Annotated in this window: 52 protein-coding genes (1 of these 52 only partly in view); 14 read left to right on the top strand and 38 right to left on the bottom strand. The window is 54.0% G+C overall.

Going from position 1 to position 57,671, the window contains the following annotated elements; all coding sequences use genetic code 11:
- Nucleotides 1–364 carry the 3' portion of an aconitate hydratase AcnA gene (gene acnA / locus SBI19_RS12585; protein ID WP_317968585.1) on the top strand. 2,348 nt of this gene lie to the left of the window's left edge, so 364 of the gene's 2,712 nt are visible here — the last part of the coding sequence; the start codon falls outside the window, past its left edge; its stop codon occupies nucleotides 362–364.
- Nucleotides 365–469: 105 nt separating this feature from the next.
- On the opposite strand, the gene SBI19_RS12590 is transcribed toward acnA, so the two are convergent.
- From SBI19_RS12590 to SBI19_RS12600, 3 genes are all read right to left on the bottom strand, one after another.
- A complete protein-coding gene (locus SBI19_RS12590) occupies nucleotides 470–2,227 on the bottom strand; it encodes an ABC transporter ATP-binding protein (RefSeq protein ID WP_317968587.1) in 1,758 nt (585 codons plus the stop codon).
- 17 nt (nucleotides 2,228–2,244) lie between these two features.
- A complete protein-coding gene (locus SBI19_RS12595; RefSeq protein WP_317968589.1) occupies nucleotides 2,245–3,993 on the bottom strand; it encodes an ABC transporter ATP-binding protein in 1,749 nt (582 codons plus the stop codon).
- Nucleotides 3,994–4,207: 214 nt separating this feature from the next.
- Nucleotides 4,208–5,101 carry a LysR family transcriptional regulator gene (locus SBI19_RS12600; RefSeq protein ID WP_317968591.1) on the bottom strand — a complete coding sequence of 298 codons (894 nt, stop codon included), beginning with the start codon at nucleotides 5,099–5,101 and terminating at the stop codon, nucleotides 4,208–4,210.
- A 159-nt stretch (nucleotides 5,102–5,260) separates the two neighbouring features.
- Between SBI19_RS12600 and dapA the strand changes: the two genes are divergently transcribed.
- Complete coding sequence (dapA, locus tag SBI19_RS12605; RefSeq protein ID WP_317968593.1) at nucleotides 5,261–6,157, top strand: 4-hydroxy-tetrahydrodipicolinate synthase; 897 nt, start codon at nucleotides 5,261–5,263, stop codon at nucleotides 6,155–6,157.
- A gap of 354 nt (nucleotides 6,158–6,511) precedes the next feature.
- Here the strand turns inward: dapA and SBI19_RS12610 are convergent, their stop codons facing one another.
- On the bottom strand, nucleotides 6,512–7,264 hold the full coding sequence (locus SBI19_RS12610) for an IclR family transcriptional regulator (RefSeq protein ID WP_317968595.1): 753 nt from the start codon (nucleotides 7,262–7,264) through the stop codon (nucleotides 6,512–6,514).
- A 257-nt stretch (nucleotides 7,265–7,521) separates the two neighbouring features.
- Between SBI19_RS12610 and SBI19_RS12615 the strand changes: the two genes are divergently transcribed.
- Together SBI19_RS12615 and SBI19_RS12620 are read left to right on the top strand one after the other, a co-directional pair.
- Nucleotides 7,522–8,655, top strand: a complete 1,134-nt coding sequence (locus SBI19_RS12615) for an alpha/beta hydrolase (RefSeq protein WP_317968597.1) — start codon at nucleotides 7,522–7,524, stop codon at nucleotides 8,653–8,655.
- A gap of 175 nt (nucleotides 8,656–8,830) precedes the next feature.
- Entirely contained in the window at nucleotides 8,831–10,264 is a 1,434-nt protein-coding gene (locus tag SBI19_RS12620; protein ID WP_317968599.1) for a Fe-Mn family superoxide dismutase, read from the top strand.
- A gap of 277 nt (nucleotides 10,265–10,541) precedes the next feature.
- Here SBI19_RS12620 and folE read toward each other — a convergent pair whose 3' ends face one another.
- The 7 genes from folE to SBI19_RS12655 form a co-directional block, all read right to left on the bottom strand.
- Entirely contained in the window at nucleotides 10,542–11,135 is a 594-nt protein-coding gene (gene folE, locus SBI19_RS12625) for a GTP cyclohydrolase I FolE (protein ID WP_317968601.1), read from the bottom strand.
- Nucleotides 11,136–11,179: 44 nt separating this feature from the next.
- Nucleotides 11,180–11,392, bottom strand: coding sequence for a YneF family protein (locus SBI19_RS12630; RefSeq protein WP_317968603.1), 213 nt, complete (start codon nucleotides 11,390–11,392; stop codon nucleotides 11,180–11,182).
- Nucleotides 11,393–11,546: 154 nt separating this feature from the next.
- On the bottom strand, nucleotides 11,547–12,773 hold the full coding sequence (queG, locus tag SBI19_RS12635; protein WP_317968706.1) for a tRNA epoxyqueuosine(34) reductase QueG: 1,227 nt from the start codon (nucleotides 12,771–12,773) through the stop codon (nucleotides 11,547–11,549).
- Nucleotides 12,774–12,807: 34 nt separating this feature from the next.
- Complete coding sequence (rnhA, locus tag SBI19_RS12640) at nucleotides 12,808–13,242, bottom strand: ribonuclease HI (RefSeq protein WP_317968605.1); 435 nt, start codon at nucleotides 13,240–13,242, stop codon at nucleotides 12,808–12,810.
- A 12-nt stretch (nucleotides 13,243–13,254) separates the two neighbouring features.
- Entirely contained in the window at nucleotides 13,255–13,827 is a 573-nt protein-coding gene (gene lepB, locus SBI19_RS12645) for a signal peptidase I (protein ID WP_317968607.1), read from the bottom strand.
- A gap of 280 nt (nucleotides 13,828–14,107) precedes the next feature.
- Nucleotides 14,108–14,674, bottom strand: coding sequence for a DUF402 domain-containing protein (locus SBI19_RS12650; RefSeq protein WP_317968609.1), 567 nt, complete (start codon nucleotides 14,672–14,674; stop codon nucleotides 14,108–14,110).
- A gap of 273 nt (nucleotides 14,675–14,947) precedes the next feature.
- Entirely contained in the window at nucleotides 14,948–15,370 is a 423-nt protein-coding gene (locus SBI19_RS12655) for a GNAT family N-acetyltransferase (RefSeq protein ID WP_317968611.1), read from the bottom strand.
- 339 nt (nucleotides 15,371–15,709) lie between these two features.
- Here SBI19_RS12655 and SBI19_RS12660 point away from each other — a divergent pair, with 339 nt between their 5' ends.
- Entirely contained in the window at nucleotides 15,710–16,324 is a 615-nt protein-coding gene (locus SBI19_RS12660) for a superoxide dismutase (RefSeq protein WP_317968613.1), read from the top strand.
- Between the two features lie 318 nt (nucleotides 16,325–16,642).
- Here the strand turns inward: SBI19_RS12660 and SBI19_RS12665 are convergent, their stop codons facing one another.
- Nucleotides 16,643–17,125 (bottom strand): hypothetical protein, encoded by a 483-nt coding sequence (locus SBI19_RS12665; RefSeq protein WP_317968615.1) that lies wholly within the window; start codon nucleotides 17,123–17,125, stop codon nucleotides 16,643–16,645.
- On the opposite strand from SBI19_RS12665, the gene SBI19_RS12670 reads away from it, so the two are divergent.
- The gene (locus SBI19_RS12670) at nucleotides 17,097–17,495 is read left to right on the top strand and encodes a hypothetical protein (RefSeq protein WP_317968617.1); all 399 of its coding nucleotides are present in this window, start codon (nucleotides 17,097–17,099) and stop codon (nucleotides 17,493–17,495) included. The two genes, SBI19_RS12665 and SBI19_RS12670, sit on opposite strands and share 29 nt — an antisense overlap.
- A 274-nt stretch (nucleotides 17,496–17,769) precedes the next feature.
- The gene (ssuE, locus tag SBI19_RS12675; protein ID WP_317968619.1) at nucleotides 17,770–18,318 is read left to right on the top strand and encodes an NADPH-dependent FMN reductase; all 549 of its coding nucleotides are present in this window, start codon (nucleotides 17,770–17,772) and stop codon (nucleotides 18,316–18,318) included.
- Nucleotides 18,319–18,382: 64 nt separating this feature from the next.
- Here ssuE and SBI19_RS12680 read toward each other — a convergent pair whose 3' ends face one another.
- The 12 genes from SBI19_RS12680 to SBI19_RS12735 all read right to left on the bottom strand — a co-directional run bounded on the left by SBI19_RS12680 (nucleotide 18,383) and on the right by SBI19_RS12735 (nucleotide 31,863).
- Nucleotides 18,383–19,534: a S1C family serine protease gene (locus SBI19_RS12680; protein ID WP_317968621.1), complete on the bottom strand. Its 1,152-nt coding sequence runs from the start codon at nucleotides 19,532–19,534 to the stop codon at nucleotides 18,383–18,385.
- A 14-nt stretch (nucleotides 19,535–19,548) separates the two neighbouring features.
- The gene (locus SBI19_RS12685) at nucleotides 19,549–20,889 is read right to left on the bottom strand and encodes an FxLYD domain-containing protein (RefSeq protein WP_317968623.1); all 1,341 of its coding nucleotides are present in this window, start codon (nucleotides 20,887–20,889) and stop codon (nucleotides 19,549–19,551) included.
- A gap of 600 nt (nucleotides 20,890–21,489) precedes the next feature.
- Nucleotides 21,490–22,185, bottom strand: coding sequence for an L-ribulose-5-phosphate 4-epimerase (gene araD, locus SBI19_RS12690; protein WP_317968625.1), 696 nt, complete (start codon nucleotides 22,183–22,185; stop codon nucleotides 21,490–21,492).
- Nucleotides 22,186–22,313: 128 nt separating this feature from the next.
- A complete protein-coding gene (locus SBI19_RS12695; RefSeq protein ID WP_317968627.1) occupies nucleotides 22,314–23,438 on the bottom strand; it encodes a GntR family transcriptional regulator in 1,125 nt (374 codons plus the stop codon).
- Between the two features lie 623 nt (nucleotides 23,439–24,061).
- The gene (locus SBI19_RS12700; protein ID WP_317968629.1) at nucleotides 24,062–24,340 is read right to left on the bottom strand and encodes a hypothetical protein; all 279 of its coding nucleotides are present in this window, start codon (nucleotides 24,338–24,340) and stop codon (nucleotides 24,062–24,064) included.
- Nucleotides 24,341–24,442: 102 nt separating this feature from the next.
- Nucleotides 24,443–24,652 (bottom strand): cation transporter, encoded by a 210-nt coding sequence (locus SBI19_RS12705; protein ID WP_317968631.1) that lies wholly within the window; start codon nucleotides 24,650–24,652, stop codon nucleotides 24,443–24,445.
- Between the two features lie 66 nt (nucleotides 24,653–24,718).
- Nucleotides 24,719–25,723 carry a hypothetical protein gene (locus SBI19_RS12710; RefSeq protein ID WP_317968633.1) on the bottom strand — a complete coding sequence of 335 codons (1,005 nt, stop codon included), beginning with the start codon at nucleotides 25,721–25,723 and terminating at the stop codon, nucleotides 24,719–24,721.
- A 27-nt stretch (nucleotides 25,724–25,750) separates the two neighbouring features.
- Nucleotides 25,751–28,033, bottom strand: coding sequence for a heavy metal translocating P-type ATPase (locus SBI19_RS12715; protein WP_317968635.1), 2,283 nt, complete (start codon nucleotides 28,031–28,033; stop codon nucleotides 25,751–25,753).
- Nucleotides 28,034–28,366: 333 nt separating this feature from the next.
- Entirely contained in the window at nucleotides 28,367–28,747 is a 381-nt protein-coding gene (locus SBI19_RS12720; RefSeq protein ID WP_483312280.1) for a metal-sensitive transcriptional regulator, read from the bottom strand.
- 49 nt (nucleotides 28,748–28,796) lie between these two features.
- Nucleotides 28,797–29,681: a UTP--glucose-1-phosphate uridylyltransferase GalU gene (gene galU, locus SBI19_RS12725; protein ID WP_317968637.1), complete on the bottom strand. Its 885-nt coding sequence runs from the start codon at nucleotides 29,679–29,681 to the stop codon at nucleotides 28,797–28,799.
- Nucleotides 29,682–29,794: 113 nt separating this feature from the next.
- Complete coding sequence (locus SBI19_RS12730; RefSeq protein ID WP_317968639.1) at nucleotides 29,795–31,186, bottom strand: sensor histidine kinase; 1,392 nt, start codon at nucleotides 31,184–31,186, stop codon at nucleotides 29,795–29,797.
- On the bottom strand, nucleotides 31,183–31,863 hold the full coding sequence (locus SBI19_RS12735) for a response regulator transcription factor (protein ID WP_317968641.1): 681 nt from the start codon (nucleotides 31,861–31,863) through the stop codon (nucleotides 31,183–31,185). Before SBI19_RS12735 ends, SBI19_RS12730 begins: the two co-directional genes overlap by 4 nt.
- 189 nt (nucleotides 31,864–32,052) lie before the next feature.
- Between SBI19_RS12735 and trxB the strand changes: the two genes are divergently transcribed.
- A complete protein-coding gene (trxB, locus tag SBI19_RS12740; RefSeq protein ID WP_317968643.1) occupies nucleotides 32,053–32,991 on the top strand; it encodes a thioredoxin-disulfide reductase in 939 nt (312 codons plus the stop codon).
- A 154-nt stretch (nucleotides 32,992–33,145) separates the two neighbouring features.
- Here trxB and SBI19_RS12745 read toward each other — a convergent pair whose 3' ends face one another.
- The gene (locus tag SBI19_RS12745; RefSeq protein ID WP_317968645.1) at nucleotides 33,146–33,382 is read right to left on the bottom strand and encodes a DUF6953 family protein; all 237 of its coding nucleotides are present in this window, start codon (nucleotides 33,380–33,382) and stop codon (nucleotides 33,146–33,148) included.
- A 133-nt stretch (nucleotides 33,383–33,515) separates the two neighbouring features.
- Between SBI19_RS12745 and SBI19_RS12750 the strand changes: the two genes are divergently transcribed.
- Together SBI19_RS12750 and SBI19_RS12755 are read left to right on the top strand one after the other, a co-directional pair.
- Nucleotides 33,516–34,472 carry a D-2-hydroxyacid dehydrogenase gene (locus tag SBI19_RS12750; RefSeq protein WP_317968647.1) on the top strand — a complete coding sequence of 319 codons (957 nt, stop codon included), beginning with the start codon at nucleotides 33,516–33,518 and terminating at the stop codon, nucleotides 34,470–34,472.
- Between the two features lie 378 nt (nucleotides 34,473–34,850).
- Nucleotides 34,851–35,066, top strand: a complete 216-nt coding sequence (locus SBI19_RS12755) for a hypothetical protein (RefSeq protein ID WP_317968649.1) — start codon at nucleotides 34,851–34,853, stop codon at nucleotides 35,064–35,066.
- Nucleotides 35,067–35,139: 73 nt separating this feature from the next.
- On the opposite strand, the gene SBI19_RS12760 is transcribed toward SBI19_RS12755, so the two are convergent.
- Entirely contained in the window at nucleotides 35,140–37,119 is a 1,980-nt protein-coding gene (locus tag SBI19_RS12760) for an ABC-F family ATP-binding cassette domain-containing protein (RefSeq protein WP_317968651.1), read from the bottom strand.
- 148 nt (nucleotides 37,120–37,267) lie between these two features.
- Between SBI19_RS12760 and SBI19_RS12765 the strand changes: the two genes are divergently transcribed.
- A complete protein-coding gene (locus SBI19_RS12765) occupies nucleotides 37,268–38,005 on the top strand; it encodes a hypothetical protein (protein ID WP_317968653.1) in 738 nt (245 codons plus the stop codon).
- 172 nt (nucleotides 38,006–38,177) lie between these two features.
- On the opposite strand, the gene SBI19_RS12770 is transcribed toward SBI19_RS12765, so the two are convergent.
- The 3 genes from SBI19_RS12770 to SBI19_RS12780 are packed head-to-tail and all read right to left on the bottom strand — an operon-like array spanning nucleotide 38,178 to nucleotide 40,454.
- Nucleotides 38,178–39,338 (bottom strand): PAS domain-containing sensor histidine kinase, encoded by a 1,161-nt coding sequence (locus SBI19_RS12770; RefSeq protein ID WP_483312281.1) that lies wholly within the window; start codon nucleotides 39,336–39,338, stop codon nucleotides 38,178–38,180.
- Complete coding sequence (locus tag SBI19_RS12775; protein WP_483312282.1) at nucleotides 39,331–40,017, bottom strand: response regulator; 687 nt, start codon at nucleotides 40,015–40,017, stop codon at nucleotides 39,331–39,333. The genes SBI19_RS12770 and SBI19_RS12775 overlap by 8 nt, the downstream gene beginning before the upstream one ends.
- Nucleotides 40,017–40,454 (bottom strand): hypothetical protein, encoded by a 438-nt coding sequence (locus SBI19_RS12780; RefSeq protein WP_317968657.1) that lies wholly within the window; start codon nucleotides 40,452–40,454, stop codon nucleotides 40,017–40,019. Before SBI19_RS12780 ends, SBI19_RS12775 begins: the two co-directional genes overlap by 1 nt.
- Before the next feature lie 1,385 nt (nucleotides 40,455–41,839).
- Here SBI19_RS12780 and adhE point away from each other — a divergent pair.
- From adhE to pflA, 3 genes are all read left to right on the top strand, one after another.
- Nucleotides 41,840–44,449: a bifunctional acetaldehyde-CoA/alcohol dehydrogenase gene (gene adhE, locus SBI19_RS12785; RefSeq protein ID WP_317968659.1), complete on the top strand. Its 2,610-nt coding sequence runs from the start codon at nucleotides 41,840–41,842 to the stop codon at nucleotides 44,447–44,449.
- A 31-nt stretch (nucleotides 44,450–44,480) separates the two neighbouring features.
- Nucleotides 44,481–46,751, top strand: coding sequence for a formate C-acetyltransferase (gene pflB / locus SBI19_RS12790; protein ID WP_317968661.1), 2,271 nt, complete (start codon nucleotides 44,481–44,483; stop codon nucleotides 46,749–46,751).
- 107 nt (nucleotides 46,752–46,858) lie between these two features.
- Nucleotides 46,859–47,656 (top strand): pyruvate formate-lyase-activating protein, encoded by a 798-nt coding sequence (gene pflA / locus SBI19_RS12795; RefSeq protein ID WP_317968663.1) that lies wholly within the window; start codon nucleotides 46,859–46,861, stop codon nucleotides 47,654–47,656.
- Between the two features lie 330 nt (nucleotides 47,657–47,986).
- Here the strand turns inward: pflA and fumC are convergent, their stop codons facing one another.
- From fumC to SBI19_RS12840, 9 genes are all read right to left on the bottom strand, one after another.
- Nucleotides 47,987–49,363 carry a class II fumarate hydratase gene (gene fumC, locus SBI19_RS12800; RefSeq protein WP_317968665.1) on the bottom strand — a complete coding sequence of 459 codons (1,377 nt, stop codon included), beginning with the start codon at nucleotides 49,361–49,363 and terminating at the stop codon, nucleotides 47,987–47,989.
- 276 nt (nucleotides 49,364–49,639) lie between these two features.
- On the bottom strand, nucleotides 49,640–50,722 hold the full coding sequence (gene pilM / locus SBI19_RS12805; RefSeq protein ID WP_317968667.1) for a type IV pilus biogenesis protein PilM: 1,083 nt from the start codon (nucleotides 50,720–50,722) through the stop codon (nucleotides 49,640–49,642).
- Between the two features lie 297 nt (nucleotides 50,723–51,019).
- Nucleotides 51,020–51,691, bottom strand: coding sequence for a bifunctional 2-keto-4-hydroxyglutarate aldolase/2-keto-3-deoxy-6-phosphogluconate aldolase (locus SBI19_RS12810; protein WP_317968669.1), 672 nt, complete (start codon nucleotides 51,689–51,691; stop codon nucleotides 51,020–51,022).
- Nucleotides 51,692–51,968: 277 nt separating this feature from the next.
- Nucleotides 51,969–52,721, bottom strand: a complete 753-nt coding sequence (gene map, locus SBI19_RS12815; RefSeq protein ID WP_483312283.1) for a type I methionyl aminopeptidase — start codon at nucleotides 52,719–52,721, stop codon at nucleotides 51,969–51,971.
- Between the two features lie 217 nt (nucleotides 52,722–52,938).
- Entirely contained in the window at nucleotides 52,939–53,898 is a 960-nt protein-coding gene (locus SBI19_RS12820; protein ID WP_317968673.1) for a family 43 glycosylhydrolase, read from the bottom strand.
- A gap of 388 nt (nucleotides 53,899–54,286) precedes the next feature.
- Nucleotides 54,287–55,144: a MetQ/NlpA family ABC transporter substrate-binding protein gene (locus SBI19_RS12825; protein ID WP_483312287.1), complete on the bottom strand. Its 858-nt coding sequence runs from the start codon at nucleotides 55,142–55,144 to the stop codon at nucleotides 54,287–54,289.
- 30 nt (nucleotides 55,145–55,174) lie between these two features.
- Complete coding sequence (locus SBI19_RS12830; protein ID WP_317968677.1) at nucleotides 55,175–55,834, bottom strand: methionine ABC transporter permease; 660 nt, start codon at nucleotides 55,832–55,834, stop codon at nucleotides 55,175–55,177.
- On the bottom strand, nucleotides 55,831–56,841 hold the full coding sequence (locus SBI19_RS12835; protein WP_317968712.1) for a methionine ABC transporter ATP-binding protein: 1,011 nt from the start codon (nucleotides 56,839–56,841) through the stop codon (nucleotides 55,831–55,833). Before SBI19_RS12835 ends, SBI19_RS12830 begins: the two co-directional genes overlap by 4 nt.
- Before the next feature lie 633 nt (nucleotides 56,842–57,474).
- Complete coding sequence (locus tag SBI19_RS12840) at nucleotides 57,475–57,663, bottom strand: hypothetical protein (RefSeq protein WP_006038752.1); 189 nt, start codon at nucleotides 57,661–57,663, stop codon at nucleotides 57,475–57,477.
- Between the last annotated feature and the right edge of the window lie 8 nt (nucleotides 57,664–57,671).

The raw sequence follows: 57,671 nt of genomic DNA on the forward strand, positions 1-57,671 counted from the left end.
GGGCAGCTCCCGTGACTGGGCAGCTAAAGGTACGTTCCTCCTCGGCGTTAAAGCAGTTATCGCTGAGAGCTTCGAACGTATTCACCGTTCCAACCTCGTGGGCATGGGCGTTCTGCCGCTCCAATTCCAAGCTGGCCAAAGCTGGTCGTCGCTCGGAATCACGGGCCGCGAAACGTTCGATATCCAAGGTCTCAGCAACGACGTTCAACCAGGTCAACTGGTTACGGTAACGGCTACGCGCGAAGACGGCTCGAAGTTCGACTTCCAAGCGATCGTACGCCTCGACTCCCTCGTGGACGTTGACTACTACCGTAACAGCGGTATCCTGCAAACGGTCCTGCGTCAAATGATCGCGAACATGTAGTTTTCCGGTGGCTTGCATCGCATTTGCGATGCATCTGCCTGACATAAGAATGGCCTGTAAGCAGAAGCGGTGAACACCGATTCTGCTTACAGGCCATTTATGTTTTCATCCTCCAATCGCAACTCCATTCGGAAGCTCTGCGCTCGAAAGGCTGACCAGCCTTGCATATTGACCATCCTGACGCATCAACTGTTCATGTGTACCCTCTTCAACGATCCGACCTCTATCCATGACAACAACGCGAGTGGCGAGTGAGGTAACCAGGTCCATGCGATGAGTAATAATCAACGCTGTTCTGCCTGCAAGCCAGGGCTTCATCTGCTTAATAACTCGCTGTTCTGTGCTTACATCCAAGGCCGAAGTCGGTTCATCCATCACAATTAAGTCGGGCTTATTCATATACAATCGCGACAAACCGAGCCGTTGCCTCTGGCCGCCTGATAATTCAGCCCCCAGCTCACCTATACTAGATTCATACTTGTATACGAGCTGTTCAATATCTGCGTCTATGCAGGCTTGAGCTGCAGCCGCTGCCACCTCTTCTTCCCTTGCGGATACAGCTGACAGACGGATATTCTCACTAACTGAACCCGTGAATAGATAAGGCTTCTGCGCCAAATACAACGTATCCGATCGATCATGCAGCTCCAATGAACGGCTTATCTTGACCATGCCGGTAGTTGGTTGACGCAGTCCGCAGCACAGCTGCGCGAATGTCGATTTCCCTGCGCCGCTGGCGCCGACGATTGCGACAATTTCTCCTTGTTGAAGCACAAATTCCACTTTGTCAATAATTAGGTTTTCTCCAGTTGAAGGGTGATATGTTACAGCTTTCATCTCAACAAGCGTCCGCTTATCAGCATTACCATCCGTCTTCGGAGTCTCTTCCTTAATGGAGAACAGCTCTTGAATGCGCCCGAATGCTCCTCCGCCTTCATAAAGACGGTTCCACTGCTCGGATAAACCAATAATCGGCCAAATAACCAATTCGAACAGCAGGCTGAACGTTGCAATCATCCCTGGCGAGAGTGCGCCTCGAACAGCAGCCAGACTGATTAGAATCAGCGCGCCCATATGAAGCAGATAGAACACAGCTTCCGTCAAATTAGTGCTCAGACTTCGCGTCATATCCAACTTCCGTCGAACTCGAATCATCCGTTCTCTCTGCGTGGCGATGCGCTGCAGCAGCAGGTCGCTCAACCCATAGATCCGAACGATGTCCCTCCCCTGAAGAACCTCCTGCGTCATGCCTCGAATTTCGCTTTCCAACACTTGCATCGAAGCTGACAGCCGCTCAATCCGGCGGTCAAATAATCGTCCGATCATCAGCAGCAGCGGTGCCCCGATTAAGGCGAATAAGGCTAACGATACGTCAATAGTCAGCAGATAGAGGAATGAGATTCCAATTATACTAACCACCGTAAGGAATTCAATGGAGGCTTCAACGATATCCGAGCCCGACGCTGTATCCGTTCGAATACGTGTAATGATATCGCTGCTTGAGTAACGCTGCATGCATTCATACGATCGAATATTAACGGTGCGGAATAAGTCTACAGACAAATCGCGCCGTACAAGACCTTGCAATAATCGAAGCGTATATCGTTGTATGACGATAAGACTTATTGCTGTAACGAGCAGTACCGCCGACCACAGGATGGCGGAGGTCAATTCGGCCATTTTCCCCGCATGTGCGGTATCGATGAATAAGCCCTGCATTCTGGCAATGCCGATGTCGAACGTAATATCAACGGCAATTAGAAACGGAAAACATAATAAAAGCAGGCGATATTTCCTTACATATCTCGTAATGAACAAAAGCTGTGTCCCCAATGTATGAACGGATTGTCCATATGACCGCATGTGAAACGGTCCTCCTCTCATTCATCCTCGCTAGTCCATGCACAATAACGCCCTCCTAAGCTCATTAATTGGGCATGGGTGCCTGACTCTGCAACCATTCCGTCCTCCAGCACGAAAATCTGATCAGCCTGTTGCGCAATCGACAGTTTGTGCGTGACGAGCACAACCGTCTTCTCGGAGCGGAATTGGTGTAAGGCTGACATGAACTGCGATTCCGTTATTGGATCAAGCGATGCGGTCGGCTCATCTAACAACAAGAGTGCTGGATTCCTTACGATCGCTCTGGCAAGCGCCATCCGCTGCAACTCGCCCCCGGACAGCCTATCGTCCTCTTTCTCTCTGATTGTCGTCTCATATGTGCTGGGCAGCTGCATGATGCGGTCATGGATCTGAGCAATTGTTGCGGCTTGTTCAATTTCAGCTTGCGTGGCGTCCAGTTGCCCGAAGCGAATATTGTCTCGTATGGTGCCTGTAAAAAGTAGACTCTCCTGCGGAACGAAACCGATCTTCGCATGCCCCGCTTGCGTGAACGGTTCCTCGCGCGAACATTCGTTATAATCGATACTTCCGGAAGTCGGTTCGTCCAATTTGGCTAGAAGCCTGAGAAGCGTCGATTTACCGCAGCCGCTTTGGCCGAGAATAACGGTCAACTCGCCTTGATTAATCGTCATATTGACGTTATTCAACACGGACGGCTTGCCTTCGTAACCGTAAGAAAGCTGTGAAACTTGAAGCGTTATTCCGGTTGGATCTAGAGTCGCTGGTGGTGAAATCCTGTCTATTGCTTCTTCAGGCCAATCAAGCAAATGCATAAACCGACTCGTATGCGAGAGGGAAGCAATCAGCTCGTTCCACATTCCTGCCATAGATCGGAGAGGACCGGTTAACTTGCCGCTCGCTGCCGCGAAAGCTGTCAATCCTCCAATCGTTAAGCTGCCCTGCAGCACTTGGTAACCCCCGAAACCTAGTATGAACAACATTCCGCCGTACATCAGCCCGCGATTAACAAGGTCGAACATTCCGTCGTAGGCCGCAATGACCGTATCGCGCTTCCTCACCTTGTCGATTTCATTCTTAAACTTATTGATCAGCAGTCCTCTGATCGAGAACGCACGCACATTCATTCCGCCTTGGATAGCATCCTGCAGCAATATATCGCTGCTTGCCAGTTCCTCATGCCTTCGATCATGCTGCCGATTAAGGCGACCGGTAAGGCGATATACCAACAGAGGGAATGCCAGCGCGAAGCCAATCATGCCCAGTGTGAGGGGAAGATTCAACCAACTGAAGTAGGCGAACGATACGACCAGCTGCACTAGATTGGTGACAAGACGGATTAATTTATCGTTCAGCCCACTTTGAGCCTCCGCTGCCGAATCGGTAATTCTGCCGTACAGCTCCGAGCTGTGATATTGTTCTATCTTCATTCCAGGTTGAGTCGTGACCTTCCTCAGAAGCTCAAGCTGCAGCCGTGCGGTTGCTCGGTTATCGACAGTTGCCTTCAACCAGGTAATGACCAGTTGATTGATGAATTGGACTGCGACTGCAGCTAAACCAATGAGCAGCCCGCTATAGATAGGCGCCAGCGCCTGCTCCGCAGCGCCTGTAATGATTCTTCGCGTGGCTTCGACAATTCCAAGACCTAACACCGTCGAGAGCAGCGATGATGTGATGAGGAGCGCATAAGCTCCCTTCTCTGATTGGGAATGCTTGAACAGCCGCAGAACAGAACGAAAGTTCGAATGTATTTCAGCCGATGTTTCCAAATCCGATCTCCTTCTATCATTGATTGATGATTGGTAGGTGAAGTAGTTGCTACCGATAATCGTATTCGAAGCTTCCATCCTCATATAGAGAAAAAATAGATTTAAATCGTTTATTCAACGCAAAAAGAGCCGTATCGGATAGACACCGATGCGGCTCAATAGCGTTTATTTCGATTGGGAGACAGATCCGTGCTTCTTATTACTGCAGGAGAATTTATTGCAACAGCTCGATGAACTGATGCATCGAACGGGACATCCACTTCTTCGGATGATGCAGGAGCAACACCGACAAGCTCAGCTCAGGGTGTTCCACCGGCAGCACAGCCAGTTCGCCGCGCCGCAGCTCTTCTTCTGCCGCCATGCGCGGCAGAATGGCAATGCCCGACCCTGCACGGACGCATCGTTTGATCGCCTCTAGATTGCCGAGCTCTATGCCAATGCGGTAAGGAATAGTTTGCGACCGCAGCAGCTTTTCAAGCAAAATCCGATAGTTGCAGCTGTCTTCCGTCATCATCCACTCCTGATCGGCAAGATCGACGAGCGTGAGCGGCCGTCGGCGCTGAGGATCGCCCTTCACGAGCGGATGATCGGGACGAGCGACAATTACGAGCGGCTCTGATCGAAGCGTTATCCATGTGAGCGATGGATCGTTTGCAGTCGTCTGATGGTGTTGATCGAGCAGCAGCCCGAAATCGAGCTCGCCTTCTCTCACTTTGTTTATGATGGCTGGCTCGTTCTCCGCTTGAAGACGAATCGACAGCCGAGGATGAATCTCACGGATATTGTGAATGATCGGCGGCAGAAAGTACGCAGCCAGCGAGTCGATGGTCCCGATCGTCAATGTCCCTCCGCCCTGCTGGGCAAGCTTCTCCTTCGATTGTTGGAACAGGTCGAGCATTTGGGTCGCAATCGTTAGCAGCTCCTCGCCTGCTGTCGTCAGACGTAGTCCTTTGCCGAAGCGCTCGAACAGCTGCACGTCGTAAGCTTTCTCCAGCTTCTGAATTTGAGTGGTGACGCTGGACTGGGCATAGCCGAGCGCATCAGCCGCCCTTGTAATGCTTTGCCGTACGGCCACCTCTCGGAATGTATGCAGATACGTCAGCTCCATGCGCTTATTCCTCCTCATCATTGAGAGATATGTCCAGGAACGATCAGACCTTACAGCTGATATCGAAATCATTGATACTAATCATCAATTATTATAGATAACAGTGATACATCTTGTCATGTTAAAGTTAAGCCAATCCACTATCGGGAGGCTGTCGTAATGTTAAATGAGCTCCAACTGCAAGGCCTATTCGTTCCTGTCGTTACTCCTTTTCTGCCAAGTGAAGAGCTGGACCTCGAATCGTTTGAACGTATCATTAGCCATTTGTTGAAGCATCGTATTCAAGGCATCGTGTTGAATGGAACAACCGGCGAGTCGCCTACGGTTTCTTGGAATGAGGTGAGCGTAATGATGCAGACCCTCGTTTCGATTCAGCAGCGCGGTCAAGGCGATGGCAGCGTTCCGATTGTTGTCGGCGTTGGTACGAACGATACCGCCGCATCCGTCAAACGTGCTGAGCTTGCCGCTAACATGGGAGCAGATGCTGTTCTTGTTGTTACGCCTTACTATAGCCGTCCTTCTCTAGAAGGCATTGTTAGACACTATGGACGGATCGCGCAGGTCGGCGTGCCTGTTATCGCCTATGAAATCCCTTCTCGTACCGGCGTGAAGGTGGACGCAGACACGATGAAGCGGATTCTAGACATCAATGGCCTGATTGGGCTAAAAGACAGCACCGGCAGTACAGAGCTTGTCTCGGCGCTGACTGCCGGCGGAGATAACAAGCCTGTCCTGTGCGGAGACGATCGTCTGTTCCACGCGATGCTGAGCCAAGGCGCCAGCGGCGGCATGCTCGCATCCGCTAACGTTGAGACGGATACGTTCCTGGAGGTGTATCGACTGGCCGCGGCGGGGCAATATCGTGAATCGCGTGCCATCTTCAACCGTCTGACGCCGCTCATCGAGCTGCTGTTCCGCGAGTCCAATCCCGCACCCATCAAGTGGCTGCTTAAGCAGCAAGGTCTGCTGGCCAGTGACACGCTGCGCCTGCCGATGGCGCCGATTACCGAAGGGCTGCGCAATGAAATGGAGCGGCTGCAGCTAGAACGCCTATAAAGGAGAGTGGGGAGCCAGTCGAGTCCCATCGGCGCGTCCTATCCCCTATTCGGCAGGATGGTCCAGATGACTTAAGGTGCTTCTAGGTGCTCTATTCGATCCATTGTACGGACGGCAGTGAGATTGCGAATTTTTAGTATCTTGAGCCGATCGTTCGACTGGCTGGGGCGAGTTTAGATGCTTTTATGTGTTCTATTCGAGCCATCGTGCGGATGCCGGTGAGATTGCGCACTTTTAAGTATCCTAACCAGCCAGACAGTCTAACCGCAGCTATCTTCCATGTCTCATCTAACGACAAAAGCCTTTATCCCAACCGTTCTGGCTGGGATAAAGGCTTGTTCCATTTGCGTTCGCTTAACGCGCCATCGTCCCCATACGGGCAGCGGCTTCGATAATCGTTGGTGCGATCTCTCGCATCCGTTCCGGCGTCAGGCGGCTGGATGGTCCTGAAACGGACAATGCGGCAATGAGCCGCTGATGGCGGTCGAAGATCGGCGCCGACACCGCAGCAGCCCCTGGCTCGCGCTCCTCGATACTCGTTGCGTAACCGTTGCGGCGAATTTCGATCATCTGGCATTCGAACATATGCCGATTGACGACCGGCGGCTGAATCGATTCGAGCTCCGTCCATATTTCCGCTTGCGTCGGCTCATCTGCGAATGCGATCAACACCTTGCTGGATGCACCAACGTAAAGCGGCAATCTTGCGCCTACCGTCGCCACCCTGCGCACCGCCTGGTTGCTCTGCACCGCTTGAATGCGAATGCGTTCGCCGCCGCTGCGTACGTAAAGACTAATAGTCTCGCCGAGCGAGTTGCGCAGTCGTTCCATCTCTGGCTGCCAGATCACCGCAGGATCGTCAGAAGACGTCAGATGCGCGGACAATTCCCATACTCGGAAGCCGAGCCGATAACGCTCGGTCCCGCTATCACGTTCCACGAAGCCGCGATCCTCCAGCGTCGACAGCATGCGGTGAACCGTGCTCTTATGCAGCCCGACGCGTTCGGCGATTTCTGTCATTGCAAAATCCGTTCCTAATGTGAAGCATTGCAATATATCAAGCGCTCGCTCGACTGCTCTTACGGTCGACTTTCCTTCCTCTGCCATCGCAAATCCGTCCTCCCCGCTATCCGATCGTTCTATTAAATACCAATAGAATTGGTTAAATTTAAGTTTCATACAATGAAACATCGTTGCATTAAGTATAACTGAAACACCGATTAACGTAAAGATAAACTCAATATATTTCAGCTATATTACAAACGGCTTACATCTCGTCGACATCGATTGACACTCTTGTACGACAGTCATACGATAGTAGTACTAACAGACTAAAGCGCTTCCATTGAGAGGGGATGTTCCGGATGAGCAGTACAATTCTACCAGCACCTATGCCAGTCAACAGCCTGCCGGCACCCATCCTACAACCTGCTCCGCAGCCGCGTGCGATTAACCGTCGCAAGAGCGGTAAGCATGCTCTATTCGCTGCCGTGTCCGCAGCCGCTGCGCTCTGCGTACTTGCTGTGGTTGCATTCCATGGCTATATCGCATGGATGCTCGCGCACCCGTATGTAGCCCCTCTCTACTCGAATCCGATGGAAGCTGCAGGTCTCCCGTACGAAGATACGGCATTTCCCAGCATGAGCGGCCGTACGACCGTCGGCGGCTGGTTCATCCCTGCAGGCGATAACGACGGCCCGCAGCTTGCACAGACTGCTGCCGCTGCTTCACAGGCTAACGAGTCGCAGCGCACCGTTATTTTCAGCCATGGCTATGGCGCCAACCGCGAAGAGACATGGGTCCCGATGTACGACCTTGCAGCGCTGCTGCATCGCTTGAACTACAACGTGCTTATGTTCGACTACGGCTATGCTTCCTCTGATTACAAAGCGCCTGCGACAGGCGGCTATGAGGAATCGCAGCAGCTTCTGGCAGCCGTTCAATATGTCAAAGAACGCGGCGCTTCCGAGATCGTCGTATGGGGCTTCTCGATGGGCGCTGGAACGGCGCTTCAAGCCGGACTTCAAACCGACGATATCGACGCTATGCTGCTCGACAGCCTCTTCTTGCCGAGCCCGGATACGTTATTCCATAACGTCACTCAAGTGCTGCCGCTGCCCAAGTATCCATCGCTTCCACTCATCGAAATGATGCTGCCAGCATTCACAGGCACTTCATTCAGCGGCATACCAGCCACGGAAGTAATGGTGAAAGACTACCCGATTCCGCTGTTCATCATGCATGGAACCGAGGATGCGAAAGCTCCATACGAAATTGCCGATCAAATCGCGCATAATCAGTCGAACCCGCTGTCCCAAGAATGGATTGTCCAAGGCGGCAAACACGAGCTGCTGTTCCAGGTTCATGCGAAGGAATATATTCAGCGCGCAGCGCTCTTCCTTAGCCAAGTGCATCAGCAGCATGCCGATGCGAATGACAGCACGAACGGGACGAATGGCACAGATGGAACATCCACTGCCGACTCCATCGTGCTATAACGAGTAAACCGCCAACGAGGGTTAACTCAGAAGCCGTTATATTCATATGTGGTACAAAAGCACGACATAGCTCCGCACTGTCATGAATACATCTTAAGCGTATACGTTTGTTCTCCGTCCGATCGGAGTACGGACAACCGGGACGCTAAGTGTCATGAACAAGGAGGCTGATGTCGTGCTTTTCGTATACGGACCACAGACACCGCTTCGACTGCTGGAAGAGATTCGCGATTGGAAAAGGCAAGAAATCGAGCATGCCGCCGTCATTCGCCGATTCGCGCCAGAATTGGAGCCGGAATATGCATGGCTGCTCTCGGAATGGGAGCAGCCGCTTCGCGCGGCGGAACGAGTCGCAGACCGCTGCTTGAACGAGGCGCTGTCGCGCGGGCCTAACAATGAGCCCAGCGACGAGATCACGATCACACGCGCAGAGCTGCTGCTGCAGGCATCCGCTTATCAGTCGCAGCGGTTCGTCGAGCATCTGCTGCAGTTGCTCGAGAAGAGCCCCTCACTGTCCGCGAATCCAGCGGCCAAATCTTTCGTGCTGCACGCCGTACGCGAGTCGAACGGCTTCTTAGGCGTGCAGGATTCGTACCGGTACACGCAGCAGGCGGTGTTCGAAAGCAGAAGCGAATTGAATGATCCGTTCGCTTCCTACGGAGCCGCTGATACGCGCAAAGCAGGCAGAACAGGCGCTGTAAGGCCTCGGCCAGCCAAAGGCGCTGCAGCCCATGCTGCTGCGCCTCCTTCACCTGCTGCCGACGTCAAGGCCAGCGAGCCAATCAGTCCGCAGGTTGCCGTTCATACACCTCCGATCGGGCAACTCGTGGATGCGGCGACCGAGCGGCCAGAGTCTGCACCATCGCCGCAAGCTGCCCCGCCAGCAGCGCATGGAGATGCTTCTTCCGTCGACTCGTCATCGCCCAATGAGGCCGCGCTCGGAGTCGCTAATGTTGACAGCGAGGAACGAGCTCCTGTAACGCAGGTGCCAATCGGCGGCCATCGCCTTCCTCCGCTTCCGTACGCCTACAACGCACTAGAGCCCTATATTGATGAGACGACGATGCGCATCCACCACGACAAGCATCATCAAAGCTACGTCGACGGCTTGAACAAGGCGGAGCGCGAGCTGCAGCAAGCGAGACAGAGCGGCCAGTTCGATCTCGTGAAGCATTGGGAGCGCGAGCTTGCATTCAACGGTGCGGGCCATTATCTGCACACGCTGTTCTGGACCGTTATGGGACCTCATGCTGGCGGCCAGCCGTCCGGCGCTCTAGCGAATCAGATCCGGCAGGATTTCGGCAGCTATGAAGCGTTTATGAAACAATTCAGCGAAGCCGCGAACAAGGTTGAAGGAGGCGGCTGGGCCATTCTCGTCTGGAGTCCTCGCGCAAGACGGCTCGAAATTCTAACAGCAGAGAAACATCAGAACCTGTCCCAATGGGACGTTGTTCCGATTCTGCCGCTCGACGTGTGGGAACACGCCTACTATTTGAAACATCAGAACAATCGGGCTAACTATATTACGAGTTGGTGGAATGTCGTCAATTGGCCGTTCGTTAATCAACGCTTCGAACAGGCGAGCAAACTCATCTGGGAGCCGTTCTAACGAGCCACGTCAAGCAATACCCTTGTCACTCCGCCAAGACGAACATGGACTTCGTCTTGGCGGTTTATTTGCGCTGAAAGTTAGTTCCAATTTAGTTCGTTTTACAAATTGATAATGATTATCATTATCTTACAATCGTATCATTGCTATTCATCCTCTTACTGTCAAGCTTGCCCCATCCCCGTCGATACCCTTCCCTTTCCCTGCAGCACAAAAAAAGCCTCCTGCATTGCCGCTGTCATCGCAGGCAAGCCGGAGGCCCCTTCTTATTCCATCGTTAGTCCTTAATCAGTGCCATAAACTCCGCACGTGCCGCAGCATTGCCGTGGAATTGGCCGCGCACAGCAGACGTTACCGTCTTGCTGCCCGTCTTCTTCACGCCGCGCGCGCACATGCACAGATGCTCGCCATCGACCACAACCATGACGCCATGCGGCTTCAGCTCTTCCATCAGGATGTCAGCGATTTGCGACGTAATCCGCTCCTGCACCTGCAGTTTGCGGCTGACTGCCTCTACGAGGCGAGCGAGCTTGCTGAGTCCGACGATTTTGCCGCTTGGAATATAACCGATATGCACCTTGCCGAAGAACGGCGCCATATGGTGCTCGCATTGGCTGTAGTAGACAATATCCTTCACGATGACCAGCTCTTCATGCTGCTCGTCGAACGTTACGCCTAGTACCTCGCGAGGATCAACCTCGTATCCTGCAAAAATCTCTTCGTACATGCGAGCGACTCGAGCCGGTGTCTCCAGCAATCCTTCGCGTTCGACGTCTTCCCCGATCAGCTTCAATATCTCGCGTACATGATATTCGATCTGGTCGCGATTGCTCGTAACCATAGAATTGACGTAATCTTTCTTGCCCGCCATCCGATTTCCTCCTTCCGGACGCGCAGAAACGTAACTGCTGTTTCTTATCGTTTGAACTTCTGATTGCGCATCATTTGTTGTGCTTTTTTCATTTGTTGGCCGTTCAAGTTATAGCCCATTTGCTTCGCCATCTTGGTTAGCATCTCTGGATCGCTCTGCATCTTCTCGAGCTGTTTGCGCAGGTAGAATACGCCTGCAAAGAAACCGCCGGCACCGCCGACAATCAAAGCCACAATGGCTGTAATGGCATACCACATGTCAAAGTCACCTGTCCTTATCCAATTCGATCTCCTATAGAACGACCTCTTACGCAAATCTTGCAGAATGGTGCGTATATAGGCATATTGCCCTTAATGATAGCATGATCGCAAATAGAGCGCAAACGATGATTTTTCCTGCAAAATCGTCATTTTACTGCAGCTCTCCCGAAGGTTCCCGCTCCGTTGAAAGCGCGGTCATTGCCCGGGCAATCGCCGCGGATGCTTCTTCATTCGTCTCTGTCGCATGCGCAATGCGAAGCGCTTCTGCCGCCTCGTCTCCTCCGATCATACCAAGCGACCATGCGGCAGTGCCGCGCAACTCATGACGCGGGTCCGTCCGCAGCACTTCGATAAGCGCAGGAACGGCTGATTTTTCTCGAAAATTGCCGAGCGCGATGATCGCGTTGCGCTGAATCGGCTTCTTCCCGCGCCATGCGCCCGAAGCGGAACCAAACGTCTCCTTGAACTCCCGGTTACCGATCGTCAGAAGCGGCAGCAGGAGCGGCTTGGCGATCTCCGGATCCGGCTGCAGCTCGGGATGATGCGTCCAGTTCTTGCCCTTATTCGCGGGACATACGATCTGGCACGTATCGCAGCCATAGAGCCGATTGCCGATTTTGCGCATGTACGTATCGGATAACATGGTCTTCGTCTGCGTGAGGAACGAGACGCATTTGTTCGAATCAAGCTGTCCCGGCCCTACAAGCGCGCCAGTTGGGCATGCATCGATACATTTGGTGCACGAACCGCATTGATCTTCAAGCGGCGTATCCGGCGGCAGCGGCAAATTCGTAATCATCTCGCCGAGATAAATCCACGAGCCCAGCTTCGGCGAAATGATCGAGCAATTCTTCGCACTCCATCCGATGCCAGCGCGCTCTGCTACCGCACGATCCGACAACGCCCCCGTATCGACCATGCTCATGGCACGAACACCTGGCACGCGTTCTTCGAGCCACTTCTCCAACCGAGCGAGTCGATCCCTTAGAGCACTATGATAATCGAGGCCCCATGATGCACGAGCGAAGATGCCCCTCCTCGCCCCAGGTTCGGACTTCGGCGGATCCGGCAGCTTCGAAGGATAGGCGACAGCGATTGAAATGATGGATGCTGGACGATCAAACAACAGAGAAGGATTCGTTCTGCGTTCTAAATCAGGCTCTTCGAAGCCTGACTCCCTTCCCTCTTCCCGATGCCGAAGCAGACGCTCCTTCAGCTCCGTGAATGGATCCGCCGAAGCAATACCGATATCGTCGATGCCTAGGGATGGAGCAGCCGTCTTAAGATCTGCTTTCAGGGCCAGCCAATCGAAGCCTGTCCAATCCGCCGTGTCTATGTCTATCTGCTGTTGCTCATCCCCCTGCTGCGGATGGTCCATCACTAGTCCTCCCCCCTATCGCTATGCCCTGCTGCTAGAGCCGCTTGATTGCTTTCCGCGCCAGCTCGTCGCAGCGGTTATTCCACTCGTTATCGCTGTGCCCTTTAACTTTGATGTACGTTACACGATGAATTTGCATAAGTCCCCATAACTTCTGCCATAGATCCTGGTTCTCTACCGGTTGTCCCTTGCTGTTCTTCCAGCCGTTGCGCAGCCAACCGCGAATCCAGTTGTTCTGAAAGCAGTTCACGACATATGCCGAATCGCTGTATACAGCAACTTGGCACGGTTCCTTGAGCAGCTGCAGCGCTTCAATTACAGCTTGAATTTCCATCCGGTTGTTGGTCGTATGCTTCGTACCGCCTGAGGCCTCTTTCTTGTGCGGCCCAAAAAACAAAACGGCACCCCAGCCACCCGGACCCGGGTTACCCGAACAGGCACCATCTGTATACACCGATATCTCTTTCATCCTCATCCGCTCCTACAACGACCCAAGGTCCCCTGTCGGCCAGACGATCCAATCGACCCGACCGCTAATCCGGTCCCGAATGACCGGTCCGAACGAACGGCTGTCTCTGCTTGCTCTAGCATGGCGGTTATCGCCCATCACGAAATAAAAGTCCTCAGGCACCTCATAAGGTCCAAAATCCAAATCATCGATATCCGTGTCGGTATAAGTCGACTCATCCACTTGCTCGCCATTGCGGTACAGCACGCGATTGCGGATTTCGATCCGATCGCCTGGCACGCCAACAACCCGCTTAACGAGCAGCTTCTTCTCGGGATTATCCGATGGGTCCTCCAGAATCACAATATCGCCGACTGCCGGATCTCCCAATAAATAAACGAACTTATTCACATACAGCCAATCGTGGTCATGCAGCGTTGGCTCCATGGAGTGACCCTCCACCTTCGACAGATGGAACACAAACGCATGGAGCAGCAGCACGATCGTAAGGGCTATCGAAATGGTCTTGATCCATCCCATCCATTGGATCGAAAACCGCTGCACATCTTGCAGTTCTGCGGTCGCTTCAGGCTCCAGATCGGGCATGATTTCAGCTCCTAAAATGAATTTAGGGGTGCTATTCCCCTAAATTCATTGCATCGTAAGCATAGGCTCAACTTTTGAAGGCGGTTTTCCTTCAAAAGTTACTTCGTAAGGATAGGCTTATGAATTTAGGGGTGCTGTTCCCCTAAATTCATTGCATCGTAAGCATAGGCTCAACTTTTGAAGGCGGTTTTTCCTTCAAAAGTTACTTCGTAAGCATTAACTTAGGTTTTGGGAGTGATCTTCTCCCAAAACCTTGCATCGTAAGCATCAGCTTCGCCTGCTATAACTCCGTAAACTCCATCTCCGCCGCTTCCCGCTGCCAATCCTCATAATATTGGTACACAAGATGATCGTCGAACGGCGCATCCGCCGACTTCGCGCGACGAAGCAGGCTTTGCAGCCCCTGCTCGACCTTATCGAGGACGATATCCGGATAATGATACATTTGCTTATGCCGCTCATATTCATCCCGATCGACGACATGAATGCCGCCGTCTGCCGTCCGAATGACGTCTAGGTCATAATCGATATACGTAAATACGTCCTCGTTCTGCATCATGGGAGAAGCGACATTACAATAATAACGGATACCGCCATCCTCCAGCAGCGCTACGACGTTATACCATTGTCCCGGCATAAAGAACGAAACCGCCGGTACACGGCTTGTCCAAAGCTTGCCGTCCGCTTCTTGAATCGGCGTCTGCCGATTAATAAGCACATGCATGGATTGCTCGGCATGCACCTTGGCAAGCCGCTCTTGCGGAACAAGCCAATTGCGATGCCAGAACCGGTGCAACCGACCGTTATGCTTGAAGCTCTTGATCATGCAAGGCATGTAGTTATTCATGGCGTCACCTGTTTTACATTCATTGTAACCAAATAAGAATGGATGAACTTCCGAGTCTATAGGAAAGAACACATTCTTATCGGCAAGGTGAAACGGCTGTCACCGTCCCTTGAGCGAACGCTCATCTTCGTATTCCTCGTTAATGACTTACCCACTTCTATTAGTATAAGAAAAGCATATCCAGCCGCCAATTGCAATGGCATGCCGAATATGCTTTCAATGATCGAGACCACCCGTCTCGAATAATTCATACCTTCAAAGGCGTGGCCAGCCTCAGCCTGCAACGATGCTTAGCTTTTGGAACGAGCGGAAAAAATCAGTTGCCGCATAACCAAGCTTCTCGTACAACGGCAGCACCTTCTCATTATGCTCGTCGGCCGTAACCATAATCTTTGTCACATGTCGATGCTCAAAACGTTGCTTCAATCCGTGAATCAGCGATTGACCGATTCCTTGACGTTGGTACTCCGGCAGAACGGCTACTCGATAATAATAACCTTTATTATTGTCGATTGTGCCGATGATCATGCCGACGATTTCACCTTCTTCAACAGCAACAAGCACAAGATCGCTATCCCATGACAACTGCCGCCCGAAAGCTAACATTGTCTGTTCGTAGCAATCGTCCGATAGTACGGTACCAAGCAATTCGGTTACCGGAACATAGTCAGACAGTTGAAAGGAACGAACGTACATGTGATGGTTACAACTCCTCAGTCGATGTCATAGATTATTCAAGCCTTTATGAATAAAATACGACAAATCTATTTAAATTCCTGCTAAAACTTTAAAAATTCTTTAAAAACTTAAAGAAATCGACCGTTTATGGATGAAAGCGCTTAAATTTAAGCGTTTTCATCAGGTTTCGTCATCATTTCTGCGATTTACAGCCCTTTTCGTACATAAATGGCACCAATTGCGACCATCCTATCTTCGTTATGCATGATTCGACTTTCGCAACAACAATGTTGATTTATCCAAGCGAATAAGGGATAATTGTACCTGAATCAACACCTAATTTTGGGAGGTATAACAATGGCTCACCAACTACCTGCTTTGCCTTATGCTAACAATGCGCTCGAACCGCATATCGATGAAACGACGATGATGATTCACCACGATCGTCACCACAACGCTTACGTAACGAACCTGAACGCTGCACTGGAGTCCGCTCCTGAGCTGCAAAGCAAATCGATCGAAGATCTGATCGCTGACCTGAACAGCGTTCCGGAAGCAATCCGCACGGCTGTTCGCAACAACGGCGGCGGCCACGCTAACCACTCCCTCTTCTGGGAAACGATCGGTCCTAACGCTGGCGGCGCTCCATCCGGTAAATTGGCGGACGCAATCGCTAACGAACTGGGCGGCTTTGATAAATTCAAAGAAGACTTCGCTAAAGCAGCTGCAACGCGCTTCGGTTCCGGCTGGGCTTGGCTTGCTCTTGGCCAAGACGGCAAACTGAAAGTATACAGCCTGCCTAACCAAGACAGCCCAATCATGGAAGGCGACACGCCGCTTCTTGGTCTGGACGTTTGGGAGCATGCTTACTACCTGAACTACCAGAACAAACGCCCTGACTACATCGCAGCGTTCTGGAACGTTGTAAACTGGGCAGCTGTTGCAGACCGCTACGAGGCTGCAGCGAAATAAGCTGGACAAGCCCTCTATGGGCATATGCGCCGCATCCTATATGGATGCGGCGTTTTTGCATTTTGCGAAGCTATTCAAAATCGATATGGATTGTTCCTATTCCCTAGGCAAGAGTACACGCTATCCAAGCATACATTTAACAAGTAAATAGGCGCTTAGCACAAAGGAGGCGGAAAAACCGATGTATCCGAACTATTACGGCTACTACCCTTATGGCTATCCATACGGGTACGATAGCTACTATGGACAGGGATACGATCCATATGCGCAGGCCGCGGATTATCAAGTGCCGCAGACCGATAGCGACGCCGCGTATTATTACGATCCGCGCGGATTGTTCCCTGGACCGCCGCCAAGACCGCCGGGGCCGCCGCCGCGTCCGCCTGGTCCACCGGGACCTCCCGGGCCTCCTGGACCGCCAGGACCACCGGGACCTCCGCCAAGACCGCCTGGACCGTTCCCGCCGGGACCATTCCCGCCAGGACCGCCAGGACCGCCAGGGCCGTTCCCACCGGGGCCGTTTCCGCCAGGACCGCCAGGACCGCCAGGGCCGTTCCCGCCGGGGCCGTTTCCGCCAGGACCGCCAGGACCGTTCCCGCCGCCTAGACCGCCGTTCCCGCCGCCATTCCCGCCACCTAGGCCACCGTTCCCGCCACCATTCCCGCCACCTAGACCACCGTTCCCGCCACCATTCCCGCCACCGTTCCCGCCACCTAGACCACCGTTCCCGATTCCGATACCGATTCCAATACCGATTCCTGGCCCAGGACCTGTGCCGGTACCTATACCGACACCGGCCATAACGGTACTCATTAATGGCGGCAGCGTATTCCCGAATATTACACAGGTGTACACATTCGCTTTCTATCCGGGTATCACGATTGCACAGGCGCTGCGGAACACGGGAGTCGTTGTCATCGGCTTTAATGGTCAAATCATTTCGGTTGGCGGCATACCAATTACGGATGGCATCACATTCGTGCTGTCTCTGAACGGTCGTCCAATCCCGTCCACGCTGCTTAATGCACCGCTGCAGCCAGGTGACTCGCTGGAGCTTCAATTGTTTTTCCGACCTTTACGGGACGACGAGGAATATTACAATCAAGGAACCGTGCAATACGAGGAAGAACGCAACTACATCGACGAAGACGACTTGAACGGTGTCGATTAAGCCATGTTGCGTTCACAATAAAATGAAATAACTGCAAAAGACTCTGCTAGTCGTTCCTCGAACGGCGAGCAGAGTCTTTGCGTTACCACATAAGAAAGAATAGGATTGCGAGTATATCGATGAAATAAAAGGTTATTGATGTTAAAAAGCGAACTCAAAACACAGTCGCCTGAGTGAAAAGATCTCGAAAGATATTCCCCCATATGTTATAATTGGTATTAAGTCTATCGAATTACTATGATTTTAACAATTGACGTTTAGGAGATGGAATCAGATGGCCAATATTGTATCTATTATCGCCACACCGAACCAGTCGTCTAGACTGCTTGGTGTAACGAACTATGTCGAGCAGCAAATTCGTGAACAAGGCTATGAATTATCCACGTTGCAAGTCACCTCGATTCCGGCAGAAGATCTCATCTTCGCCCGCTTCGACAGCCCGGCGATCGCTGCGGCGAATGCACTCGTCGAGGCAGCAGATGCTGTTATCATCGCCAGCCCAGTCTACAAGGCTTCCTACAGCGGCATCCTCAAGACTTATCTTGACCTGCTCCCCCAGAAAGGTCTCGATAACAAAATCGTCGCTCCGATCTTCATCGGCGGCACCATTGCACACCTGTTGTCCATCGACTATTCGCTTAAGCCTGTACTCGCTTCGCTCGGCGCCCGCCACTACATCAGCAGCATCTACGCAACGGACTCGCAAGTTACGCGCACCGGCCAAGGCGATGACATCGCATTCGAACTGAACGACGAGCTCCAAGAGCGTCTCGACCGTGCCATTCAAGAGCTTCGGGTCGACCTAACCCGCCGCTCCCTTTAATCGCTTGGATTTATAAAGAAAGGGCTGTCTACCGCGCGGACACGCGGAGACAGCCCACTATTTGCTATTGAGTCACGATACGCTGACCTTTGCCGCTCAACAGCTTCAGCTGGTCATTCTCATAACCGACCGTATAAACGACTTTATAAGGCGTGTCGACGAATGCGCCATCCACCCGCTCCTGCGCGGTAATGTTCGCCGTGACGACCGCTCGTTCATCCTCCTGCACCTCAACGCTCAGATCGTCAATCGATATATTTCGGGTTCCGAGATAGCCCTCGCGGAACGTGTCATACGAAGTGGATGCGGTCCACGTGCTTCCGATCAACGAATAAGCATAAACATAGTCACCGCTGTTGAGACTATCGTAGAAATGCGTCACAAGATACGAAGCCATATCCTCGAATGTGACGTCGCCCACTTCTCCTTCTTGGAAAATGTCGGAGTCCATCGCGAGATTGTCCGGCAGCTTCGTCATCGGCGAAGCCGACCAGCCTTCAGCAAGCGACAGCACCTGCCCGATCGGGATGCTGAAGCCGATCGCCCCCTGCTCCGCACCTGCCGAGTTGATGCCGATTACCGCTCCCGTCTCACGATCCACTAATGGACCGCCGCTGTTACCGTGCGCGATCGGCGCCGAAATTTGATACATATCTTTGTAGGAATACGGCTCGATATCAAGCTCTCGCCCGACACCGCTAATAATGCCAGTCGTGACCGTATTCTGATAACCAAGCGGGCTGCCGATGGCGATCACTTCGTCCCCGATCTCGCCCATATGCTCGGTCTCCAGCTCTAGCGGCGATGTCCCCGCCAATTCCGGCACTCGAACGACAGCGACGTCCACATCGGTGCCGATGCCAATGACGGTACCATCCAGTTCCCTTGCATCGGCCGTTCTCACTTTGACTTTATGCGCCCCAATGACGACATGACCATTCGTAATCAGATCGCCTTGATCGTTGTAGAGAAAACCTGATCCGATTAAGCCATTGTCCGTCTCAATCATGACAACCAGCTTCTGCGTTGCAAAAATAATATCCTTCAGCGTCTTATCCGCTGCCGCTGTCTTCGATTCATCCACGGTCGGCTGCGCCAACAGCGGACTGTTCGTCAACCGCTTGGGCACGTCGTTATGAATCGCCAAGGCACCGATCGTTCCGCCGATCAGCACGAGCAGGCTAGCGATCAAACAAATCCATCCATTTCGATTCATATGCAGACCTCACCTTATTCCAAGAACCAGCCAGCACGGTCGATTCGCACCTGTGCTTTCTGATAAGCGTTATAATAAATGTCATCGACGACAGCCGTCTCTCCCGGCTCCACTTGATCCGGAGTCGCGTAAATCGTACCCGTGTTGATGACAGACCCAGCTTCATCGAGCAGCGTATATTCCACATATACCGAATAAATCGTCTTCGTCGCTATGTTGCGCAGCTTTGCGTGAATATGGACATCACCATTCTCATCGAGAGTCGAAGTAAGTCCCTCTACTTCCACCGCCGCCGTCCGATTCTTCAAGTCTTCCTCTGCCGCCTTCTGCTGCGCCAGCTTGATGCGATTCTGTTCCGCTTCCTCGTATGCCTTCTTATCTGAAGCGATCTTATCCTTGAGCGATTGCAGCTTCTCATTGCCGCTGTCGTACTCCAACCCGATATCTACAGCCGAGGCTGCATCATTAAAGCTCTTCCGTTCGAGCAGCCGTTCGCCTTCTTGGATCGATAGCTCGCCGATTCGCGCCACAATCTGCTCATGCACCGCGGCTGACTCCTCATTGGCAAGGCCATCCGCAACTCGCAGCTTCGAGATAAGCTCCTTAACGGAATCAATTTGATCCAGCTCGGATTTGATCTGCTGAACCGTCAGCTCCGCCTGCTGCTCCTTCAAGCTGGAGCGCAGCGGCTCGAACAGCTCTTCTTCACGCTTGTTAAGCGTCTGGCTCACCTCAGCGAGAAGTTGATTCGTCTCATCCAGCTTATTGTCCTTGAGCATATTCTCGGCACTCGAGAGCTTGCGCGCCATATCCGCAGCCTCCTGCACAATCGCACGATCGGCCTGCAGCGCTGCAAGCTTCGGACGAGCCGAGATCGCCTTGTCCAACAGTTGAGCGGACTGTTCATAGCTGCCGTGAAGCGCTTGCCGCTTCGCTTCATTCTGCCAGCTCGTCACACGCTCATTTTGCAGCAATTCATAGGAATAATAGCCGTAGACGCCGGCACCTACGAGCATTGCAAGCAGCACCGGAACGAGCCAAGTATAAATACGAATCCCGCCTCTGCCTCGGGATAGCACCTCTGCCTGCTCCTCTTCATCATCTACATGCAGCAGCACGGTCTCCAGCTCATCGAACGCTTCGTTATCCGGTTCGCTGCGAACGGTATGCGATAACGATGCGGCCAGCTGCTCGGCAAAATGCGGCAACGACTCTTCCATTCGAACGCCCGCCGCCGCAGCCTCCTGCTCCCCTTCCTCCTCTAGCAGCGGATCAGATGCTAGCATTTTGCCGCAATAGCTGCAAAATCGGCCATCCGGCTGATGGTTCTGTTTTCCGCAGTAGGTACAATACATGATGATTCACCCCTATATATGAAGATTCCAGCGAATCTACTTGTCCTCTCAAATCAAGCACTCTTCATTGTAAAACAATTAATAGCCATATCCAACGTGAGGATAGTCCCAAGGTGAACCGGCTGATTGAATAAAAATAGCCGTCGAGCGCTCTCGACAGCTAACGAATGGACAACATACACCGGTCAACAAATTGCATTTAAACACATTATAATCCGAGCAAAGAAGGCTGAACAACCTTTAATTCTGTCAAAAAATTTACAGCTTAACGATTTCGATCCGATTCAACACGTCTGCTATCGAATAATGCTGCAAATAGGCGATCGCCGTCATCTCCGCCTCCCTTAATATACCAGAGAGCTCTTGCTCGAACTGAGCGGATCCATCCGTCTAATCAACCTTATGCAAGCTCTATAGACAAACGGCTTCTTCTGTTATAAAAAAAGGCGCGATCCCGCAGGACCGCGCCAAATAAGCCATTGCGCTTCACGGGCACATAAGCCCGCCGGGGCGCGCCGCCCCGTTAGCCTCACTCTAGGTGCGATGATGAATGCTTCATCGCGCATAAAGGCGCACTGCATTGCTTGCACGACAGGCGAATTACTTCTGTCCGTAATAAGCGTTAGCGCCATGTTTGCGCAGGTAGTGGCGGTCCAGCAGATTCTGATCCATTGGCTGCGTGTTAGGGTTGAGCGCATACGTATGAACGGCCATCTTCGCGCACTCTTCGAGTACAACGGCATTATGCACGGCGTTGTGCGGATCCTTGCCCCAGCAGAATGGCGCATGGCTGAATACGAATACGGACGGCACTTGCGCAGGATCGATGCCGCGTTTCTCGAACGTTTCCACGATAACGTTACCCGTCTCCAGCTCGTAAGCACCTTGAATCTCAGCTTCCGTCATCGGACGCGTGCAAGGCACTTCACCGTAGAAGTAGTCGCCGTGCGTTGTTCCGAGCGCCGGCAGGGAACGGCCTGCTTGCGACCAGCTCGTTGCCCATGGCGAGTGCGTGTGTACAACGCCGCCGATTGTCGGGAACGCTTTGTACAGCACAACGTGTGTTGGCGTGTCGGACGATGGGCGAAGGTTGCCTTCTACTACATTGCCGTCGAGGTCGACAACGACCATATGTTCAGGACGCATTTCTTCATAAGGTACGCCGCTTGGCTTAATAACGACCAGACCGCTCTCGCGGTCGATGCCGCTGACGTTACCCCACGTAAACGTAACCAGACCGTATTTGGGCAGCTCCATATTCGCTTCCCATACGGCTTGTTTCAACGATTCCAACATGAATGAAGCACTCCTCTCATGCCTATCAATTGCTTGACTTGGATGTCATTTGAACTCGAGTTTATGAACTTATACGGACATCCCACTGTAATTGCATGAATTTATTATAGGTTGTACGTACAAGCATGTCACGCGTTTTTTTCCTTCAGATCCTTCACCGATTCCCGTTCTACAAGCGTCGGCTCATAGACGACATCCTTCCAAGAACCGCGTGGTGTCCGCTGCGTTATGAGCTTCATCAGCAGCTCCACAGCGTCTGCTCCCATGCTCGTCTTCGGGTGTACAATCGTCGTCAGCTTCACTTCCGTTGCGACCGCCAGATTCGAATCGTCGAAGCCGATCATCGATAGATCGTCCGGTACGGACAGACCGCGCCGTCTAATGATATCGAGCATCCGTACAGCCAACTCATCATTGTAGCAAAAAATCGCCGTCGGCCGTTCCTCCGCCTCCCGCTCCAGCATGCGCTCCAGCGCTTCAAGCGGACGGCTTGTCTTCTCTTCGGACGAATAGCGGACGACCCAATCGGCAGCAACGGGCTGCTTCCGCTCGCGGAATGCCCGCAGGAAGCCGCGCATCCGATGTACGCCTTGGTAGTCATCCGTCTTGAAGAAGCCGGCGATCCGTTCATGTCCCATTCGCAGCAAATAATCCGCAGCCCGATAGCCGCCAAGCTCGTCGTCTACCTTCAGGCATGGCGCGTCGACATCGGTGTACCGTTCGTTCAGCATGACGTACGGGATTTGCCGCGCATCAAGCGCGAGGAAGAAATCGAAATTCGGATTGCCTTCGGCACTCTTCGTCGGCTCGATGATGAGTCCAGCAAGCGGTTCATGCAGCATCGACTCCAGACTGTCGCGCTCCTTCGACTTCTCGTTGTCCGTGCTGGCGAGCAGCATCCGTGCCCCACGCTCGCGCAATGACGACTCGACACCGCGGACGATCGTCGGGAATATATAGTCGGAGATATGCGTCGTAATCATGCCGATCGTCATGCCGATCGGCGAAGACTTGCGATCCACTGCCGTCTGGGATTCGGCGACGAACGTCCCTTTGCCCTGCGTCCGGTAGAGCCAGCCGTCCTGCTCCAGATCGCCGAGCGCCTGGCGTACCGTCTGACGGCTCATCTTGAAGCGCCGGGCAATCTCGTTCTCCGAAGGCAGCCGGTCGTGCGGCTTGAATTGCGCCGTTACAATCCAAGACAATATCTCCTGCTTTAATTGTATATATTTAGGCGTCTGCTGATCCTTCACGACACACCTCATCTAAAGTAAAGTTGTATGCTTAACAGTATAACATAAGCTCAACTTGTACGTACATTAGCGTATCGTTTTCCTGAAAATAGATGGGAGATTGTGTTTTCGGTAAACTCAGGGCGGCGTGGAAGGCTCGTGGGTTGCGCTGGGTTGCGCTGGATTGCGCTGAGTTTCGCACGGAGGGCCAGTTAGGTGCATATCTGCACCTTTGCGACTCCAAGATGCGCCCGACTGCCTGCTAGGTGCATTTCTGCACCTTCGTGGCACCGAAATGCGCTCGGCTGGACTGTTAGGTGCACTTCTGCACCTTCGCAGCACCGAAATGCGCTCGGCTGGACTGTTAGGTGCACTTCTGCACCTTGCGATAGGGGTTGGACAAGTAGAGGAAACTGGTGTAAGGACTCTGCCGTAGGCTAATCGAGTCACTTCAACAACACGCAGCGGTTGCTGCAGAGGTTAAATCAATTGCAAACCACCTATTTCTTCATCTTACGGTTGCCAGTAAGACTATTGCTGGGGAAATGTGCGGTTTCTTGTATTAATCGGAGTTAATAAGCACTAGTACAACCGTTACAATTTTCTATGGCACCAGAACAGCTCTATAGCCGATATCAGAACCGTTAGTGCTGAACGGTAGACTGTCTTTTGTCGGCGACACGCTTCCTAATGTCATCGAACCTTCTTCTCGCATCCTCCGAGTCATCCGCCGCCAGGATCGAATACCCTGCCGCAGGGTCTATCGGGCGCGCATGCTCCAGCGTGTAGAGCTTGTATCGCCTCTGATGAGGCAGGAAGACGACGTATGCGGTATGGCGCGACACTGGCTTTAATCCCATTTTGCGCAGCTGCGATCGTGTGAACATCCCGTCCGGCACCTTGCTAGATTCATAGATTTTCATTCCCCACTGCTCCCCTTGATATTCAAATAAAAGCCTTAGCCGCGAGCTTGGCTCACAACTAAGGCTATTACTAGTGCTGCTATTACGAAGTTACAATTAAACTTACTTCGCTACGTCGTATCCTTGATCCTCGATTGCATCGCGGATCTGGTCCAATGTTACGCTGCCCGGATCGAAAGTCACGTTGACTGTGCCCTCCGCCAAGCTTACTTCACCTTTCGCACCAAGCGGACGAAGCGCGTCCTCCACCGCTTTGACACAATGACCACAAGACATACCGGATACTTTCAATACCGTTTGTTGAACTGACATTCGAATCTCCCCTTCCATGATGATCCCACTATAGTATCTTACGCTAACCTCTCACTCGTCCATGACTCATTCGACCTGGATGACGAATGGCACGGTGACAACGCGGCCTTCCCGCTGGAACTGTCCCCATACCTTGTAGATGCCATCTGCCGGGAATACAGTCGTGAACGATGCGGATGAACTGCCGCTATTATGCTCCTTCGGATGAACATGCAGATACGTCTCCATATCCTTGGACAAAATAACGACATGCCCCGCCGCTCCCAAATAGTTCTCCATATCCGTCAGCTCTTTGCCCGTCTTCGCATCTCGGAAGGTGTAGGTGAGCGTTGCATTCTCGCCCGCCTCCGCTTCGCTGACGGCGAGTGCGATTTCAATGCCGTCCACCTTCTGTACGAGGCTGGCATCAGGCTGAGGAGCAGGTAAATCATAAGTGGGTTTGCCGCCTATTGTCAGCCAACCGGCGCGCGTCATGCTATGGCCGCCATCGGGAACGAAGTCCGCGAACCACTTGTAGCGTCCGCCCGACGTGAACTGAGTCATGACGCGGAATACGCCTTCGCCGTCATAGCCTGGATGAATGTGCCGGAACTGCTGCATATCCTCGCTTACGATAATAAGATGGAGCAGCTTCTCGTGGCTAAGCGCAAACTTCGTAATCGGCTCGCCATCCTCGCCGAGTATCCGAATCGTTAGCTCTGCATCCTCTCCGGCCATAAGCGCCCCCGCTTCCGGTGCAAGCACCACCTGCACATCCCCGTCTTCTTCGCTCGCGGACAATTCCATACCATCGTGAGATGCATGCGAATCGCTGCTCATCCCAGCATGATCATGTTCCATGATCTCATCTGAGGTCGCTGCTTCGTTACCGTGCGAATGCGAGGGCAAAGGCGGCGTCCCAAGCTCTACCCCTGTCGGCGAATCCGTGCTGTCGCTACTATCATCATCCATCGCTTGATCAGCGTTCGTCGGGGTAACGCTTGATGCCGCCCTATCGATCTCGCGGTCGCAGGCGGACAACGTACCGGCCAAGACAACCGCAAGCAGCAGCAGCTTTATCGTTTGTTTCATTGGTTCATCAGCTCCAGGTAGTTATCGTCATGATGGCTGACGAAGACGGAGCCGCTGCAGCCTCAGCGCATTCAGAACGACCGATACGGAACTTGCCGCCATTGCGGCGCCGGCGACCCAAGGCGCCAAGAGACCAGCAGCAGCAATCGGAATGCCGATCGCGTTGTAGGCGAGCGCCCAGAACAAGTTCTGCCGAATGTTGCGCATCGTTGCCCGGCTCAACTCGATCGCATCGGCGATCCCGTTCAGATCGCCGCGCATAAGCGCCACATCCGACGTCTCAACCGCCACATCGGTTCCTGTGCCGATTGCGATCCCGACATCAGCCGCTGCAAGCGCAGGCGCATCGTTAATGCCATCGCCAACCATGGCGACCTTGTGCCCTAGCTGCTGCAGCCGCTGAATCTCGGCCGCCTTCTGCTCAGGCAGCACCCCGGCGATCACATGCTCAATGCCAACCTGCTGCGCAATCGCAGCCGCCGTTCGTTCATTATCACCCGTAGCCATCCTTACCTGTATGCCCAATGAACGAAGCCGTAAAACCGCTTCACGCGACGATTCCTTCACCGTATCCGCCACCGCGATGAGCCCAGCGAATCTGCCATCGACAGCAGCCAGCATAACGGTCTTCCCTTGCGCTTCAAGCGATGACTCGGCCGACGAATCCGCTGTCGTCAGATCGACATCGAAGCGTTCCAGCAGACGGCGCGCTCCAACGAGCAGCTCATGGCCTTCGACGACCGCCTGAATGCCGAAGCCTGGAAGCGCCTCGAACTGTTCTGCCTCAGGCAGCATCAATCCGCGCGCCTTCGCGCCTGCTGCAATCGCCTCCGCAACCGGATGCTCGGACAAGCGTTCCGCCGCGCCTACGAGCCGCAGCAGCACATTCGGATGCTCAGCGACAACGTCGGTCAGCTGCGGCTTCCCGTTCGTAACCGTACCTGTTTTATCAAGCACGACCGTGTCGATCCGATGCGTCTGCTCGAGATGCTCGCCGCCCTTGAACAACACGCCAAGCTCTGCAGCGCGGCCCGATCCCGCCATGACGGAAGTCGGCGTAGCCAGCCCGAGCGCACAAGGGCAGGCAATGACGAGTACGGCAATCGCAATTTCAAGCGCCTTCGCTGTATGGCCCGGTTCAATCCAGACGAACCAGATAACCGAAGTCAACGCCGCGATCGCAACAACAATTGGGACGAACACGCCTGAGATGACATCCGCCAGCCGTTGAATCGGCGCCTTCGAGCTTTGCGCATCCTCTACGACTTTAATAATCTGAGCGAGCGCCGTATCCGCGCCAACCTTCTCTGCGCGAATCTTCAGCATGCCATTGCGGTTAAGCGAAGCGCCGATGACGCGGTCGCCGACACTGACATCCACTGGCATACTCTCGCCCGTAAGCATCGACTCATCAACGGATGAGCGGCCATCCAGCACAACGCCGTCAACCGGAATCGAATCGCCAGGCTTCACGAGCAGCACATCGCCGACTGACACCTGCTCAATCGGCAGTACATGCTCTTCGCCATCCTGCAGCACCGTCGCCGTCTTCGCTTGCAGCTTCATAAGCGATTGAATGGCTTGCGATGACCGTCCTTTCGCCCGAGCCTCGAACAGCTTACCCATGATGACGAGCGTAATGAGGATTGCACTCGTCTCGAAGTACAGCTGCGGCCCCTCCATCATCCCGCCGTGTCCATGCATCGCTGCCCCGCCAGCATTTTGCCACTTGATCGTCTCGTATAGACTGTAGAAGTAGGCAGCGGATGTACCGAGCGCAACGAGCACATCCATGTTTGCACTCCGATTGCGCAGCGCCTTGAAAGCACCGATGTAGAACGGTCCGCCAATATAGAACTGCACCGGTGTCGCCAGGGCCAGCTGCGTCCACGGATTCGCGAGCACATCCGGCAGATAGATCCAATCCAGCCAAGCAAAATGCGACACCATCGTCCATAACAGCGGCAGCGATAGGATAATCGACAGGAACAACCGATTGCGCTGCGCCGTTGTCCGATCCTTAGCGCCCGATTGCGGCGCCGCCTCTGACTTCTGCACTGCCGTGTAGCCAAGCTGCGTCACCTTGCGCTCCATATCATTGGGCGATACCGCCGTCGGGTTGTACTCGACATGCGCCGTCTCCATTGCGAAATTGACTGTCGCCTTCGCAACGCCCGGCAGCCTGCCGAGCCCCTTCTCAATTCGGTTCGCGCAAGCAGCGCAAGTCATACCCTCTAAATTAAAATCAGCCGAAGCTGTAGCAGCAAGTACTGCAGCCTGGTCGATGTCGCGTTGGTTGCTCGTTTGCATCGCTCATCACCTCTCCTGTATACCTTACACCTCTATTATATACCCCCACCCCCTATATTGTGTCAAGCGATTTTCGTAATTTTATGGAAAAACCGCCAATATCCCATGGACCCTCCGCGATAATAAGCGCTCCTGCCAGCCTACCGTTCCGCGCTCTAAGCGTCGTGAATCCATGCTTGTCCGACAATTCGATGCCCATTTAAATAAGAACGATCAGACCTCTCTTATAGATAATCTTTAATGTCACTGAATCTTCAAGCCTAGGCAAAACCATTCCACAGCGCAAAAAACAGCCTCAGCTGGATTATTACCAAGCTGAGGCTGCATTATCGGTTACTTCATCAATTTATTCATCGTCGTCAGCAATTCGTTGATCACATCCGTGTCGCCCTCTTGCAGGCGCTCCACCACGCAGCTGCGCATATGCTCCTCGAGCAGGAGCTTGCCGACGCCATTGAGCGCAGATTGTACCGAAGCGATCTGAATAAGGACATCGTCGCAGTACGTATCCTTCTCGATCAAACCCTTCAATCCGCGAATCTGTCCTTCAATCCGATTCAAGCGATTGATGAGACTGCCCTTTACTTTGTCGGAATGATGGCTCTTCCGCACTGCATCATCCGTCACCGTGCAGCAAGCATCCTGATGCGCCGACGCACCTGGTCCCGCGCTTTCCATCCGTTCATCCTGTTCCGTTCGTATTTCCTCGTTCATTCCGTTCCGCCCCCTTGCACCTATTCGCGATCATTCTAACATACCCCCGCTAGGTATGTGAAGGGGACAGCCGCTCCATCATATAGGCACGCACCGCATCGGACAGATCCGGCCGCTTCAGCGCCATATCAATCGTCGCCTGCACGAAGCCAAGCTTATCTCCGATGTCGTGCCGAACGCCAACGAACGGGAAAGCTTCGATCGGAGAGAACCGATTCAGCCCCGCAAGCGAGTCTGTCAGTTGGATTTCGCCGCCTTTGCCAGGTCTAGCATCCTCTAACAGACCGAATATGGCAGGGTCCAGCACGTAGCGGCCAACGACCGCTAGATTGGACGGCGCCTCCCCAGGCGCCGGCTTCTCCACCATGCCGCGTATGCGGTTCGAATAACCCGGGCTCTCTAAATCTACGATGCCATACTTATGCGTCTGATCCATCGGCACTTCCATAACGGCAACGACGGATGAACCGGTCTGTTCATATACATCTATCATCTGCTTCAAGCATGGCGGATCGGACAGCAGAATATCGTCACCAAGCAGAACGGCGATCGGTTCATTTTCGGCAAAAGCTTTCGCACTCAGCACCGCATGGCCAAGCCCAAGCGGCTCCCGCTGGCGGACGTAGAAAATATTAGCCAGCTTCGAGATGCCGCGAACCATGTCGAGCAGCTCCTCCTTGCCCCGCTCCTCCAGCTCCGTCTCCAACTCTGCTGATTTGTCGAAATGGTCTTCAATCGCACGTTTGTTGCGTCCGCTTACGATCATGATGCTCTCGATGCCGGATGCGACGGCTTCCTCCACGATGTACTGGATCGCAGGCTTATCGATCAGCGGAAGCATTTCCTTGGGCTGGGCCTTCGTCGCAGGCAAAAATCGCGTACCTAATCCGCCTGCAGGAATGATTGCTTTGCGTACACGTTTTCTCTCCATCATTAGCGCAGCATCCGCCTTTCTTCATCTCGACTCGTTCTTCAACGGCCATATTGGGAATCGTATGCCATTTCCCGCTTGAAAATGATAAACCTAGCCTCAGCAAGGGCTATCCGCTACGCCTTCGGCAATGTCGGAAGCGTTACGGCGATGACCGCACCGCCATCCGCGCCGTTCGGTTCAGCTTCGACCGTACCGACATGAAGCGTAACAATCCGCTTAACGATCGATAGTCCAAGACCGTTGCCGCCGATGCTGCGATCACGCGATGGATCCGCCTTATAGAAACGCTCGAACACGCGGGAACGCGCCTCCTCCGATATGCCTGGCCCCGAATCGCTTACCCGTACCGTTACGGCTCCGCCGTCTTCCGATTCCTTCATCCCTATCGTAATGCGTCCGCCCTCCGGCGTAAACTTAATGGCGTTATGAAGAATGTTCAGCCACACCTGATTAAGTCCGTCCCGATCGGCATCGATCGTCGTCTCGTGCAAATGCAGCTCCAGCTCAATCGACTTGTCCGCCCATTGCGGCTCGCACGATAACACCACGTCGCGCAGCTGCCGATCCAGCCGAATCGGCTGCGGATGGAACGGATGATGCTGCGAATCAAGCGAAGCGAGCCGCAGCAGACCATCGCTGAGCCGCGACAGCCGGCCGCTCTCCTGCTTAATAATATCAACGTAATGATTGCGCTCTTCCTCTGTCACTTCCATGCTGCGCAGCGCCTCCGCGAAGCCGCCGATCGACGTCAGCGGCGACTGCAGCTCATGCGATACGCTGGACACGAAATCCGCACGCATCGTCTCGATGCGACTCAAGCTGTCCGCCATTTGGTTAAAGCTGTCGGCCAGCTTGCCAAGCTCGTCCTTCCGGTTCATCTTCACGCGAACGGAGAAATCCCCCTTCGCCAAGCGCGCGGTTGCGCGCGTCAATTGCTTGAGCGGGCTAACCATATAATGCGCAGCGATGAAAAATAGCAGACTGCCGACGATCAGCATGGTCAGCAGCAGCATATTGGAAGTCCGCATGAAGCTGCGCTCCTGCGGAACGCGATCCGGACTTACAAGAATCGCAAGCTCCAGTTGCCCGAATCTAGCTCTTTGTCCTACTGCCATTCGCGGAAGCGTGCCTGTCGCGTCATCCTGCTTGAGCGTAACCGTAATCGTTCGGCCGCTGAAAATCGCCTCCACCTGCTCCCCCGTCAGTTGGCTGCCCATCGCGCGAAAATGCTGCCCAAAGCCGAACCAGCGGCCATCGGCGCTGACGCCGACGATGGACACATTTTGCAGCCTAGCCGTTTCTGACAAGAAAGGCAGCAGCGCTCGCGGTGCCGCCACATTGTATAGACGCTCAATATCGGCAATCGTATTGATTAGCTGAACGGATACTTCGGTGCGGGTGAACCGTTTGAACGACTGGCTTGTCAGCAGGAATGATGCCGCGATGCTGACGAGCACCACGACGAGAAACATCCCGACCAAGCGAACATAGAGGCTGCGGATCACCCTGTCACCTCCAGACGATAACCCAAGCCTCGAATCGTTACGATTCGGAAGCCTGACGTTTCCTCTGGGAACCGTTCACGCAGCCGTTTCACATGGACGTCCACCGTCCGCTCGTCTCCCTCATAATCGACGCCCCACAGCTGCTCGATGAGCTGTTCGCGGGAGAACGTTTTGTTCGGATAGCTGGCCATTTTGAATAAGAGCTCGAATTCCTTCGGCGGCAGCTTGACGCGTCCTTCAGGCGCCATCACGTCATATTCCACCCGGCTGAGCGCAATGCGTCCGACCTCGACTAGATGCGATGCGACGATCCGGTAACGCTTCAGCAGCGCCTTCACGCGGACGACCAGCTCAATCGGATCGAACGGCTTGACCAAGTAGTCGTCCGCACCCAGCTCGAAAGCCCGCACTTTATGCGACGTCTCGCCTTTGGCAGTCAGCATCAGCAGCGGAATATCGTGCTCATATGTATCGCGCAGCGTCTCGCACAATGCCCAGCCGTCCATTCGAGGCATCATAATGTCCATAATAACCATATCCGGACGTACCGATTCCAGCTGCTGCAGCGCATCCTCGCCGTCTGTTGCCTGCAACACATCAAAGCCTTCCCGTTTCAGAAAAACGCTGGATAAGGTGCGAATGTTCGCGTCGTCGTCCACTACTAATATCTTCGCCACTGAGCTCTCTCCTTCATTCCTATAACCGTGCACGCTATGGACCACTTGCTCTATCATAGCATAGGGCTGTCAGCCGCTTCCTTAGAGAAGGCTTAAAATCCATTGACAACTCTTTGTAATAAATCTAAACTTAATACAACTTCAACTGTACTCATTTTAAATACAGTTCCACTTCAGGAGGACATTTATATGCACAAAACCATTATTATCGGTACCGGCCCTGCTGGCCTTACAGCTGCAATCTACCTGGCGCGCGCCAATATGGCACCGCTCGTTATCGAAGGTCCACAACCGGGCGGACAGTTGACGACGACGACCGAAGTCGAGAATTTCCCAGGCTTCCCGGAAGGCGTGCTCGGCTCCGAGCTGATGTCCAATATGCGCAAACAAGCGCAGCGCTTCGGCGCTACGTTCACGACGGGCTGGGTCAACAGCGTCGACTTCAGCCAGCGTCCTTTCACGATTAACGTTGAAGGCGGCAAAGTGTACCAAGCGGAATCGATCATTATATCGACCGGCGCTTCGGCCAAATATCTCGGCATCCCAGGCGAGCAGTCGAACGTTGGACGCGGTGTGAGCACTTGCGCAACCTGCGACGGCTTCTTCTTCCGCGGCAAAAAGATTATCGTCATCGGCGGCGGCGACTCCGCTATGGAGGAAGCTCACTTCCTGACTCGCTTCGCAACGGATGTTACGCTCGTACACCGCCGCGAAGAGCTGCGCGCCTCCAAGATCATGCAGGACCGCGCTCGTTCCAACGAGAAAATCAGCTGGGCGCTCAATAACACGCCGGTTGAGGTTGTCGCTAGCGGCATGGGCGTAACAGGTCTGAAAGTTCTCAACAACGCAACGGGCCAAGAAGAAGTGATCCCGGCAGACGGCGTATTCGTGGCGATCGGCCACACGCCGAACACGGGCTTCCTCGGCGGTCAGATCCAGACAGACGAGAATGGTTACATCGTGGTGAAGCCAGGTACGACGGAGACGAACATTCCAGGCGTCTTCGCTTGCGGCGACGTGCAAGATACGAAATACCGCCAAGCGATTACGGCTGCAGGCAGCGGCTGCATGGCCGCGCTTGAAGCGGAACGTTACCTCGAAGAAGTGCACAGCGCTGCGAAAGCGTAATATCGCAGGCATCAACGTTCAGCGAGCGTTATGCGCATTTCAGACCGGTCTTCCGGATGAGCAGTGACGGATGAGCAGTACACAGCAAAGGGCTGTACCTTCGGGAGGATACGAATCCACCGCAGGTACAGCCCTTGTCGTTGTAATGGATGATTTAAGCCCAGCCCCAGAAGAACCCGTCCCGCTCCCAAGCGGCCCGGCCCTTATGCAGCTTGCGGAACGCTTTCTTTACATCTTTGCCGATGGACAGATTGCCATTATCGTTCACGTAGAGGAACGATTCGCCATAGCGGCTGGCGATATACCGGGTTGCTTCCTCTTGGTGCAAAATCCCTTTATTCTTCAGTTCATCTACCATCCACTGCGCTACTTCTTCTGCTGTTGCCGTCATATCCGTCACGCTCCTTATTTTTCGCAATCTATTTTCTGTTATACTAGTTAGACGATCTTACAGTACGTGTTCAAAAAGTCGGGTTTTCAGCAAAATTATTGAACAACTTCTTAAAGCATGGAGGGATATCATCATGAGTCGTACTATTATCGCTATGGGCGGGTATACACCCGAGCAGCAAGCACGTATTCGAGAGGCGACCCCAGGCTGGAACGTTGTTTTCGGCAAGGTGAAGGATCTGGACAGCGCCCTGTTCCGCGAAGCAGAAATCGTAATCGGCTGGAGTCCTGCAGTAGAAACAGACGGTCTTCTGCCGGAGTCAAAACTCCGCTGGGTGCAAGGCTGGTCGGCAGGCGTCGACAAGCTGCCGCTGGATAAATTAGCGGCTAGAGGCGTCGTCCTGACGGACGCAAGCGGCGTCCATCCCAACCAAATGTCGGAGACGACACTGGCGTTGATGCTTGCTTTTACACGCAATGTACATAGCGCGATACGCAATCAGGTCGAAGGCCGCTGGGAGCTGCGAGGCAGCTACGGCGAGATTCACGGCAAGACGATCGGCATCATTGGCGCTGGCGAAATCGGTATTGAGCTGGCGCATATCTGCCGCGCATTCGGCATGACCACGCTCGGTGTCCGCCGCAGCGGCAAGCCAGCTGAGCACTTCGATCGCATGTATGATATGTCCGGGCTCCGAGATGTGCTGGCGGAGAGCGACTATGTCGTCAATCTGCTGCCGCTGACGGACGAGACGAACGGATTGTTCAATGCAGCCGTCTTCGCGCAGATGAAGTCTACCGCCTTCTTCGTGAACGTGGGCCGCGGACCTTCCGTTGTGACCGATGATCTAGTCGCTGCGCTCCGCGATGGCGTCATTGCCGGTGCCGGCATCGATGTGACGGAGCCAGAGCCGCTGCCAGAAGGTCATCCGCTGTGGAAGCTGGATAATGTTATTATTACTCCGCACATAGGCGGCCAGTCCGACCAATACAGCGCACGCGTTGCCGACCTGTTCATTCATAATTTCAAGAGTTATATCGAGACTGGTCGTCCGGACCGTAACATTGTGGACTATGCTGTAAGATACTAATTATAACGCACACCCACCCAAACCCTCAGGGATCCACACCCACCCAAACCCTCCCTCTCCCGAGAGGGAGGGCCCCAAGGGCGGCTGCCCTCTGGACTCCCGCAGGACTGGTCTAGATAGGTTGGTGGATTCGGCTTGTGCAGCTGTAACTAGGTACGTTCGAACGTTCGCATACGATTCGATGCGCCTGCGTTACTATGTGCGGATCCTCGCTTTCGTCCCTTTTGGGACACGCTCTACTGTTGGCGCTCCTGCGGTTCGATCCCTGCGGGATCTTGGAGCGCAATTAGTAGCGATCCCTGCGGGATCTAGGACCGTAATTGGGATTGATCCCTGCGGGATTTGAAACATACTTATTCGTTAGGAGTGCTTGATCCGATGTCGATTAATCGCCGCTTATTCACGGACAACGATTTTCAGGAGGCGCTGGATAAACAGCTCAAGCTGCGCGTCTTCAAGGACGATCATATGATCGAGAACGGCGGCGTGGTTGTGCGGTTCGACGACAACACCGTCGTCATCCAGTCAAGTGTCAGCGACGTCTCCTACTACTCGCGCGCCGAGTGCGAAATCTTCGAGCTTCGCAAGCGTTAAATTAGCGTAGACGAACATAACAGAGCCCTCACCATCGTCGCCTCGTGACTTGGTGAGGGCTCTGTTTCTTAAATTACTTTCGCTTCTGCGCCTCGATCTGCTCGGCGAGCTCGTTGAGGTACGTCCAGCGCTCCATCAGCTCTTCGAGCTTCGCCTCCAGCTGCTGCTGCTCCGCGATCAACTGCTGCAGCAGGACGGAGTCGCTGCCCGATTCGTCCATCCGCTGCGCGACAGCCGCCAACGCGTTCTCCGTCTCCTCGATCCAACCATCGATCGATTCGAAGTCCTTCTGATCCTTGTACGACATCTTCAGTGATTTCGTACGTCCGCCATCCGATCCTGCGTCCGCGGAGGCACTAGGTGCAGCAGCGCTGCTGCCTCCGGCTTGTTTGCCGCCAGACGCCGAAGTGCCAGACGCCTTGCCAGCTGCATCGCCGTCCGCGCCTCCGTCCCGACCGCCGCCAGTCCGTTCTTCGTACTCCGTGTAGTTTCCTGTATGAATCGCAACTTCCGTGCTGCCTTCGAAAGCGAACAGCCGGTCCACCGTACGGTCAAGGAAATACCGGTCATGAGATACGATGAACACAACGCCAGGGAAATCTTCGAGATAGTCTTCCAATACCGACAATGTAGCGATATCGAGATCATTGGTAGGCTCGTCCAGCAGCAGTACGTTCGGCGCTTCCATCAGCACGCGCAGCAGCTGCAGACGACGTTTCTCCCCGCCCGACAGGCGGCTGATATACGTCCACTGCATCGCCGGCGGGAATAGGAATCGCTCCAGCATCTGCGTAGCCGATACGCTGCTGCCATCGGCCGTCTTCACCTGCTCGGCGCCTTCGCGGATATACTCGATAACGCGCAGCGATTCGTCCATCTCTTCATGCTCCTGCGAGAACCAGCCGATCTTGACCGTCGGCCCGATGTCCGCAACGCCTTCTTCCGGCTGTAGTCGGCCGCCGATAATCTTCAGCAGCGTCGATTTGCCGCTGCCGTTGCGGCCTACGATGCCGACGCGATCCTCGGGCACCGTCTTATAGGTGAAGTCCGAGAATAATTTCCGTCCGCCGAAGCTGTGGCCGACATGCTCAAGCTCGACGATTTTGCGGCCGAGGCGGGAGGATGCGACCGACACGTCCATTTTGCCGCCGACCTGAGCAGGTGCTTGCGCCTTCAATTGTTCGAACCGATCGATGCGAGCCTTCTGCTTCGTCGTCCGGGCTTTTGCACCGCGGCGAATCCAAGCGAGCTCGTTCCTGAGCAGATTTTGCCGCTTCGATTCCGATGCCGCTTCCCGCTCCTCGCGCTCCAGCTTCAGCTCCAAGAAGCGGCTGTAGTTCGCCTCATAGAAGAATGCGCGGCCGCGATCCAGCTCCAGTACCCGATTCGCGACACGATCCAAGAAGTAGCGATCATGCGTAATCATGAGCAGCGCGCCGCGGCGTTTCTGCAGCATCGCTTCCAGCCAAGCGACGGACTCGTTATCGATATGGTTGGTAGGCTCGTCGAGAATAAGCAGATCCGAAGGCTGTACGAGCGCAGCCGCCATCGCCGCCCGTTTCCGCTGACCGCCAGACAAGACGCCCATTCGCAGATTGAAATCTTGAAGACCGAGCTTGGACAACGCCATCTTCGCATCGCTCTCCAGCTGCCATGCATTCAGCTCGTCCATCTTCCCGTTCGCGGCTACCAGCATCTGCTGCTGTGCTTCATCGGATGGATTCAGCTCGAGCGCTTCGAGTGCTGCATGATAAGCTCTGACTGCAGCGAGCTGCGGGGAATCGCCGCCAAGTGCATGCTCCAGAATCGTCTCCTCTGGATCATAAGCCGGATTTTGCGCCAGCATACGTACGATCACTCGACCCGACATCGAGACGGTACCCGCATCCGCTTGCTCCAGCCCCGCGATAACCTTGAGCAGCGTTGACTTGCCTGTGCCGTTCACGCCGATAATGCCGACTTTGTCGCCTTCGGCAACGCCGAACGATATATCTTCGAATAGTATTTTTTCACCGTATGTTTTCGTCAAATGCTCAACTGACAATATATGCATCGTTATTCACGCTCTTTTCCGTTATTCACAGTCAACATCCCCTTATTATAGCACAATCCCCTGCGGCCAGCCTGCCTGCCCGCTTGCAAAGCGGCCGTGCAATCGCGTAAAGTACGACCTAGAACAAAACTTCGATCGGAGAACAACCATGATCAACTCTATTCGGCCTACATATCTGAAAATGCTGATGATTCTGCTTGCTATCAGTCTACTAATCGCGACAACGGGTTGTGCCAGAGGCGAGGCCGAACTTCGCGTCAAAGCGAACGGAACCGCTCAGTTGAATCTAGTGATTACGCTGGACAACAAATTGATGCAAGCCATCAGCGGCGATTGGCTCTGGGAGACGATTGGCGACGAGTTGACGAAGCAAGGCTTCGAGGTCGATCCTGTGAAGTCCGCAAGCGGCAGCAAAACGCTTCGCGCATCGCGGGATCTCGATCTAAAGCAAAGTGCTCCTCTGCAAATTCCTGGCGTCGAAGTGACTCGCACGACAGAACGAAGCAGTTGGTGGTACACAACAGAAGCCGTATCTGCCTCTGTTGATATGACGAAGCTCATTCCCGAGCAGGTGAGCAGCAAGCTGGATGATAAGCTCTCCTCGTTATCCCCGCTCGTTCGTAATCTGGCGCTCCGCCAGATTGGACTCGACTTCAAGCTGACGATGCCGATCCGCGCCGCCTCGAACAACGCCGATGTCGTATCGAATGGCGGAAAGTCATTAACCTGGCATTTGTCCGCTGCGAAGGTCAATGACGTGCAGGTCGAAGTACATGTACCGAATGTGCGGCATATTGCGATCGCCGGCGGAGCGGCTCTCGTCGTGCTCGCGACAGCCATCGTGTTCTTCGTGCGGATGAGGCGCAAGCGGAAGCAATTGGAATAGTGCGGAGCCCTGTAGGTCAGACGGTTTACACACCTACTGGCCGACGCAACGGCGATGACGCCTGCTTTAGGTGCATTTCTGCACCTACAGTCTGAACGGTCTAGTCACACGACAAAAAGAGCTGTCCTCCTCGCGCACGCGCGGTGACAGCTCTTTTTGTTCAAACGATCAACTACAACACACTTCCGCCCGGCCGGCGCTTCGGCAGTACAAGCTCAACTCGCGTCCCGCGGCCAAGCTCCGAATGAACGAGCAGCGAAGCGCCGATGCCGCGCGCCCGCTCCTCCATGCTGAACAGGCCGACGCCCTGCGAAGGCGTATCCGCCGCGAAGCCGCGTCCGCTGTCCGCAATGATCGCTTCCACCGTCTCCGACAGCTCGTGAATGCTGACTGACAGCTCATCGACTCCCGCATACCGAGCAGCGTTCGTCAGCGCCTCTTGGATGACGCGGTACATGACCGTCTCGCATGCCGAATCAAGTCTGCCTAGCAGATTGCAGGAGAAATGCACTTTGATGCCATAATGCTCCGAATAATTATCGATATAAGTTCGAATGGCAGGTACGACGCCCAGATCATCCAGCACAGAAGGCCGAAGCTCCCAAGCAAGCGAGCGGACATCCTCCATCATGCTGGAAATTTCACGCCGCAGCGCGCCAAGCTCCTTATCTTCTCCAGCCTGCCGATCGGCGATCATCCGATCGACCCGAATGAGCAGCGTGAACAAGCTTTGGCCGATGCCGTCATGCAGCTCGCGGGAGAAGCGTCTGCGCTCCTCCTCTTGAATATTCATGACCTTGTTCATCATGCGCAGCAGCTGCTCCTCGGTTTCCTTCAACTGCGTGACATCGTTACGGATCGCAAGGTATTGAACCGGCCGCCCCATTTCGTCGAGGAAAGGAACGATCGTTGTTTTGACCCAATAGAAGGCTCCGCTCTTCGTCCGGTTGCGCAGCTCGCCCTGCCATACGCGTCCTGCCGAGATCGTCTCCCAAAGCTCACGCATGTACGCCTTGTCGTGATAACCTGAGTTGATGATGCGATGCGTCTGACCAAGCAGCTCTTCGCGAACGTAGCCAGACACCCTGCAGAACATATCGTTCACATAGCGAATAACGCCATTGGCGTCCGTTACGGCAATGATCGAGGATTCGTCCAGCGCGAACCGCATGCGCGACAGCTGCGCAAGCGACTGCTTCAGCCCTGCGCGGAACGTCTCGTCGTCCAGATTGCCGTCCAGCTCCTCCAGCAATCTAGCCACGTTATCACCGATGCCTGCTTCGGATCGTTCCCCTGGTGGGGATGATGGTTGTTTCGGAATATAATCAGTCAAAATGCAGCAGTCCTTTCTTTACCGCATATTTGATCAGCTCCGGACGCGTCTTCAGCCCCAGCTTCTCCATGACGTGGCTCCGATGCGTCTCCACTGTCTTCACGCTAATAATGAGCTGTTCGGCGATATCCTTGTTGGCATAGCCTTTCGCCATCCATTCGAGCACCTCTTTCTCCCGTTCAGACAACAGCTCATAGGCATCCGGCTGTTCCCCTGCCCGAAGTCGCTGCACATAGTCGCTCATCAGCCGCTTGGTCGCTGTCGGCAGCAAATACGCATTGCCCTCGGCCACCGTCTGGATGGCGGTCAGCAGCTCCTCGTGCGGTGAGTTCTTCAGAATATAGCCAGAAGCACCTGCATGAATCGCACGGAACAAATACTCATCGTCATCGTGCATCGTCAGCACAAGCACATACAAATCCGGCAAGCTGCTCTTCAGCTCTGCAATCGCCGTCAGCCCGTCCTTGCCATGCGGCATGCTGAGGTCCATCAGCACAACCGTCGGCTTGAGCTCGTGCGCCAGCCGGATCGCCTCATTTCCCTCCGATGCCTCGCCGACGACCGTCATTCCCTGCCGCCCATCCAGCAGCATGCGAAGCCCGGAACGAACAACCGCGTGATCATCTACGATTAATAACGTAGTCAATCCGTCACCTCCCGCTATGAATTGTATCTCCATTATAGGCTATTTTGGCAAAATGCGGCGAGTACGCTCGCGATCTCCGACTCGCTGTACGGCGCATTACCGCGGCGTCCAACAATCAGCAGGCCGGTCAGCTGTCCCGTTCTCTCCAGGAACGGCAATGCCATCGCTGCTAGTAAAGACTCCGCGAGCAGCAGCGGCTCGCTCCGAACGCTGGTTGCCAAGCCCGCCGTAGCTTGGGCATTGTATGTCGTCGGTCTTCCCGACCGAATGGCTGTTGCGATAAATCCGTCGCCTCTTGCCCCTTTGAACGTTAGCTGCGACGTTCGAATGCTTGTGCTGCCAGACAGTCCTGCGAAGCGCAGTCGTCCCCCGTCGTAGAGTCTCGCTATGCCGGCAAAATCGCTGTCGGTCTCTTCACGCCAGCGTTCTGCTTCTATGTCCGACGCTGCGAACGTATAGCCCCCATCCACTGTCAGTCCCTCCCCTAGTACAGAGCGCCATTCGCTGTCTAAGTTTACAATTGAAAGCGTTCCCACTCTTTCGCCTATCTACTGCTTTTAATCATTGTAGCCGTTCATGCCGCTTATGTATGTCAGGGAATCTCCTGATTTTAGAGGGGGACTCCCCGTCCCTCTAAGAGATGGAGCCAAGGGCGCTGCCCTTTGGAAACCCGAATGTATAGGATAAGGGCTCCGCCCCTGAACCCGAAAGTCTACTTAAGGGCTCCGCCCTTGTACCCGTTCGTCTACTAAGGGCTCCGCCCTTGAACCCTTTGTCCCTGCGGGGCCGCTGTTCCACCCCACCCAAACCCTCCCCTTCCAAGGGGAGGGCTCCAAAGGACTCTGCCCTCTGGACTCCCACAGGACTTACTTTGATACGTTGGTGCGTATCCTCGCTTTCGTCCCTTCGGGACACGCTTACGTTTCACGGGACTAGGTACGTTCCCACGTACGCCTACAATTCGATGCGCCCGAGTGATGGTGTGCTAATACTCGCTTTCGTCCCTACAGGACACGCTTTACTTTTGCCGCACCTGCCCGATTGGTCCCTTCGGGACACTAGAACCGTTGGAACTGCAAGTATAAACTACACCATTGGTTGCAGGCCGTTAAACAAGATATTAGTGCCCTATTGCACGCCCAACGCCTTGCGCAGGCCGTTAGAGCAGATTTATGTATCCTATCATCCACCGTACTACGGGGACGGGAGGTTAGAGCACTTATTTGTTTACTATCGCACGCCCAGCGCCTTGCGCAGGCCGTTAGAGCAGAATTATGTATCCTATCTGCCACCGTACGAAGGGGATGGAAGGTTAGCGCACTTATTTGTTTCCTATCTTACGCCCAGCGCCTTGCACAGACCGATAGAGCAGATTTATGTATCCTATCATCCACCGTACTACGGGGACGGGAGGTTAGAGCACTTATTTGTTTACTATCGCACGCCCAGCGCCTTGCGCAGGCCGTTTGAGCAGAATTATGTATCCTATCATCCACCGTACGACGGGGACGGAAGGTTAGCGCACTTATTTGTTTCCTATCTCAGACCCGGCGCTTGATGCAGACCGATAGAGTAGATTTATGTATCCTATCAACTACCATACGACGAGTACGGGAGGTTAGAGTACTTATTTGTTTCCTATCGCACGCCCAGCGCCTTGCGCAGGCCGTTTGAGCAGATTTAAGTATCTTATCCCCTACCACCCTACTCCAAGATCAGGTGATGCACACGTCCTTTTTCAGGAAATCCCCCGATTCGTGCCCGATCTTCTGCATCGTATGATGTTGTTGTAAGGATGATGGTTCAGCCGCATCGCAGGCCGCTGGACCAACCAATGATGTAGGGGGAATCCGGTATGGCCGTTAAGGAAACGAAAATCAACGAGCAGCTCTCCACGCAAGAGCGGATCGACACCATTGTCTCGAAAGCTAAGCACGCGTTAAGCTTGTTCATGGATTACACGCAAGACGAGATCGATGAGATCGTCAAATCGATGGCGCTCGCTGGCCTTGACCAGCACATGCACCTCGCCAAGCTCGCTGTCAATGAGACCGGACGCGGCGTGTATGAGGATAAAATTACGAAGAACATTTTCGCAACGGAGTATATCTACCACAGCATCAAGCATAACAAGACTGTCGGCGTCATCGAGGACAACACGCATGAAAGCTATCGCATCATTGCCGAGCCTGTCGGCATTATTGCCGGCGTCACGCCTGTAACGAACCCCACTTCCACTACGATGTTCAAAGCGCTCATTGCGATCAAGACGCGCAACCCGATCCTATTCGCCTTCCACCCGTCGGCCCAGCAATCCAGCGTGGAAGCCGCACGCATCCTATACGAAGCCGCACTGAAAGCCGGCGCGCCGGAAGGCTGTATCGGCTGGATTGAACAACCGTCCATCGAAGCTACGCAGCTGCTCATGAACCATCCCGATGTCGCACTCGTACTCGCAACCGGAGGATCCGCCATGGTGAAATCCGCATACAGCACCGGCAAGCCAGCGCTCGGCGTCGGCCCAGGCAACGTCCCTTGCTTTATCGACAAGACCGCGAATCTGAAGCAGGCAGTCACCGACCTGATCCTGTCCAAAACGTTCGACAACGGCATGATTTGCGCATCCGAGCAAGCCGTCATTATCGAGGCCCCTGTCTATGAGCATGTCAAAATGATGATGAACTACCTCGGCTGCTACTTCCTCAGCAAGGAAGAAACCGAAGCGGTCAGCAAGCTCGTCATTAATCCAGAGAAGTGCGCCGTCAACGCCGTCATCGTCGGACAGTCAGCCGCACGCATCGCGGAGATGGCTGGCATCACCGTACCGGCAGACACGAAGGTGCTCGTCGCCGAGCTCGAAGGCGTCGGTGAAGCCTATCCGCTGTCGGCAGAGAAGCTGAGTCCCGTACTCGCCTGCTACAAAGCAGCCACCCCTGCGCACGGCATCGAGCTTGCCGCACAAATTGTCGCCTTCGGCGGCATGGGTCACTCATCGGTCATTCACTCGACCGACCAGAAGATTATCGACGCGTTCGCCGCGCGGCTTCAGACCGGACGCGTCATCGTCAACTCGCCGTCCACGCACGGTGCGATCGGCGACATCTACAACACGAACCTCCCTTCGCTCACGCTCGGCTGCGGCTCTTACGGCCACAACTCGACGACGTCGAACGTGACGGCTGTCAACCTGCTCAACCTGAAGCGCGTCGCCTATCGAACGGTGAACATGCAGTGGTTCAAGCTGCCTCCGAAGCTTTATTTTGAGAAAGGCGCGACCTCGTATCTGGCCAAAATGCCTGACATCTCGCGCGTCCTCATCATTACCGACCCGATGATGGTGAAGCTCGGCTACGCGGCCAAGGTCGAATACCAGCTGCGCAAACGGACAACGCCTGTCGCGATTGAGATTTTCTCCGAGGTGGAGCCTGACCCTTCCGTTGATACGGTCGAGCGCGGCACCGAAGTGATGAACGCGTTCAAGCCTGACTGCATTATCGCGCTTGGCGGCGGTTCCCCGATGGACGCGGCGAAGGCGATGTGGCTGTTCTACGAATACCCGGACACGGACTTCCAAGGGCTGAAGCAGAAGTTTCTCGATATTCGCAAACGGGTGTACAAATATCCGCGGCTCGGCAGCAAAGCGAAGTTCGTCGCGATTCCGACGACGTCGGGCACGGGTTCGGAGGTTACTTCGTTCGCGGTCATTACGGATAAAAAGAACGGCAACACGAAGTATCCGCTCGCCGATTACGAGCTGACGCCGGACATTGCGATCATCGACCCCGAGTACGTGTACAGCCTGCCGAAGAACGTGGTGGCGGATACCGGCATGGACGTCCTCACCCACGCGATCGAAGCGTACGTCTCGGTCATGGCAAGCGACTATACGGACGGATTGGCGATGAAGGCGATCCAGCTTGTGTTCGGCAACTTAGAGAAATCGTTCCGCGAAGCAGACCCGGTTGCTCGCGAGAAAATGCATAACGCATCGACGATTGCGGGCATGGCGTTCGCCAATGCATTCCTTGGCATCAACCACTCGCTTGCTCATAAGTTCGGCGCCGAGTTCCATACGTCGCACGGCCGGACGAATGCGATTCTGATGCCGCACGTCATTCGCTATAACTCGAAGCGGCCAACGAAGTTCGCTTCGTTCCCTAAGTACGATCACTTCCGTGCCGACGAGCGCTACGCCGAGATCGCCCGCATGCTGGGGCTGCCTGCCCGTTCGACCGAGCAAGGCGTCAGCAGCTTGATCAACGCCATTCGCGAGCTGAATCGCGCGCTCGGCATTCCGGAAACGTTCGAAGCGATGGGCGTTAACGCCGCCGACTTCGAGATGAAAGCCGACTATCTTGCGGACCGCGCGTTCGAGGATCAATGCACGACGGCGAATCCGCGCATGCCGCTCGTTACGGAGCTTGCAGAACTCTATCGTCGATCGTTCTACGGACATTTTGAATAAACGCAGACATCGAAGAAGGAGGAACAAAACAATGGCAGTCATTGAGAAGCACTTACCAGGCGGCAGAACGCCAGACGATGCATGGCGGGGATTCACTCCCGGATCATGGATGACCGAAATCAATGTACGGGACTTCATCCTGCACAATGCAGCAACCTATACCGGCGATGACAGCTTCCTTGAATCCCCGACGGAAGCAACGACTCAGCTCTGGTCCATCATACAGGATCTAACCCGTAAGGAGCGGATACGCGGAGGCGTGCTTGATGTCGACACGCATACCCCTTCCACGATTACGTCCCATGCACCCGGTTATCTGGACAAATGTTTGGAGCAAATCGTCGGCTTGCAGACGGACGCGCCATTCCGGCGCTCCGTCCAGCCGTTCGGCGGCATCAAGATGGTGCAGGATGCTTGCGAAGCTTATGGCTTCACGTTACCTGACGATATCGTGCAGCTGTTCACAGCCATTCGGAAGACGCACAATCAGGGCGTGTTCGATGCCTATACAACTGAGATGCGGACGGCACGCAAGGCCGGAATTATTACCGGCTTGCCGGACGCTTACGGCCGCGGACGTATTATCGGCGACTATCGCCGCGTAGCGCTCTATGGCGTCGACCGGCTCATCGCGCAGAAGAAACGTGAGCTTCGAGCGAGTGAAGCATCTACGCTCACCGAGGATCTAATTCGAAGCCGCGAGGAGCTGTCCGAGCAGATTCGAGCGCTCGGCGAGCTGAAGACGATGGCAGCGTCGTACGGTTGCGATATTTCGGATCCTGCACGCACGGCGCGCGAGGCGGTGCAGTGGCTGTATTTTGCCTACCTTGGAGCAATTAAGGAACAGAACGGCGCAGCGATGAGCATCGGACGTATCTCGACTTTCCTGGATGTTTACTTCGAGAGAGATTTGCAGGAAGGAAGATTGACGGAGAAACAAGCGCAAGAGCTGATGGATCATCTCGTCATGAAGCTGCGCATCGTGAAGTTTCTGCGGACGCCGGACTACAATGAACTGTTCAGCGGAGACCCGACTTGGGTGACGGAATCGATCGGCGGCATGACCGAAGACGGACGCGCGCTCGTGACGAAGAACAGCTTCCGCATCCTGCACACGCTCTACACCCTTGGTCCTGCGCCTGAACCAAACTTGACGGTGCTCTGGTCGGAGCGGCTGCCGGATGGATTCAAACGTTTTTGCGCCAAAGTATCGATCGAGACGAGCTCGATTCAATACGAGAACGACGATCTGATGCGCCCTCACTACGGCGACGATTACGGCATCGCCTGCTGCGTATCCGCCATGCGGATCGGCAAGCAAATGCAGTTCTTCGGCGCTCGCGCCAATCTGGCGAAGACGCTGCTGTACGCAATCAATGGCGGCGTTGACGAGAAGCTCGGCATTCAAGTCGCACCTGCTGCTGAGCCGATCAAAGGCGATATCCTCGACTATGACGAGGTGCTGCAGCGGTTCGATGCAACGATGGAATGGCTGGCCGGCTTGTACATGAAGACGCTGAACGTCATCCACTACATGCACGACAAATACTGCTACGAGCGGCTCGAGTTCGCCCTGCATGATGCCGAGATTGTGCGCACGATGGCATGCGGCATCGCGGGTCTGTCGGTCGCAGCGGATAGCTTGAGTGCAATCCGTTATGCGAAGGTGAAGCCGATTCGCAATGAACAAGGGATTGCCGTCGACTTCGAGATCGAAGGCGAATATCCGCAGTACGGCAACAACGACGAACGCGTCGACCGCATAGCCGTACAGCTCGTGCGGACGTTCATGAACAAGCTTCGCAAACACCAAGCCTACAGAGGCGCTATCCCTACCCTGTCGGTGCTCACCATTACTTCGAACGTTGTTTATGGACGCAAAACCGGCTCGACGCCGGACGGCCGCCAAGCCGGCGAACCGTTCGCGCCTGGCGCGAATCCGATGCACGGCCGCGACCGCAAGGGCGCACTCGCTTCGCTCGCCAGCGTCGCGAAGCTGCCGTACGACGATGCGCTCGACGGCATCTCGAACACGTTCTCGATCGTCGGCAAAGCGCTTGGCCGCGAAGCCGACCAGCGCGGTAAGAATCTGACTGCCTTGCTGGACGGCTATATGACGCAGGGTGCGCACCACTTGAACGTCAACGTCTTCGACCGCGAGCATCTGCTCGACGCGATGGAGCATCCGGAGAACTATCCGCAGCTGACGATCCGCGTATCGGGCTACGCCGTCAACTTCATCAAGCTGACGCGGGAGCAGCAGCTCGAAGTGCTTAACCGTACGTTCCACGGCGCGATGTAATACTGCCATAATATGTTATATGCGTTACGTATTCTCAGTACGTCGCTGGGTGCAAGCACGCCGCTTGCATCCGGCGACAATCTTGCCCTCATGAGGAGGCTGCCGCCATGCGCCGTATAGATCCCAACAACTCGTCTGACAGCCGCCCGATTGGACGCATCCACTCGCTCGACACCTTCGGCACCGTTGATGGCCCCGGCATCCGCTTCGTCCTATTCATGCAGGGCTGCCCGCTTCGCTGCGCCTACTGTCATAACCCTGATACATGGAATTGCGGTGGCGGGCGTCCAATGACGGTTGACGAAGTACTGGCTGAGATCGAGCCCTATGTCGACTACTATCGCCGTTCTGGCGGCGGTGTAACGGTAACTGGCGGCGAGCCGACGCTGCAAGCTCCTTTCGTAGCTGCCTTGTTCGAAGAAGTGAAGTGCCGCTTCGGCCTCCCTACTGCGCTCGACACATCCGGCTTCTGTGAATTCAAGCATGTAGAACGGCTGCTGAGCGTCACGGATCTGGTGCTGCTCGATATTAAACACATCAATCGAGAGAAGCACCAAGCGCTGACGAAACAGCCGAATGATCGCGTCCTGGCGATGGCGGAGCAGCTGAGCCGAATCGGAAAGCCCGTCTGGCTGCGGCATGTGCTTGTGCCTGGCGTGACGGATCAAGCCGAGCATCTCACTGACCTCGGACGGTTCATTGGAGGCTTAACCACTGTCGCAAAGCTCGAGCTTCTCCCCTACCATCGCATGGGCGTGTACAAATGGAACGCCCTCGGCATCCCTTATCCGCTCGAAGGCGTTCAGCCGCCGAGTGACCGGGACGTCGCTCGCGCACGTGAGTTGATCGAGCTAGGCATCGCGCAGCGGCGTTCGTTAGCGACAGTAACGATAACGAACGGGTAATAGCATTATGGCCGAAGGTGACGAACATTCAATGCCCTTCACTTCTTTAAGGGAGTGACGAAATCAATGATGCACAACACAGCAAAAAAACGTTGCCCAGAAACTTGAGCAACGTTTTTTTGCTGTGTTTTTATGCGTCAACCGAAAGCCCATAAGACGCCCCCAGAGAGAGCTCCCACCACATTCTGTTGCACGAACTACAATAGACGATTGGCCCATCTGCACGAATGTTATGTTATACGCCACGCAATACATGTTACACATTACCCAAACGTCTACCACTGCTCAGCTATTGCACTCAACCAATGCTAATGTCTAGGTACGCGCGCTTTAAACCATCTTCTCCGGCCGTACATACGTATCGAACTGCTCGCCTGTCAGCAGTCCGCTTGCGATCGCTGCTTCGCGCAGCGTTGTGCCTTCTTTATGCGCTTTCTTCGCAATCTTCGCCGCGTTCTCATAGCCGATATGCGGGTTGAGCGCCGTGACCAACATGAGCGATTGCTCCAGGTTGCGTGTGATCGTCGCCTCATTCGGTTCGATGCCGACCGCGCAATGCTCGTTGAACGAACGCATCGCATCGGCTAACAGACGCACCGAATGCAGGTAGTTGTAGATAATGACCGGCTTGAACACGTTCAGCTCGAAGTTGCCTTGACTCGCCGCGAAGCCGATCGCCGCGTCGTTGCCCATGACCTGACAAGCGACCATCGTCAACGCTTCGCACTGCGTCGGGTTCACTTTGCCCGGCATGATGGAGCTGCCCGGCTCGTTCTCTGGAATGATCAGCTCGCCGATGCCGCTGCGAGGCCCGCTCGCGAGCCAGCGCACATCGTTGGCGATCTTCATCAGGTTCGCCGCCAACGCCTTGATGGAGCCATGCGAGAAAACGATCGCGTCATGGCTCGTCAACGAATGGAATTTATTCGGCGCAGTGACGAACGCTCTTCCGGTCAGCGCGCTCGCCTTCTCCGCCACAAGTACGGCAAAGCCCGGATGGGCATTGATGCCGGTACCGACAGCCGTTCCGCCAAGCGCAAGGCTGCGCATTGCGTGCAGGCTTGACTTCAGCATCGCTTCCGCCTCCTGCAGCATCGCATGCCAGCCGCTCATCTCTTGGCCGAGCGTCAGCGGCGTTGCGTCCTGCAGATGCGTCCGTCCGATTTTGACAATGCTGCTGAACTTCTCCGCCTTCGACGCCAGCGTCTCGCTGAGCTCCGCCAAAGCAGGCAGCAGCTGCTCCTCGACCGCTGTCACGCCAGCGATATGCATCGCCGCCGGGAACGTATCATTCGAGCTTTGCGAGCGGTTCACATCATCGTTCGGATGAATGCGCGTCTCGCTTCCCTGCTGCTTCAGCCGATCGTTCGCCCGATGCGCCACCACTTCGTTCACGTTCATATTCGTCTGCGTCCCGCTTCCGGTCTGCCAGACGACGAGCGGAAATTCATCATTCAATTCGCCGCTCAATATATCATCGACCGCGCTTCCAATCGCTGCCGCTTTCTCCGCATCCAGCACGCCGAGCTCCTTGTTCGTCTCAGCCGCAGCTTTCTTCACGACCGCCATGGCGTGCACGACTTCAATGGGCATCCGGTCGCCGCCAATACGGAAGTTCTCGAGGCTGCGCTGTGTCTGCGCTCCCCACAACTTATCCGCCGGCACACGAATTTCTCCCATTGTATCCTTCTCGATCCGATACTCCATATCAGCGCCTCCTCACTCGATTTCGTCCATCTACTCCCAATACTACCCTAATGAGGGAGAACATAAAACAGACCTTCTATCGTTAATGCGCTTGTTCGGCTAAGCGCTCGACGGAAGGTCAATTCAAGTGTATATGCGGCAACTAGTAACAGGTCGATCATTCTTAAAGCAGCGATTGGACTAAAATGAACAGCACCCCTGTCGCGACAATGCCAATGGCGAGCAAGTGCGACAGTCTTAAGGCATAGGGAGCTCGTGGAAGTAGGTTAATTTGCTTCATACGCTTCTCCCCCGCAAGGCCAGCCCGATCGAAACGGCATACGCCGATACATCAACGACCGCCTCATCCCCGCTGACCTTCAGCGAATCCCAGCCTGCCTCCACGACCTTCCGTGACATTCGGCTGCTGAGAGCCTCTCGAAGCTTATCCATCCGTTCGAGACTTCCTGTCAGTACCAGCCGTTCGAATTTTCGATTACGATGATTCAGCTTATCGCAGCAGAAGTTCAAAAGCCGCTCCAGCTCGGCAATAACAGCTTGGCAAGCGTTATCAAAATGGCATGTATCGTCCATTAAATTCACCGCTTCGAATATGCCACCTTGCGCCTTGGTACGAAGCCTTTCAAACTGAATCGCGACATTGCGCGTCATGCGGATAACGCCTTCATCCAATAAAGTCAGTTCGCAGTTGTCTGCGTTTACGTCCATTAATATGCAGGAGGCGGCATCGGAGCCCCCGCTTAATCCTCTCGAAGACAGCCGGGCAAGCGAAAATGATTTGACCTCGAAGCTTGCCGGCTGCAAGCCTGCTCTTGTCAATATCCCAACATACTGCTCCAGCAGTGCCCTAGGAGCGGCGATGACGGCTACTTCACACAGCTTAGCAGGAGGCGTTGCTGCATGATCCAACCCTACTTCGATTGCAGCTGCCTCTTCGTCGGCAACAACCGTTCCAATTCGATAATAGTCATAATGAGGCTCTTCAAACGGAAAACTTAAACTTTGCTTCATTTCATAATGAAGCCGTTTCTCCAACTGCTTGTTCGGCAAATCCGGCAGTTTGAGCGTCTTCATCATAACCATCTGACTCGGAATGGCAAAATGGACGAGGCGGCTGCTCCACGGATGACTAAATAGCAATTCCCCAAGCGCTCGCTCCAGCGCTTCCTGGTTCATAACTCTGCCATCACGCATCGTCCCAGCCGGCAGTTCAACTCTCGCACAATGCATCGCCCGCACCTTGCTTGCATCCATCTTCAGCTCGCACAGCTTCAAATGCCGATCCGTCAATTCAAGGCCGAGGTTAGCGGAGGAACTTCTCCTTATCCTCCACAAGCTGCTCCAATTGAGTTTCATCATCCGTTCCCCCTTCCTCGGTGAACCGTAGTACCGATATCATGAGCTGTGCGGCCTTCTGTTTCTATCTAGATCATCAATAAATTTAATAAATTATACAAATTTGCGTCATTATGTAACAGTTTGATGTGTACATTTAATCATAGGAACTAGGAACCGTCAATCTTTGACAACGACTTCGATTCTATCCAGCGATTTCGAGACTTTAAACGCATACGATAGAACTTTGTTCCTACAAAAAAAAGAGCAGCTGTCCCCCAGATGAGGAACAGCCGCTACACTTTGAATCATCCAAAAAAATTAAGCCTGCGCCTTCGCGCTGCGGTAAGCTTCCATATACGCTGCCGCTTTGCGTGCGATCGAAGTCAGATCGCCTGTCTTGGACGCTTCCTTCGTCAGATCCGAACCAATGCCAACCGCTACTGCGCCAGCCTTGATCCAATCCTTCAAGTTATCGAGCGACACACCGCCCGTCGGCATCAAATTCGCCTGCGGCAGCGGGCCTTTCACAGCGCCGATAATGCTCGGCGAGAACAGGTTGCCTGGGAACAGCTTCACGATATCAACGCCAAGCTCAAGCGCGCTCTGAATCTCGTGGATCGTCATTGCGCCTGGGAGCACTGGAATGCTGTAACGGTTGCACAGCTTGATCGTATCCGCATTGAATGCAGGAGCAACGACATACTCTGCACCTGCCAGAATCGCTGCGCGTGCCGTCTCAGGATCAAGTACGGTACCAACGCCGATAATCGCAAACTTGTCCGATTGCGGATCTGCCGAGCTGGAATATTCCGATGCCAGCTGCTCGATTGCACGCAGAGCGAAAGGAACCGTCATCGTTATTTCAATCGCTTTAATGCCGCCGCGAATCGCTTGGCGGGCCATCTCTACAACTTCTTCAGCAGAATCGGCGCGCAATACAGCGACAACGCCAGCATCAGCCAACAATCTCAACGTTGTTATTTTTTTCATCGTATACACCTGACCATTCCATATTTCCCTTGCGGAGGCATGCTGACAGCTGCCATACCTGCTTGTCGCTTAAGGGATAGAAAACGCTGTTATTCTACTATTCATACTAAAGTTGCCGAGCCTCATCGTCAACACCTGGATATAGAGGTCGTTCAAAAAGTCCGCTTTTTCTCGGTGCTGAAAACCGCGCATTTTGAACTCGCACTTACATTAAAAAAGCGAACTGACTCGTTTCCGAGCAGCTCGCTGTCGTGTCTCATTTTCTATTGCTGCCCCCTTACGTTTCTTTCCACTCTGTTAGTACAGTCGGTCCACGCCCCGTGATGGCAATCGTATGCTCGAATTGTGCAGATAGAGCTCCGTCCCTCGTTCGAGCTGTCCAGCCATCGGGTCCAACCCACACATCCGGCGATCCGGTCGTCAGGATCGGTTCAATCGTAATAACCATCCCCTGCTTGAGCAGCAGTCCCTTGCCGGCCTTTCCTTGATTCTCGACCTGAGGCGCTTCGTGAATGTTGCGCCCGATCCCATGCCCGACGAAGCTGGTCACAACGGAGAAGCCCGCCTCTTCCGCAGTCGATTTCACGGCATGTCCGATATCCCCTAACCGCTTGCCTGGAACCGCTTGCTTAATCGCACGGTCAAGCGCGCTCCGCGTAGCGCGCAGCAGCTTCTTGACGCGAGGCGTCGTTCTGCCAATCGAATAGGTCCATGCCGAATCGGCCTTCCATCCGTCCACATCCGCAACCATATCGATCGTCACGATGTCGCCATCCTCCAGCGGCTCCATATCCGGGAAGCCGTGGCAGACCACATCATTAACAGAAGCGCAGATCGCGTACGGATACCCCAAATAGCCTTTCTGTGCAGGCGTCGCTCCCCTTTCACGCATGAAACGTTCGACGAATCGATCAATCTCGAGTGTTGTGACGCCGGGAGCAATGCGAGTGGCGATGGCCCGATGGCATTCCGCTACGATTCGCCCCGCCTTAGCGATTCGGCGAATCTCCTCCTCTGTTTTCTTTTCCATCACATACACCACTCCTGTCATTGTTCCTTAATACTCATATTCAGATCGAAATAAACTCAGAACTGGCCTAAAAATGAGTATTCAAAAAGTGTCTCGTGATCGAAAGCGGACTTTTTGAACAACCTCCAAAATTAAAAAAAAAGAGATTTCTCCAGCGCCTTAAGCACCAGAGAAATCTCTTTCCTCACAACTCATTAACCGCCATGGATTCACTCATTTAGCTATAATATGGCCAACCGCTGGAATCCCACTGCAAGTCGCTAATGAGCATCTTAGCCGCGCCGTTCTCCGCTACGCTGTAAGCGTGGCGGATCAGTATGTTCGTACCGGCTACGTCCTGACCGCCCGGTCCCTTCCAGGCGCTGTTGCCGCTGTCGATGACGGTTCCGCCGCCATTCTTCATATCGACGCCGCTCTTATCGTAATAAGGCCCCGTCACGCTCGTCGAACGTCCAACTGCGATCTGGTACGTCGAGTTAACGCCTTGACAGCATGCGCCGATCGACACGAAGAGGTAATAGTAGCCCGTGCTGCTGTTGTACACGACCGTGGAGCCTTCAATGCCGCCGGATTTCGTTGCGATACGGTACGAGTTGCCCGTTGGCTTCATCGTGCTCTTGTCGATTGCTGTGACATAGATACCATTCCACCAGGAGCCGAAGCTCATGAACAGATTGCCGTTCTTGTCAGCGAACAAGTTCGGGTCGATTGCGTTATACGACGAGGACGTCGTCGACTTCAGCACCATGCCTTGGTCAACCCAGTCGCCCTGCGTGATGGACGTAGCAGTAACGAGACCGATTGCCGAGTTCTGCGAACCAAACGAAGAAATCGAGTAGTACAGATAATACTTGCCGTTATAGTAGAAAATGTCCGGCGCCCATACATCCAGATACGTATGGTTCGGAACTTGCTGCGCCCACCAAGCTGGTTCGCTGGCGAAAACTTGAGTACCGAGATTCCACGCCGTGCCGTTCGTGGACCAATGTACTTGAATGCCTTGGCCTGTGCTGAATACCCAGCGCGTGCCGCTGCCCTCTTGAATATACGACGGGTCATGCGCATACGTATTGCCTGTCAACGCCCACGTGGAAGCGTATGCAGAAAAAATCGTCGAGAAAGCAAGAACTGCGGATAATACGAGCGTAACGAAATACTTCGTTTTGGACTTTAACACTTCTTCACACTCTCCTTTGTTCTGAATGAGTTGAGCAGCGCGCTACAATCGGCTTCTTGATCAGAGAAACCCGTCATTCACCCCCTTTCAATGAATACGCTTACATTTATCCTAAAAAACACAGCTTATAAACATATGCATTAACTATTACGCGCAATACGCGTATGCATTCGTCAATAAGCTGTATCTAAAGGCATGAATTAATAATGTTGTTAAACAATTAACATATTCGCTATAAATAATCTACTCCAACGTTTGTTGCTAGTCAACCACAATTTTAATTAAATTATTCCATAAATTCTAAAGTCACTATTGGATGCGAAAACAAAAACGAAAGCCCTATCGAATCGTTAATTCGATAGGGCTTTCGCGCTAAGTTTTTACGTTTTTAGAATGCAGGTACAACAGCGCCGTTATATTTTTGCTCGATGAACGTTTTAACCGCATCGCTGTTCAGCGCCTTCGCCAGCTTCTGCATCGCTTCGCTGTCCTTGTTGTCTGGACGGGATACGAGGATGTTCACGTACGGCGAATCTTTGCTCTCGAGGAACAACGCATCTTTCGTCGGAACAAGGTCCGCTTCCAGTGCATAGTTCGTGTTGATGATCGCCATGTCGACTTCATCCAACACGCGCGGAAGCGTCGCTGCTTCCAGTTCAGTGATTTTGAGTTTCTTCGGATTGTCGACGATGTCGCCGACTGTAGCGTTAACGCCAACGCCTTCTTTCAGCTTCAGGAAGCCGTTCTTCTCCAGCAGCGTCAGAGCGCGTCCTCCGTTAGTCGCATCGTTCGGAATCGCAACCTTCGCGCCGTCCTTGAGCTCGTCAACCTTGGTGATCTTCTTGGAGTAAGCGCCGAGCGGCTCCAGATGGACACCCGTTACCGTTACGAGGTCATAGCCTTTATCCTTGTTGAACTGTTCCAGGTACGGCGTATGTTGGAAGAAGTTCGCATCGATCTGCTTCTCATACACTTGTACGTTCGGCTGCACGTAATCGTTGAATTCTACGATCTCAAGGTTAACGCCTTGCTCCTTCAGGAGCGGCTTGATTTCATTCAGAATCTCAGCGTGAGGTACCGGCGTAGCACCGACCTTAAGCGTCACTTCTTCCGCCGTCTTTCCCTCGCCCGTCGTACCGTTGTTCGTTTCTTCCTTCTCCTTCGAACCGCACGCCGCAAGCGTGAACACCATCATAACCGCAATCGCCAATACGGCCCATTGCTTCCAAGTTTTCTTTTGTTTCATCATGTAAGCCCTCCACTCTCTAGTTGCCCATTATTTTCTGCTGAATTTACGGACTAACACATCGCCAATCGACTGCAATACTTGCACGAGCACGACCAGCAGAACGACCGTCACCAGCATGACGTCGGTCTGGAACCGTTGGTAGCCATAACGCAGCGCCAAGTCGCCTAAGCCGCCGCCGCCAATGACGCCTGACATTGCGGTGAACGAAACGAGCGTAACCGCCGTAATCGTTACCGCTGCGATCAAGCTTACCCGCGCTTCAGGGATCAATACTTTGCGAACGATCTCCCAACTTGATGCGCCCATCGCCTGCGCTGCCTCAATCACGCCGCGGTCGACTTCCCGCAGCGAAGTCTCGACAAGCCTCGCGAAGAACGGCGCAGCTGCAACGACAAGCGGCGGAATCGATCCTTCGACGCCGATCGACGTTCCCGTCAGCCATTTGGTGAATGGCATGATCGAAATCATCAAGATAACGAACGGAACGGATCGGAAGATGTTGACGATGACCGACAGCACCGCATATACAATCGGCTGGCTCAGCAGTTGGCCGCGCCCAGTAAGAAACAGGATGATGCCGAGGATGAGACCTATAATAATCGTGAAAACAAGCGACAGCCCCAGCATGTGGAGCGTGTGGCCTGTCTCTTCCCATATTTCATCCCAGCGCACATTCTCGAACGTCATGCGAGCACCTCCGCTTCCAAGCCCTCTTGCTGCAGCCGCTGCACGATCCGAGTTACATCATCGCTGCTGCCTCGAACATCGACGATCAACTGGCCGTAAGGAATCCGCTTCATTCGCGACACGGTCCCTTGCAGGATCGAGAATGACGCGCCCGTCTCCTTCACCGCTTCGAACAACACAGGCTCAAACGTCGACTCGCCTTTGAAACGAACGCGCAGCAGCTTGCCCTTGCGGATACCGTCCAAACTGCTCAGCGATTCGCCTGATGCTTCTGATGATTGGGCAACGAATTCCTTCGCCACATTGCTGCGCGGATGCAGGAAAACGTCGATCACATCGCCCATCTCTACGATTTCGCCGCCGTCAATGACAGCGACCCGATCGCAGATCGTACGGATAACGTGCATCTCATGCGTGATGAGCATGATCGTAAGTCCGAGCTTCTCGTTAATGCCCAGCAGCAGAGACAGAATCGAATCCGTCGTCTGAGGGTCAAGCGCTGAAGTCGCTTCATCGCACAACAGCACATCCGGCCGGTTCGCAAGCGCACGGGCAATGCCGACACGCTGTTTCTGACCGCCAGACAGCTGCGATGGATATTTGTCTCCGTGGCCTTCGAGTCCAACCAATCCGATCAGCTCGTCCACCCGAGCCTTGATTTCCGCGCGCGGCGTCTTGGCCAGCTTCAGCGGGAAAGCGATATTGTCGCGCACCGTAGCAGTCGACAGCAGGTTGAAATGTTGAAAAATGATGCCGATCCGCCGCCGATGCTGCTGCAGCTGTCTTCCGCTAAGGCGAGTCAAATCCGTGTCGCCCACGACGACACTGCCCGTCGTCGGCCGCTCCAGCAGGTTCACGCAGCGCAGCAATGTGCTTTTGCCTGCGCCAGAATGACCGATAACGCCGAATATTTCGCCCTTCCGAACATGCAGGTCGATTCCGCGAATCGCTTCTGTCGTTATCGAACCGACGCGATAAGTCTTGCTGACTGACTTAAGTTCGATCAGAATGAAAACCTCCGTAAAGTGACGTTTATTTACAGTCTAACCAACCTTGCCGATTACAATGAAACGATTGTCTATGTAACTTCAAATTTTTTCTAAGGAAAAAGATTACAATTCCGACTCAGTTAGTAGGATTTAATTATAGGGGGGCGATTTGACAGCTGTCAACGAGGGATATATTGGAATCGAAGCGCATTAGTCGGCGCTCGGTGGGCGGTTAGTGTACTTTCAAGTGCTATATTCGCATCAGTCGGCGTAGGGCGGGCAGTTAGTATGCTTTCATGTGCTTTATCCGCATCAATCAGTCTGCTTAGGTCGGGCAATGTGTCATCATTATAAGTGTGGCTAGGGCACACTTAATGGTTTGATAGCGGCTCTCGGACGATTTAAGTGTGGCTGATACACACTTATGCTGCTGACATTGACACATTGAGCAGGCCAAACGCCCGATAAGTGTGGTTTTACTGCACCTATTGAACAACCGAGGAGCTATCACTCAATCTAAGCGTGGATTTTCCCCACTTATCTCACCACTTGCATACGCACAGCAAGCGTCCCGCCAAACGCCAGAACGGAACAATAAGAAAGCCCCGCCCATGTGGGCGAGGCCTATATGTGTATGCTGCAATCTGCCGATTATCCGACGGAGGAGTTTAGTTTGCCGAGTTCGTCTTCCACTAGCATCGTTAGTTCTTCTTCGTAGCCACCCGTGATCCGATATTTGCGAATGTAGTCCTTCACAAATTTCCGAGGATCCTTCGGCTGGAAAATGCGCGTGAGCTCTTTCAGGCTTTCCTTGACTTCATTTTGGCTGTGTTTGGCCATGAAATCTC

Origin of the sequence: Paenibacillus sp. CCS19 (assembly GCF_033239625.1) — a bacterium.
Classification (GTDB): domain Bacteria; phylum Bacillota; class Bacilli; order Paenibacillales; family Paenibacillaceae; genus Paenibacillus_T.

Excerpts from the sequence above, each read along its gene's own strand:
- SBI19_RS12615 (WP_317968597.1), top strand. The coding sequence starts at position 7,522 with ATGAGCAGTACAATTCTACCAGCACCTATGCCAGTCAACAGCCTGCCG.
- SBI19_RS12590 (WP_317968587.1), bottom strand. The coding sequence starts at position 2,227 with ATGCGGTCATATGGACAATCCGTTCATACATTGGGGACACAGCTTTTG.
- SBI19_RS12600 (WP_317968591.1), bottom strand. The coding sequence starts at position 5,101 with ATGGAGCTGACGTATCTGCATACATTCCGAGAGGTGGCCGTACGGCAA.
- SBI19_RS12685 (WP_317968623.1), bottom strand. The coding sequence starts at position 20,889 with ATGTATTGTACCTACTGCGGAAAACAGAACCATCAGCCGGATGGCCGA.
- SBI19_RS12810 (WP_317968669.1), bottom strand. The coding sequence starts at position 51,691 with ATGAAAAAAATAACAACGTTGAGATTGTTGGCTGATGCTGGCGTTGTC.
- SBI19_RS12660 (WP_317968613.1), top strand. The coding sequence starts at position 15,710 with ATGGCTCACCAACTACCTGCTTTGCCTTATGCTAACAATGCGCTCGAA.
- pflA (WP_317968663.1), top strand. The coding sequence starts at position 46,859 with ATGCGCCGTATAGATCCCAACAACTCGTCTGACAGCCGCCCGATTGGA.
- pilM (WP_317968667.1), bottom strand. The coding sequence starts at position 50,722 with ATGATGAAACTCAATTGGAGCAGCTTGTGGAGGATAAGGAGAAGTTCC.
- SBI19_RS12665 (WP_317968615.1), bottom strand. The coding sequence starts at position 17,125 with ATGGCCGGTGTCGGTATAGGTACCGGCACAGGTCCTGGGCCAGGAATC.
- folE (WP_317968601.1), bottom strand. The coding sequence starts at position 11,135 with ATGGCGGGCAAGAAAGATTACGTCAATTCTATGGTTACGAGCAATCGC.
- map (WP_483312283.1), bottom strand. The coding sequence starts at position 52,721 with ATGGAAAAGAAAACAGAGGAGGAGATTCGCCGAATCGCTAAGGCGGGG.
- SBI19_RS12830 (WP_317968677.1), bottom strand. The coding sequence starts at position 55,834 with ATGACGTTCGAGAATGTGCGCTGGGATGAAATATGGGAAGAGACAGGC.
- SBI19_RS12630 (WP_317968603.1), bottom strand. The coding sequence starts at position 11,392 with ATGTGGTATGCCATTACAGCCATTGTGGCTTTGATTGTCGGCGGTGCC.
- araD (WP_317968625.1), bottom strand. The coding sequence starts at position 22,185 with ATGTTGGAATCGTTGAAACAAGCCGTATGGGAAGCGAATATGGAGCTG.
- trxB (WP_317968643.1), top strand. The coding sequence starts at position 32,053 with ATGCACAAAACCATTATTATCGGTACCGGCCCTGCTGGCCTTACAGCT.
- SBI19_RS12650 (WP_317968609.1), bottom strand. The coding sequence starts at position 14,674 with ATGAATAACTACATGCCTTGCATGATCAAGAGCTTCAAGCATAACGGT.
- SBI19_RS12700 (WP_317968629.1), bottom strand. The coding sequence starts at position 24,340 with ATGAAAATCTATGAATCTAGCAAGGTGCCGGACGGGATGTTCACACGA.
- galU (WP_317968637.1), bottom strand. The coding sequence starts at position 29,681 with ATGATGGAGAGAAAACGTGTACGCAAAGCAATCATTCCTGCAGGCGGA.
- fumC (WP_317968665.1), bottom strand. The coding sequence starts at position 49,363 with ATGGAGTATCGGATCGAGAAGGATACAATGGGAGAAATTCGTGTGCCG.
- SBI19_RS12825 (WP_483312287.1), bottom strand. The coding sequence starts at position 55,144 with ATGAAACAAAAGAAAACTTGGAAGCAATGGGCCGTATTGGCGATTGCG.
- ssuE (WP_317968619.1), top strand. The coding sequence starts at position 17,770 with ATGGCCAATATTGTATCTATTATCGCCACACCGAACCAGTCGTCTAGA.
- SBI19_RS12765 (WP_317968653.1), top strand. The coding sequence starts at position 37,268 with ATGATCAACTCTATTCGGCCTACATATCTGAAAATGCTGATGATTCTG.
- SBI19_RS12750 (WP_317968647.1), top strand. The coding sequence starts at position 33,516 with ATGAGTCGTACTATTATCGCTATGGGCGGGTATACACCCGAGCAGCAA.
- pflB (WP_317968661.1), top strand. The coding sequence starts at position 44,481 with ATGGCAGTCATTGAGAAGCACTTACCAGGCGGCAGAACGCCAGACGAT.
- SBI19_RS12710 (WP_317968633.1), bottom strand. The coding sequence starts at position 25,723 with ATGAAACAAACGATAAAGCTGCTGCTGCTTGCGGTTGTCTTGGCCGGT.
- queG (WP_317968706.1), bottom strand. The coding sequence starts at position 12,773 with ATGGACCATCCGCAGCAGGGGGATGAGCAACAGCAGATAGACATAGAC.
- dapA (WP_317968593.1), top strand. The coding sequence starts at position 5,261 with ATGTTAAATGAGCTCCAACTGCAAGGCCTATTCGTTCCTGTCGTTACT.
- SBI19_RS12840 (WP_006038752.1), bottom strand. The coding sequence starts at position 57,663 with ATGGCCAAACACAGCCAAAATGAAGTCAAGGAAAGCCTGAAAGAGCTC.
- lepB (WP_317968607.1), bottom strand. The coding sequence starts at position 13,827 with ATGCCCGATCTGGAGCCTGAAGCGACCGCAGAACTGCAAGATGTGCAG.
- SBI19_RS12755 (WP_317968649.1), top strand. The coding sequence starts at position 34,851 with ATGTCGATTAATCGCCGCTTATTCACGGACAACGATTTTCAGGAGGCG.
- SBI19_RS12745 (WP_317968645.1), bottom strand. The coding sequence starts at position 33,382 with ATGACGGCAACAGCAGAAGAAGTAGCGCAGTGGATGGTAGATGAACTG.
- SBI19_RS12760 (WP_317968651.1), bottom strand. The coding sequence starts at position 37,119 with ATGCATATATTGTCAGTTGAGCATTTGACGAAAACATACGGTGAAAAA.
- SBI19_RS12610 (WP_317968595.1), bottom strand. The coding sequence starts at position 7,264 with ATGGCAGAGGAAGGAAAGTCGACCGTAAGAGCAGTCGAGCGAGCGCTT.
- SBI19_RS12715 (WP_317968635.1), bottom strand. The coding sequence starts at position 28,033 with ATGCAAACGAGCAACCAACGCGACATCGACCAGGCTGCAGTACTTGCT.
- SBI19_RS12775 (WP_483312282.1), bottom strand. The coding sequence starts at position 40,017 with ATGGAGATACAATTCATAGCGGGAGGTGACGGATTGACTACGTTATTA.
- SBI19_RS12655 (WP_317968611.1), bottom strand. The coding sequence starts at position 15,370 with ATGTACGTTCGTTCCTTTCAACTGTCTGACTATGTTCCGGTAACCGAA.
- SBI19_RS12680 (WP_317968621.1), bottom strand. The coding sequence starts at position 19,534 with ATGAATCGAAATGGATGGATTTGTTTGATCGCTAGCCTGCTCGTGCTG.
- adhE (WP_317968659.1), top strand. The coding sequence starts at position 41,840 with ATGGCCGTTAAGGAAACGAAAATCAACGAGCAGCTCTCCACGCAAGAG.
- SBI19_RS12705 (WP_317968631.1), bottom strand. The coding sequence starts at position 24,652 with ATGTCAGTTCAACAAACGGTATTGAAAGTATCCGGTATGTCTTGTGGT.
- SBI19_RS12720 (WP_483312280.1), bottom strand. The coding sequence starts at position 28,747 with ATGAACGAGGAAATACGAACGGAACAGGATGAACGGATGGAAAGCGCG.
- rnhA (WP_317968605.1), bottom strand. The coding sequence starts at position 13,242 with ATGAAAGAGATATCGGTGTATACAGATGGTGCCTGTTCGGGTAACCCG.